The following is a 57671-nucleotide window of genomic DNA, read 5'->3' as shown; positions in this document are numbered from 1 at the left end:
GCCTTGCGCCCGGTTTCGGGGTGGGTGCGGACGATGGGGTGATCCACGTCCGGGGTCGCGGCCAGCTGTTCAGGGGTCATCTCCACCCGCGTCGTCTCGCCGTTGGGCTTGGCCTTCTTTCTGTAGCGATGGATCGCCCGCCGACCCTGGACCGCCTGCTTCACTTCCTCAACCAGTTCGTCATAGGTTTGGTACATGTTCACGAACAAGGTGGCGCCGCCGCTGCTGGGTATCTTCTGCGCGTTCAGCATGGTGACCTTGGCGGGCTTTTCCCGAAAGGCGAAGTCGGAATGCCAGTACGAGCCGCCGTCGGTGATGCCGACCGGCTTGCCGTCCTTGACCTCATTGGACAGCACGAAGATCTCCGGATACTGCGGGTGGTTGTACTGAGTCAGTGGATGGACGTCCAAGGGCCCGAAACGCCGGCTCAGGCGCAGCTGCCCTTCCGGGGACAGCGATTGATCGCGGAACACGACCAGCTGATGATCCAGCACCAGCTGGTTTACCTGGGCGAAGGAATCGTCCCCGATGCTTTCCAGATCGATGCCCACAACCTCTGCGCCGAGGCTGGAGGAAAGCGGCGTTACTTGCATTGCTGTCTCCCGGGGGGCGCATCGCCGCGCCCCGATTGCCGTCTTTTCAAAAAATTGCGAACATTTGTTCGCTACATCCAATTTAATGGTCCGCCGAGATGAAGTCAAGGCGGCCGCCGGCTTGCGATATAGTGGCGGAACACCGCCTCTTCAACCGCCATCCATGGGCACATGACCGCAAGACGCCGCATGACCGAGAACCACAGCGCCCCCAACGCGAAAGAGCATCTGGAAAGCCTGGCCAAGGGCCTGCAGGCGCTTGGCCTGTATTCACGGGACACCCCCACGCTGACCATCCAGGAGGTGGCAGCCCGCCTCGACATCACCCGCGCCTCGGCGCGCCGCATCCTGCTCACGCTGGCCGCGCTCGGGTACCTGAAACAGAACCACCGCGACTTCCTCCCGACCCCCAAGGTCCTCGACCTGGGCTTCGCGTATTTCGCCTCCCTGGACCTGCCCGACCTGGTCCGCCCCGTGCTGTCCAAAATGGCGGAAGAAGTCGGCGAAACCTGCTCCATCGGCGTGCTGGACGGATCGGACATCGTGTTCCTTTGCCGGGAAGAGGCCGACAAGCCGCTCAAGCTGGACCTCAAGATCGGCAGCCGGCTGCCCGCCTACGCGCACTCCATGGGGCAGGCGCTGCTCAGCCAGCTCGACGGCCAGGCCCTGGACCAATACCTCGCCCGCACGGCGCTCAAACCCCTGACGCCGCACACCCTGACGACCGCGGCGGCGCTGAAGCGCCGGCTCAAGGCCGTCCGCAAACAAGGCTACAGCGTTTCGAGCGATGAGCTGGTGGAAGGTTTCGCGGGCGTCGCGATCCCTTTGGCCCTGCCCCGCTCGGCCGCGCCCGCCGCCCTCAGCATCAGCCTGGTCCACGGCCGCCGCAGCCAGGAAGACATGGTCGCGCAGTTTCTTCCCGCGCTGCGGGAGGCCGAACGGCAGATACGCGGTCGATTCGTGAGCGTGGACGAAACGCCGGCCTAGCGGCAGGTGGCGGCAGGCCGATGCGGCAAGATCCGCCCGCCCAGACTCGAGTTCGCGCAGAGGCGCTGATCACGCGGGAGATCCTAGCTCGGATGAAAATGCGCGCCGTCTTCGCTGGCCGCCAGCACCATACCGAGCTCATGGCTTTTCGCCATAAGTACCGCACCGATCGCCGCGTCGTTCAAAAATTTTGCCCGCTCCTTGGAGCAGACCAGTGAAATAGTTCCGATGACCTCATCCTCGATCAGGACGGGCGCGCCGAAACCGACGACATCCGAATCCAGATCGCCATAACTGACGCAATATCCCGCCTTGCGCACGGCTTTCAGCTCCTCCCAGATCGAAGGCCACAAGGCTTGATCCGCCGCATCTTTATACTGAGCCTCGAACAACTTGCGCACCCTGGCCTTCGGCCAGAACGCCAGGACCGACCTCGCCGGCGCGGCGCAGCTTGCAATGGCTCAGCTCAAAGAGAATCCGGCCGACGGCTATACGCTGTTTGTGGGCGACATCGCCGCGCTGGCGCTGAATGAGGGGCTGTTCTCGAAGCTGAGCTACAACTCCAAGATGGACCTGGCACCCATCACCCAACTCGTGGACTCGCCGATCCTGTTGGTGGTAAACGAGAAAGGCAGCTACAAATCCGTGCAGGACGTAGTAGACGCCGCGAAGACCGCGCCCATGCCCCATATCGCGTATCGTGGCGCCGTCGAAGGGCTGCAGAGCGTCGTGTCGGGAGAAGTTGACTTCATGTACGATGCAATCCCGTCAAGCGGCCCACTGGTCAAAGGAGAACGACTCAGGGCGATTGCCGTGGATATCCGCGTCAACTGCGTGCATCCCAGCTATATATGGACGCCGCTCGTTCAGGACAGGCTGATCAAGGAATATGGCGATAAGGAACGGGCGTTGAACGCCATCAAAGCCATGAACCCCATGGGGCGGCTGGTTGAGCCCGAAGACGTCGCCGCCGCGGTGGCCTTCCTGGCTTCCGAAGACGCGCGCATGATCAATGGCGCCGACTTGGTGGTCGATGGCGGCAGACTGATACAGTAAGATCCGCCCGAGCATCAGATAAATCCTACAAAAGCTCTGGCGCGCTTCTGACAGAGAAGCGCGCGTCTTCCCCCTACACTTGGCGCCATATTCCCTATCGACACGGACGGTGCCAAGGCATGAAAGACGGTTTGTATTCCGCCCCACAAAAGGATATTAGGTTCGTACTGCGCGAAGTGCTGGAGGTGGAACGGACGCTCGCCCGGCATGCGCCCGCGGCGGCGATCGACAACGAAACCCTGGATCAGATCATCGAAGGCGCCGACCGATTCTGCCACGGCGAGCTCGCCCCCTTGAACGCGACCGGCGACCAGCAGGGCTGCGTGCTGAAAGACGGCAAGGTCAGCACCCCGGACGGCTTCCGGGCGGCATATGAAATCTATGCCGCGAGCGGGTGGCCGGGCCTGTGCGCCAAAGAAGAGGACGGCGGGCAGGCCCTGCCCATGATGGCTTCCGCCATCCTCGGCGAAATGCTCAGCGGCAGCAATATCTCCTGGGCCCTCTATCCGCGCCTGTCCGAGGGCGCGTACCGGTGCATCGTGGCCAATGCTCCCGCCGACCTGCGCAAGCTCTATGCGCCCAAGCTGGCGACGGGGCAGTGGACGGGCACCATGTGCCTGACCGAACCGGGCGCGGGCACCGACCTGGGCTTGCTGCGCACCCAGGCGGCGCCCGCCGGCGACGGCGGCTATCTGCTCAACGGGACGAAGATCTTCATTTCCTCGGGCGAACACGACTTGACGGAGAACATCGTCCACCTGGTGCTGGCGCGTCTGCCGGGCGCGCCGGCCGGCACCCGCGGCGTGTCGCTCTTCCTGGTGCCCAAGCGCCTGCCCGACGCCGAGGGGCGGCCGGGCGAGTTCAACCAGGTGTTTTGCGATGCCATCGAAGACAAGCTGGGCCTGCACGGCAACGCCACCTGCGTCCTGCGTTTCGAGGGCGCGCGCGGCTATCTGCTGGGCGAACCCGACAAAGGCCTGGCGGCGATGTTCGTGATGATGAATTCCGCGCGCCTGGGCACCGGCGCCCAGGCGCTTGGCCTGAACGAATGGGGATACCAGAAATCCCTGGCCTATGCCCAGGAGCGCCTGCAATCGCGATCGCCCGTCAAACCCAAAAGCGCAGGCTACGGGCCGGACCCCATCGTCTGCCAGCCCGACGTGCGCCGCATGCTGCTCACCCAGAAAGTCTGGGCGGAAAGCGCGCGCATGTTCCTGTACTGGATCGCGCTCCAGATCGACCTGGACCTGCATGGCAACGAAGAAGGGCTGCGTCGCGAGGCCCGTGATCTCCTGGCGCTGCTGACGCCCGTGGCCAAGGCCTTCGTTTCCGACAACGCCGTCGAATCCGTGAGCCTGGCCATGCAGGTTCACGGGGGCAGCGGATACGTGACCGATACCGGCATAGAGCAGACCTTCCGCGACGTCCGCATCCTGCCCATCTATGAAGGCACCAACGGCGTGCAGGCAAACGATCTGCTCGCCCGCAAAGTGCTGCCCGACGACGGCGCGCGCCTGAAGCGCCTGCTCGCCATGATAGAGCGGCAAGACCAGGCCTGGGCGGACATGCCGGCGATGGCTCCCTTCCTGGCGCCGCTGTCGTCGCTGGCGCAGCGGACGCAGACGCTCCTGCCCGGCCTGCTGGATGCGGCGGTCCGCGACCCGCTGCGCTTTTCTTCCTGCGCCACGGATTTCCTGCGCATCGTGGGCCATCTCGTCTATGGCTATTTCTGGTGCCGGGCGGCGCACGCGGCCCTCACGAAACTGCCGGACGGCGACGCGTTCCGGTCCGAGAAGCTCGCCGCCGCCCGATTCTATTTCGAGCATCTTTTCGTCGAAGTGGAAATGCGGATCGCCCGCCTGTCGGCGTCCGCGGACTCGATCATGGAACCCGCCGCACTGGAGTGCCGCTGAACCCGGCTCGAATCAACGTGAAACCCGCCACGCCACCCAGCTACTGGCTCGACGCCGATCTGTCGAGCATGGACCGGAAAATACAGTTCGAGCGCAAAGCCCTGGACGCCTGGGGCTTGCCCAGATCGACTTATGAGTTCCTGCGCGCCGCTTGCCTGCACGATCCCGAGGCCACCGCCATCGATTTCTTCAGCGAACCGGACCGCTGCGAGGCAAGCAGGCGCTCGATCCGCTACGGCCTGCTGCTGCAGCGCATCCATCAAACGGCGAACCTCATCCGCTCCCTCGGCATCGGTCCGCAAGACGCCGTATCCCTGTTGCTCGCCAACACGCCCGAAGGGCAGTTCGCCTTGTGGGGAACGCAGGCGGTGTGCGTCGCCAATCCCGTGAACTGGATGATGGAGCCGGAAGCCATCGCGGAGATCATGAAGGCGTCCGGCTCGACCGTGCTTTTCGTCCACGGCGGCGATGCGCTGGTCGACTGCTGGAAAAAGGTCGAAGGCATTGTTGCGTCCTGCCCCCGGCTGCGCACCGTCATACGGATCGGCGGAGACCGAGGCGGTGCAATTCCGCAAGGCATCCGGTTCATCGAATACGACGAAGTCATCGATACCTTTTCCGCGGAGCTCGATCGCAGCGGCCTGCCCGGCGGCTCGGCCATCGCGGCGCTGTTCCCCACGGGCGGCACCACCGGAGCGCCCAAGCTCGCGCGCCACACCCATGACGGGGTGGTCGCCAGCGCCTGGCTGAGCGCCGCCGTGGCGGGCATCCAGGCGGGGGAAGCGCGGCTGTCGGCCACGCCGCTGTTCCACGTGGTGGGCGCCTATGCGGGCAGCCTCGCAACGCTTGCGCGCGGCGGGCGCCTCGTACTGGCGACGTCGGCGGGCTGGCGCCACCCCGGGCTGGTCGAGCACATCTGGTCCATCGTGCGGCGCTTGTCCATCGCCTATCTCACGATCGTGCCGACCATCATGAACCAGCTCGTCCAGCGCCCCCTGGATCGCCGCGACCTCGCATCCCTGAAGGGCGTGCTGTCGGGCTCCGCGCCCTTGTCCGAGCATGTCGCCCAGACCTTCCTCCGGATGTCGGGCTTCGAGGTCCGGGAAGGCTACGGCATGACCGAAACCACGTCCGTCATGATGATGAATCCCCGTAACGGCCGAGTGAAGACGGGCTCGGTCGGCCTGCCCTTTCCCTATCACGCCGTCCGCGTCGTGCGCCGCGACGGCCACGGCGCCATCACCGACTGCGCCGTCGGCGAGGCGGGCATCCTGGCCACGAGCGGCCCGACGATGTTCCCGGGCTATGCCGATCCCTCGCGGGATGCCGACATCTGGCTGGAGCCCGGAAAATGGCTCAATACCGGCGACATCGCCCGTGTCGACGCGGACGGCTATGTATGGATCGTGGGCCGGGCCAAGGATGTGATCATTCGCGGCGGCCACAACATCGACCCGAAGGCGGTCGAAGAAATCCTGTATCGGCACCCCGACGTCGTGGAAGCCGTGGTGGTGGGCCGCCCGGACGCGCACGCCGGCGAAGTGCCGGTCGCCTACGTCCAGCTGAAGGGCGGCGCAAGCGCCGGCGCGCAAGACCTGCTCGACTTCGTCGCGGCGCGCGCTCACGAGCGCGCGGCCATCCCCAAAGCTTGCCGCATCACGCATGAAATTCCCAAGTCGCCGATGGGAAAGATCCTGTGTCAGCCGCTGCGCCGGTCGGCGCTGGAAGACGGCATCCGCCTCATCCTGAACAACGCGGGCATCGCCGGCGGTTTCCGCGCCGAGGCCCTGGACGGGCCCGCCGGCAGCCTGAAAGCCCGTGTATACCTGGACTCCCGCGACATCGACGAGGCGCATGCGCGCCGGGCCCTGAGCGGGCTGCCGCTGGACATCGACATATTACGGACGTGAGCTGACCCGCAACACCCGCTTATTGGAGAATCGAAATGGAATACCAGAACATCACCAGCGAACGGCTCGGCGCCGTCGCCCGCATCCGGCTGAACCGCCCGGCCGTGCGCAACGCGCAGGACCGCTCGCTGCTGCGCGAGCTCGATCACGCCCTGCGCGCGGCCGAGGCCGACGACGGCGTCCGCGTGGTCGTCATCGGCGCCACGGGGGACCATTTTTCGGCGGGCCACGACCTGAAATCCGCCAAGGTCGAACGCCCCAATCCCACCGTCGAACAGCGCTGGGAATACGAAGAAGAGCATTTCCTGGAATACTGCCTGCGCATCCATGACCTGAAGAAGCCCACCATCGCGCAAGTGCAAGGCGCCTGCATCGCCGGCGGCTTCATGGTGGCCAATATGTGCGACCTCATCGTCTGCGCCGACAACGCCTTCTTCTCCGATCCCGTCGCCCATTCGATGGGAACCGCCAGCCTGGAAGTGCTGATCCACCCATGGGTGATGAGCATGCGCAAGGCGAAGGAGATGATCTTCACCGGCGCCCGCATCTCCGCCGACGAAGCCTTGCAGATCGGCATGATCAACAAAGTCGTGCCGGTGGCGCAGCTGGAAGAGGCGACCCTGGCCCTGGCCAATTCGGTGGCGCAGGCCCCGCCTTACGGCATCCGTTTCACCAAGCGCTCCCTGAACCGCACCTGGGATGCCCAGGGCTTCCGCTCGGCCATCACCGCGCATTTCGACGTCCACCAGCTGTCCCACGTCACCGAGGAGTTCCAGTCCCACCTCCGGAAGGGGCTGGATTCCACCATCGCGCGCGCCAAGAAAGTGGTGTGAAGCGCAATCGCCCGTATTACGGAACCGAACCGGCAAGCAAAGCAAGGAGCAATCATGCAAGCGGACAATCAGCAAGGTGAAGTGCGGATGGAGATAGACGGCCATGTCTGCATCATCACCGTCGACAACGTCAGAAAGAAAAACGCCTACTCGCCCGAGATGATGGAGCAGCTCGCGCGGCACCTCACCGCCTTCGAGGAAAACGACGACCTGTGGGTGGGGATACTGTGCTCGGCGGGCGAGCACACCACCGCGGGCCTGGACATGCCCAAGTTCTTCGGCCCCAACGCGACCGCCAAGCCGCGGCCGGAGGCATGGGTGGATCCCTTCGGCCTCAAGCGCCGCTGCACCAAGCCGCTGATCGCCGTCGTCCAGGGCATCACCTACACCGTGGGCATCGAAATCATGCTGGCCTGCGATATCGTGGTGGCCGCCGACACGGCGCGTTTCGGCCAGCTCGAAGCCAAGCGCGGGATCGCTCCGCTGGGGGGCGCGCATTTCCGCTATCTGACGCGCACCGGCTGGGGCAACGCCATGTACCATCTCTTCCTGTGCGAAGAGTTCGACGCCCAGCGCGCCCGCGAACTGGGATTCGTGCAAGAGGTGGTGCCCTTCGGCCAGCATCTGGACCGCGCGAAGAATCTTGCGGAAAGAATCTGCGCCTGCGCGCCACTGGGCCTGCGCGCAACCAAGCAGGCCGCCATGCAATTCATCGACGCCGCCGAGCAGGCGGCCGTGGCATGCATTCCCGACATCCGGGCCAAGGTGTTCGCCTCGGACGATTTCAAGGAAGGCATACAGTCCTTCGTCGAACGGCGCGCGGCGGTCTTCACCGGGCGCTAGCGCTGGCCGGCCACCGGGCTGCCGGCCACCGGAATGCCGGCCACCGGAATGCCGACCGTCAGCCGTACGCCGCCTTGCGCGCCCGGCGCGATGTCCAGCGTGCCGCCGTACCGGCGCACGCGTTCGCGCATCGTCGACAAGCCGTATTTCCCCGGCTGCGGCGCATGGCCGGCCATGCCCACGCCGTCGTCCTCCATGCTGAGAACGAACCACTGATCGGCCTGCCGGATGGATACCGCCACCCGGGTCGCCCGGGCATGCTTGGCCACATTGTTCAGCCCTTCCTGGAAAATGCGGTAAAGGTCGCGCACCGTCTCGTCCGGGAAGTCGGCCCGCGCGCCGGCATGATGGAAATCGCCCCGTATCCCGTAGCGGGACTCGAACTTCTCCAAGTCGTTCTTGATGGCTTCGGCGATGCCCAGGTGCGGCAATGCGCTGGGGTGCAGGTCTTCGGAAATCTGCCGCACCACCTTGATGGTGTCCTGGACCAGCTGCATGGCCTGTTCGGCGGTGTCTTCCAGTTCGCCCAATTGCACCTTCGCCTCGTGGCTGTGCTGCAAGGGCGTGAGCCTGCCTATCTTCTTGCCGATCCGGATGAGGTCGAAGCGCAGAGCCGACAACATGCCCCCCACCGCGTCATGCAGCTCCATTGAAATGTCCAGGCGCTCTTCGTCCCTGACTTTCTGTATGTAGGTCAGCAGCTCGCTGAGCCTGGCTTTGGAATCTTCCAGCTCCTGATGCCGCAGCAAGCGCGACGTGGCATCGATGCCCACGCCGATCACCGCCGGTTCGCCGCGATACGAAATGAGCCGCCCATGGATCTCGATCGCCCGCATCGTGCTTTCGTTCGGGCGCTTGATCCGGACGATGAAGGTGTTCTCGGGCGATTCGCCGCGCAGCCGGCGCGCGTACTGGCGCAGCAGCTCATCGCGCTGATCCCGGGGCGCGACATCGGCGAGCGATTTTCCCGCGAGCTTGTCGCGCGAGGTGCCGCACATTTTTGCAAACGCCTCGTTCACATAAATGAGCTTGTCGTTCTGGAGCAGGTAGATGCCCGCCACCGACTGCTCGATCAGGCCTTCGAACAGATAGCGGTAATTCGCCAGTTCAGCGGGAGAGGAAGGGTCGACCGGGATCATGGAGATGCCTGAAGTGTAGGAATAAACTGACTCGGTCTTCAGCGCCTTCTGACTGCGTGCGGCGCGGGACCTTGTCTACACTGCCATAGAGTAATCCATAAATCCTTGGCGATAAAAACTCGGCAATCCGCCTTCCATTCTCACGCAGGAGACCACTTTGAACCGACGCGATTTTCTCAGCAAGAGCAGCCTGGGCCTGGGCGCCGCTTTGGCCACTTCATCGATACCCGGCATGTTGAGCACCGCCTCGGCGTCCGAGGCCTTTCCGCGGCAACCCATACGCATCCTCGTCGGATTCACCGCGGGCGGCGTGACCGACGTGGTGGTCCGCGCTCTGGCCGAAGAGGCGTCGAAAATCATGGGGCAGCCCGTGATCGTCGAAAACAAGCCGGGCGCGGGCGGCGTCCTTCCCGGGCATCAGCTGCAGAACGCGCGGCCCGACGGCTATACGATCGGCATCATTCCAATGAGCGTGTATCGGCTGCCCTACACCACCAAGATGACCTGGGATCCGGTCAACGACCTGGAATACGTCATCCGCATCACCGGCTTCACCTGGGGCCTGGTCGTGCCGGAATCATCCCCGATCCAGACCTTCGAGCAATACGTCGAGTACGCCAAAAAACATCCCGGCGAACTCACCTACGGCACGGTCGGCAGCCTGACGACCCAGCACCTGACCATGGAGCAGATCTCCCGCCAGCTGGGCATCCAATTGACGCACGTGCCCTACAAAGGCGTGGCGGATGCCATTCCGGCGCTGCTGGGCGGCCATATAATGTCGATCGCGGACGCTTCGTCGTGGGTGCCGTACGTCGAGTCCGGCAAGATGCGCCTGCTGGTGATCTGGTCGGACAAACGGGCCGAACGCTTCCCCAACGTGCCGACACTGCGCGAAGTCGGCATCGACATGGTGCAGACCTCGCCCTGGGGGCTTGCCGCGCCCAAGGGGACGCCGCCGCAAGTGGTCCAGGCGCTGCACGACGGCTTCCACAAGGCGATGCAACAGCCCGCCTTCCTGGAGAACCTGAAGAAATTCGACATGACCGCGCAGTACATGACCGGCGAACAGTTCCGCCGGTTCGCGGCGGAGTCCGTCGACAGCGAAGCCCGTATACTCAAGGCGCTTGACGTGCCGCGCGCAAGCTAGCTTCCATGAAACCATGATACGCATACTCCTCGTCGACGACCACACGATTTTCCGGGACGGCCTCAAGCGCCTGCTGCACGAGGAAAACGACATGGCCGTCGTCGCGGAAACCGCCGACGCGGGCGATGCGCTCATGTGCCTGCGCACCACGCCCATCGACGTGGTGCTGCTGGACATCAACATGAAAGGCAGGAGCGGGCTGGACGTCCTGCCGTCCATCAAGGCCGAAAAGCCCGCGCCGCCCGTCATCGTCCTGAGCATGTATCCCGCCGAAACCTATGCGCTGCGCGCGCTGGACGCCGGCGCCAGCGGCTACATCGCCAAGGACATGGACTTCCACGAATTGATCACCTGCATCCGCAAGGTGGCCGCCGGCGGCAAATACTTCCCCGCCGAAATCCTGGACCGGGTCCTGCGCCACAGCCGGTCCGACGACGCCGAAGAAGCGCCGCAGGCAAGATTGTCTTCACGCGAATTCGAGATCATGATGCTCATCGTCAAGGGCCAGCGCCTGACCGACATCGGCACGCAGCTGTTCCTCAGCGTCAAGACCGTCAGCACCTACCGCAGCCGCATCATGCAAAAGCTCAATCTCGGCAACAATGCCGAGCTGGTGCAGTATGCGCTCAGGCACAAGCTGATCGATTGAAGCTCATGCCGTGATCCGGGCCCGCGTGGCCGGCCCTGCGCGAGTGCCCGTCACAACGCCTTGATCAGCCGCGCGGCGGTGTGTTCGCAATGGATCTTGCTCAAATGGCCGAGGCGCTCCGAATCGCCCGCCACCAAGGCATCGAATATCTGGCGGTGCTCCACCTGAGCTTCGGCGACGTCCATGGTGAGGCCGATTTCGATGCGGATATAGGGCTCCACCATGTCGCGCAGCATGAGCGCCACGCGCGATACGTGCCGCAGGCCAGCGCTCAGGAAGATCCTGTCGTGGAAGGCTGAGTTCAATTCCAGCCAGGCATTGGCCTTCTCGGGTGTCGAGATGCTTACCTTTTCCATCTTGAGCAGCAGGGCCTTCACCGCCTTGATGTCCTTGTCCGTACGCGCCAAGGCGGCGGCGGCGCCGGCGTGCCCCTCGATGATGGCGCGCAGCGCGAAGATTTCCTGTATTTCCTCCGGTTCGAGAGAAATGACCGCATAGCCCCGGCGGGGCCTCAGCTCGAGCAGGCCCTCTGTTTCCAGCCGGGTCATCGCCTCACGCAACGGCACCCGGCTGGCGCCGAAACGCTGGGCGAGCTCCTCCTGGCGCAGGATCTGGCCCGGCGGGAATTCCCCTTTCAGGACACCGCTGCGCAGTCGCTGATACACCATTTCAGGAAGGGATTGAACGTGATTGTCTGTGTGTTGTTGTTCTGCCATGGCGGTCGTAAGTGTTGTCGTCGCTGAGCGATCCATTTCAGAAGTGCGATGCCCAGTGCGCGGAATGGTGTGTAGGGGAGAACTTTATGCTTAAAAACGATGAAAATCAAATCGTAGATTTAAAGACAAATCGCTGTCTCATAAAATTTTTGTTCATAGATATCAATTATTTAAATCATATTAAACGACTATTTTATGTAGATTGTATCCAAAATAATTGCATATTTTATTCAATCAGCCTATATTCTCATCAACCATAAAGGACCGTACGGACCCCCGACGGCCAACAACTAGGAGGCAGCATGGAAATCTCACGCCGAAAAATGCTGGGCATGATGGCGGGCACGGCCGCGCTGGCGGCCACTCAGCGCACGAGCCTGGTCTTTGCGCAAAGCAATTCAATCACCGTGACGACACTGGGAGGACGCTGGGAACAATCCATCCGTACCCACTTCGCGCCGTTCTTCAAGAAAAAAACCGGGGCCGACGTCAAGATCGTCCTGGGCGGTCCGGCGCAATGGACGGCGCAAATCGAATCACAGCCCAACCGGCCGCCGCTCGATGCCGTCGACAACAGTGAAATCCTGGCCCTGAGCCTCATCAAGAAAGGCCTGGTGCTGAAGCTCACACCCGAGAAGGTGCCCAATCTCCGCGACATTCCAAAACAGTTCTATGAGCCTTGGGATTCCTACGGCGTGTCCTACCAATACGGCGCCTCGGGAATCTGGTTCGATAAAAGGAAGGTCAAGCAAGCGCCGGACAGCTGGCCGGAATTCCTCGAAAGAGCCGGAAAAGGCGAATTCGGCAAGAACATCGCCTTCCCGGACATCTCCTATGCCTGGACGCCGGAACTCATCTGGCACCTGGCCGTGTCGCTCGGCGGCAGCATGAGCAACCTGGATCCGGCCTTCCAGGCTTTGCGCAAGATGAAGCCCTACGTCACGAAATTCTGGGGCACGGCGATCGAGGCCGAGCGCCTCATCGTATCGCGCGAAGCCGAGATCGGCTGGCTTTGGGACGGCCGCATCTACGCCATGATGGATTCCGGCGACGCCAACCTGGACTTCAAGCGGCTGGCACCCTCTTCCCTGTTCTCGCTGGTGCCGGCGCAAGTCGTCAAGGGTCCGAACGCCGACCTCGCTTTCGAATGGGTCAACACGCTGCTGGATCCCGAACCTTTGCTGGAGTACTACAAGCTCATCCAGTACACGCCCACCAATACCAGGGTCGTCATTCCCGAAGCGACCCGCCACCGTATCATGCCGGTGGCGCAAGGCACCGTGCCCGGCATGGACGAACTGACGAAAGCGACGCCCGGCATCATTGAACGCTGGAACGCCGAGATCAGATGATGGGCGCGACGACAGCCACAACCCTGTCGGGGCCGGGCCGGCAGCCCGGGTCGCCCCGGCCCGCTTTACTGAGCCGGGGGGCGGTATCCAATACGCTCATGGCCGGCCCCATGGTGGTCCTCATGCTGGCGGGCTACGTCCTGCCGGGGCTGCTGATGCTGTCGGTCAGCCTCGGCGGGGCGCTCGGCAGCTGGCCCTTCCAAAGCCCGATGGAAATCGACCAATACCGGAAGATATTCAGCTCCTCCTACTTCTGGGGCGTGATGGGCTTCACGCTGCTCGTCAGCGTCGGCGTCGCCCTCCTCAATGCGTTTCTTGCCTACCCGGTCGCTTTGTTCCTGGCGCGCTCCCGGTCGCGCTGGAACGGCGTGTGCTTCCTGATCACCTTCACCCCGCTGGCCGTGGGCATGAACATGCTGACGATGGGCTGGCTGGTGATGCTCGGAAAGAACGGCGTCTTGAACGCGCTGATACAAGGCCTGGGGCTCTCGCAAGAGCCCTTGCCGCTCATCTATGGCATCGGCGCCGTGGTGGCCGGCCTTGCGCACATCAGCTTCACCTTCATGGTGCTGCCGCTCGAAAGCGTATTGCGCGGCGTCAATCCCGCGCTCGAACTCGCTTCACGCAGCTTGGGCGCTTCGCGCTGGAGGACCTTTCTCACGGTGACTCTGCCGCTGAGCTGGGAAGGCCTGGCCGCCGGCATGCTGATCGTATTCATGCAAAGTTGCGGCGCCTTCGTGATCCCGCTGCTACTGGGCGGCTCCAGCACCATCATGCTGCCCGTCTCCATCTGGGAGCAAATGACCGTCGCCAACGACCGCGCATCCGGCGCCGCGCTGGCGATGATGCTGACCTTCGTCGCCCTGGTGGCGCTGGCGCTTCAGCTTCGTTACTTCAACGTCTTGAAGGAGCCCAACAAGACATGAGCGCGTCCAAGCTGGGCAGGGTCGGCACCCTGCTGTTCAATTCGTATGTCTTCCTGATTTCACTGATACTGATCTTTCCGCTGGCGGTGGTGCTCCTCATTTCGTTCGATACCGCGTCCTACATCAAGTTTCCGCCCAGCGGCTTCCAATGGAACTGGTATCTGACGTTGACCGATAACCCCACCTTCGTCCTGTCGTTCATCAACAGCCTGATCGTCGCCACCGCGTCCACGGCGATTTCGCTGCTGGTGGGCGTCCCGGCGGCGGTCGTGATCGCGCGCCGGGACTTCCCGGGCCGAAATTTCATTTACGGGCTGTGCCTGTCTTCGCTGACGATTCCCTGGATCGTGTACGGCGTGGCGCTTCTGTTCCTTTGGAGCGCCGTCGGGCTTCAGCTGTCCATATGGACATTGATTTTCGGCCATACGGTCATCGGCGCCCCCTATGTGCTGCGCACCGCGGTCGCGGTGCTGGCCGACATGCCCACGTCCTACGAGCGCGGCGCGCGCAGCCTGGGGGCCGGCGCGCTGCGGACCTTCTTCACCATCACCCTGCCGTTGATGTCGGCGGGCATCCGCGCCGGCGCGGCCTTCGCGTTCATCATCTCGTTCGTGAACATCCCGGTGTCGCTGTTCGTCACCACCTTCGACAACATCACCATGCCCGTGGCGGTCTTCAACTACATGCAATACAACTTCGACCCCGGCGTGGCGGCGTTCTCCATCATCCAGCTGATCGTCATCACGCTATTCATCGGCCTCGCGGCACGCGCAGCCAGGACTTGAGCAGGCTTATGAACCATACATACGATTTGGAACTATCGGACGTCGTAAAGGATTTCGGCGGCACCCGGGTCGTCGACCGGCTGAACATCAGCATCGAAAAGGGCGAATTCATCTCGCTGCTCGGCCCATCCGGCTGCGGGAAGAGCACCACCTTGATGATGATCGCGGGCTTCGAGGGCCTCAGCGACGGGCAGGTCAAAGTGCGGGGCAACCGTATCGACCACTTGCTGCCCGAGCGCCGAAACATAGGGATCGTCTTCCAGGCCTATGCGCTCTTTCCCCACATGTCCGTGCGGCAGAACGTCGAGTACGGCCTCAAGATGCGCAAGGTGCCGGCCGCGGAACGGAAATCCCGCGCGGGCAAGCTGCTCGACCTGGTCCACATGACGGCGTTCTCGGACCGCTACCCACGGCAGCTGAGCGGGGGCCAGCAGCAGCGCGTCGCGCTGGCCCGCGCCCTCGTCACCGAGCCCAGCATCCTGCTGCTCGATGAACCCTTCAGTGCACTGGATCGCCAGCTGCGCGAAGACCTGCAACGCGAAGTGCGCGCCCTGCAGCGTTCGCTGGGCATCACCACCATCTTCGTCACGCACGACCAGGACGAAGCCTTGCTGATGTCGGACCGCATCGCGGTGATGAACCGCGGCAAAGTGGAGCAATGCGCGGCTCCCCAAAACCTGTACAAATCACCCGCCACCGAATTCGTCGCCCGCTTCATCGGCCGGGGCACATTCCTGGACGGCACCGCCGTCGCCGGCGGCGCCGCGGGGCTCACCATCGACACGCCGATCGGCCAGGTCCAGGGCATGAAAGGGCCGGATGCCGGCTCGAAAAACGTGCGGCTGTTCTTCAGGCCGGAGGACGTCACATCGGATCCCGTCGGCGAAATGGACCGCGGGCTGGCCATTACCGGTCCGGTCAGGGCCGTTTATTTCCAGGGCGCCTCCACCACCGCGGAAGTGCTCGTGGCGGGCCTGGACGCGCCCCTGCTTTTCGACGCCTCCGAGATGGTACGCCACCGGTCCTTGTCGGAAGGCGACACGCTGTCCCTGCACGTGCCCAGAACAAAAATTCATGTCTTTGCGCGGCAATAACAACGCCGATCGACGTCCGGCCCTGGGCCTTTTTTTACTCAAATGGAGAATAACGTGACTGCTCAGATCAATATCTACAACCCCTCCAAACTCGGTGCGCCGATGGGCCAATACACCCACGTCACCCGGGTCAAGGCGGATGAATTCCTGTTCATCGCCGGCATGCTCGCCGGCGACGCCGCGGGGAACATCATCGGCGAAGGCGATTTCGACGCCCAGGCGAAGCAAGTCTTCAGCAACATCGGCGCGGCGCTGGAGTCCGCCGGCGCCTCATGGGGGAATGTGGTCCAGTTCACCACCTACCTGGTGCACTCCCAGGACATCCCGAAGCTGATGGAATTCCGCAAGCGTGAATTCCCCAAGATGTTTCCCAACGGCATCTACCCGCCCAACACCATGCTGATGGTGGACCGTCTGGTCAAAGAACCTTTCCTCATTGAAGTCCAGACCATCGCGGCCATTTGATCCGCCTCGCTGGCGCGCCATGCATGAGAGTTCGACGCCTTCGGGCGGAAGGTTGCTGGCGGAGGGAAGTCAGGGCCCGTCGGCAGGCCTTCGAGGCCTGCCGAACGGACGGACATCAGCGGCTGCTCACCGTCCAGAGGTCGCGCCAGTACTGCAGCTTCTTGAAGTCGTCGGGCGTGGTGTCCGAGTTGTTCACATACATCTTTTCAGTGAGTTTGCCCACGCCGGACGCGTCGCTTTCAGGCATCTTGGCATTGCGGTTGGTCGAAACCTTGCCATCTTCCATTTGCGGCAGCATCCCTTCCGCCGACATCATGTAGTGCACGAACAGCTTGGCGGCATTGGGGCTTTTGGTCCCGGCCGCGATGACGGCGACGCGCGGCGTCAGTTGGCCGACCCATGGCGTCATTTCCTTGCAAACGGCCATGGGAAAGTTCTCGTGCTTGGCGTGGCTGAAGATGGCCGCGCTGACGAAGCCGATGACCGGATGTTCGGCGGTGCTGGCGCCAACGATAGGGCCGACGTCGGTGTCGCTTTTTTGAACTTTCACCTTGTTTGACGCGAAACGCTTGACCCATTCCGCCATGGCCGTGGGCTCTTTGGATTCCAGCGGCTTGCCGAAGTATGCTTCGTAGGCCTTTTTCATGGTCGCGTCTGAATTGTCCGCGATCTGGTTGAACCAGAACATGGTTTCGTTGCGCAGCAAAGGATCCGGGATACTGATCTTGCCCTTCCATTTCTGGTCGGTCAGCGCCCACATGTTATCCACCGGGCATTTGTCGCCGAAGACGGCGGGGTTGTAGACCCATACCCAAACGTTCAAGCTGGTGATGGCGGGATGCTGATACTCGGCGGGAGTTTCGCCCTTCAGGTCGGGCGGCATCCAGCTGACGGCGATGCCTTGCGGCAGGAACTGCGCGGTGACGTTGGGCAGGTTGCTCATGTTGAAGACGTCGCGTCGCACATTGCGCGCCTGCGCCTCGCGCACCAGGATTTCTTCCTGGTTGGATGCCGATATTTTCTCGCCGGTCGCCTTGATTCCGTATTTTTCAGAGAACTTCTCGGCCATGACCTTGATCTTGCCGGTCGCATCCACCACCGTGATCGGAGGCTCCTTCTTGGCCGCTTCGATCAGCTTGTCCAGGCTGTACTCCGCGTCGGCAATGCCCAGGCCCGTGCTGCCGTTGGACGCTGCGGCCTGCGCGCCCGACGCCGCATGCGCGGCGGAGCCGTACCCTGCCAGCAGCAGCGCCGCCGCAAGCGTCGACGCCGCAAACAAGGCCTTGTTTGCCTGAATCCGTTTCGAATCTCTCACTGCCATCTCCTTGCGTTTAATGGTTCGGTACGCCCGTTGCCGGAGGCTTGCCATCGATATTACTTTTCTTTGCGTTGATGGGGAACCGCCGCCTCATCGGGCAGCCTGTCTCCGTGCTCGTCGAAAAGGTGCAGATCTGCGCGATCGACCCAAAAGACGGCCTCGTCCCCCAGCTGTATGTGGGGCGGGGCATTGACCGAGGCGAAGAGCTTTTGCCCCGCCGTGGTCAGCTCGACGATCCAGCTGCCGCCGGTGGGCATGATCCCGGTGACCGTGGCGTGCGCCGCATAGGCCGCCGCGGGCATGGCGTCGGAGGAGGGCGCAGCGATGCGCAGGCTTTCGGGCCGCATGCCCACTGAACCCCGGCACACCCTGGGGTCGGCGCCATCAAGGTGATTGCGCAGCGACGCCGAGAGCGCCGCCGAGGTCCCGCCCGAGCCCAATTCGATGAAGTTCATGGGCGGGCTGCCCACGAACTCGGCCACGAACCGGTTGCAAGGACGGTTGTAAATATTGTCGGGCGTGTCCAACTGCTGCAGCGTTCCCTCGCTCATGACGGCGATCATGCTCGCCAGGGTCATGGCTTCCCACTGGTCATGCGTGACGAAGATCACGGTGGATTTGGACTCGAGGTGAATTCTTTTGAGCTCGGCCCGCATTTCAAGCCGCAGCTTGGCATCCAGGTTGGACAGGGGTTCGTCCATTAGGATGACGCTGGGCTGCACAACCAGCATGCGCGCCAGCGCCACACGCTGCTGCTGCCCGCCGGACAGGTCGGACGGATAGCGGTCGCGGTACTTTGCGATGCCCAGCTTTTCCATCACCCCTTCGGACGCGGCCCGTCTGGCCTTGCGATCCATGTTGCGCAAGGCCAGGCCGAATTCCACATTATCCTGGACGGTCAGGTGCGGCCAGAGGGCGTAGCTTTGAAAGACAAAGCCCATGCCGCGCTTCTCGGGCGGCACATACACGCCTTTCTCGACCGAGTCGAACGTTCGGCCGTCCACCTGGATCTCGCCCGCGGTCGGGTGCTCCAGCCCTGCGATCATCCGCAGGGTCGTCGTCTTGCCGCAACCCGAAGGCCCGAGCACGCACAGGAATTCCCCGTCGGCAATGTCAAGGTCCAGATTCCTGACCGACGGCGCGGCGCTTCTGCTGTAGCGCTTCTCGATCCCGCGTAGTGTGATGCTCGGCACGTTCAGCCCCCCATTCCCGACGCAAGACTCGTCTTCGTCGTTTTCTGCAGAAACAGTGTTCCAAAAAATGCGATGGCCGACAGCATCAGTACGACGGCGTTGGCCGCCTGGCTGTAGCCAAAGTCGACCAGCCGTATCGCATAGGTGGTCAGCAGGTCGGTTCCCGGCGTCGCCAGCATGATGACCAGGCTCAGCCCTTTCAGGCCGGAGATGAACGGCAGCAGAATGCCGGCGGCCAGCGGCCCCTTCTGAATGGGAATCACCACTTTGATCAGGCGTTTCCACCAGCCCGCGCCGGCGACTTGGGCGGCTTCTTCGGGATCCTTGCCCAATTGCATCATGGCGGAGATGCCGGCGCGCGACGCAAACGGCATCTGATCCGCCATCAGGGCCAGGATCAGGATCGCGGCGGTGCCATACAGGGCGGGAATCGGCCCGTGCGGCACCGCGAATATGGACAGGCACGCCGCCGCAAACGCGATGCCTGGCACCAGATAGGGCAGGAAAGTGATATAGCGCAGGTACGCGCCGATGGATTTCAGCGGCGAACGGACCACCACATAACCGACCAGCACGCCGAGCACCCCGGCACACACCGCCGCAATGCCCACGATCCACAACGAATTCCAGGCCGCATGCCAGAAGTCCGGCGTGATCAGGATGCCGGTGCGCAGCGCCGTGGTCGGAAGGTCTTGGCCTATCCAGTAATCCAAGGTGAAGTTGTCCAGAACGAACTTGCCGGGCGTGCGCATGACGGTGCTCAGGAACAGCACCGCCAGGGGCAGCGCCACACTGACCACGAACATCGCGCCGGCCAGGGCCGTCATGGGCAAGCGCCAAGGCCCGAGCTGCTGCGTCCGGTTCATGGAGCCCTTCGAGCCGATGGTGATGAAGCGGCGCGCTTCGCGTACCAGGCGCGCATCGATGAGCACGGAAATGGTGCCTATTAAAATGATCACCCCCGCCAGCACCGCCGCCTCGCCCCCTTGCCTGGCCGTGACACTGCGGAACAAGGACGTGGCCAGGACGTCGTACTTGACCGGCGCCCCCAGAATATAGGCGACGCCGAAGTCGCCCAGGCACTTGGCAAAGATCAATGTAACGGCGGAGAGCAGTGACGGGCGCATCAGCGGGATGATGATCCGGCGGGCGACCACGGACGTCGGGGCGCCCAGCATGCGCGCAGAGTCTTCCAGCTGGGAATCAAAAGAACGCAGTGCGTTGCCGAACAGCAGGATGACGAAGGGCGTGTAATGCAGCGCGAGCACAATCGTGATGGGAAGCTGGCCATACGCAAGCCAGTCCGGCGGCTCGAAACCCATGGATTCCAGCAGCCCCGGCTGCCCACCGACCGTACGGTTCAGGAAGATCGAGCTCCATGCCAGGGCGATCGTCCATGACGGCAGCATATAGGGGACAATCAGCGCCGTCGCGAACCACTTGCGGCCCATGATATTGGTCCGGCTGATCAGCCACGCCAGAATGCCGCCGGCCACCAGCGCGATGGCCATTGCTCCAAACGACACGCTAAGTGTATTGACCAGCGGATCCCACAAAATGGCGGGCGAGACGATGGACCGGAATACCCGCTCCAGGTTGTAGAAGGTAAACGAGCCGGCTGCCTGGCCGATGCGCATTGAATCGGCGAACTGGACTCGAAACGCATCGCCCAGCAGCGAAACAATGGGCGCGACAATCAAGTAAGAGAACAAAAGGGCGGCCAGGATGCCGACGACGACTGTCGGCTCGCGCAGCGCTATTTTCAAACGGTACTTTGAAAACATCGGAGATTTTTTTCGTCGGCCTTGCGAGGCCGTTGCGTCGCGATGCGTTGCGCTGTGCACCGTTCCTCCTGTGCAGTGAGTCCAGCGATGGCTTGAGGCAAGTCAGTAAATTGTATGCGTCGTAAATGCGGTTGGCACTGAGCAGTGTACTCCTACTGTACCGAAAGAATGGGGCACATGAGCCTGAGCCCCTTCGCCTGTGTCAAGCATATTCACTTATATGCGAATATGCTTGAGCGAGTATTGCCCGTGCTTTATCACGGTATCCGTAGTGGGTCCTCCGGACGGGCCATGCGTGCGCCGTTAGCCAGGTAAGGCTGCAGCGCTCGCTGCAAGGTGATGGGTTCGTTGGTCATTATTCCTCGAACGCCCAAAGCCAAGAAGTCCTGCATTGAGTCGTGACTGTCCAGTGTCCAAATATAGTTCAGCTGCACTCTACCCTGCTTTTCCGCTTCCACACTGTCCTTGAACGTACCCGTGAAGCCTCCGATAACGAGCAAATCAGAGCTGATACCGTTTCCGTAAACGGCTTTGCCTTTCGCATACTCGTTCAACAGATTAATGGCGACATCCATGGGATTCTTTTTGAATAACCACAACCGATCCGAAAAGAAGTTGTCCCTTTTCGTGTCGTCAAAACTGAAATAGATGCGGTATTTATACTTCTCCGATTTTGCCGCTTCTGCCGCTGCGGCCTTGATATAGGCGCTATGGTCAATCTTGTCCACGCCAACGATCACTTTTCCCGGGTAGCCTTTTTCGAATAGATGCTTGATGAGATGGGTGAAAGTAAATGTAATTGAAATGGTCTCATAGAAACAGCATGGTGCCTGGAGCGATTAATAAGGCTGAGTCTTTTGCGCTTTACAGCTTGACGTTCCAGGGCAGAAGTTCGTCGATCCGATTGACGGGATGGTCGGCAATACGCTCCAGGACGTGCCCGAGATACGCCTCGGGATTGACGTCGTTGAGCTTTGCCGTGCCCAGCAGGCTGTACATCGTGGCGGCGCGCTCACCACCGGCATCCGAGCCCAAGAATAAAAAATTCTTGCGACCCACACTGATCGCCCTGAGAGCGCGCTCGGCGACATTATTGTCTGCCTCGATGCGACCATCGTCGAGCAAGCGCGTCAGGGCCTGCCACTGGTTCAAGGCATAGTTGATCGCATCCGCGGTGACGGATTTCTTCGCAACGGTGGCCAACTGCTCTTTCAGCCAGGCATGCAGTGCGTGGACGATGGGTGCGGATTGCACTTGGCGAACCGCACGTCTTTCATCGGGCGGTTTTCCGCGAATCTCGCCTTCGATACGATAGAGTTCGGCAATGGTCTCAAGCGCGTGCGTCGTGATCGTCGAGGGGCGCTTCTCGTGGATATCGTAAAAATGCCGACGGGCGTGCGCCCAGCAGCCGGCTTCGAGCACCCGGCCGGGTTCGTAGACCGCGTTGTAGCCTGCTCCAGCAGGATCTCGACGACTTCGCGCTTGAAATGACGGTTCAAGCGTCGGCGAGGATGATTCCGGTAACTGATTTCGGGTGATGACATAGGTTCCAACGTATTTTTGATTGGAACCTATTTTCGCTATCTGGCGCTCATGCCTTCAAGACGGTGCAGACCGGGCTGTTACCAATAAACGGCAATAGGTATTCCTTTAATTCTGTTTGAGAAACTCGATCGTTCGTTTCATGGCGTCAGCGGTAACAGCGCCGTTGTACTGGTAGCCGCGCCTTGCATCGGACTTGTCCCAACCATGCGTCGCATCGTCATACACATGCCACGCCACCGGCTTGCCCTCGGCCTTCAAGTTCTCGAGCAAGGGGAAGCAATCGGCAATGGGTGTCTCGCCGTCGTTCTTTGCCATCAGGAGCAGGACGGGGCGGTCGACATCGTGCCGGAGCAGCTCCCATTTGGGATAGGGGCCCACGTCAAAGGTGCAGGCGCCGTACCAGCCAATCGAGGCGCGGAAGCGGTCTTGTGTGCCGATCCAGCGAGCCACTTCCGGGCTCGACACTGCTGCCGCGGCAAAGCTGCCCAGCGATAGGCCGACAAGATAGATGCGCGATGGGTCGACGACTTTGAGCTGGGAGAGATGCTTGAGAGCGTCGAAGGAGTCCTTGTAAACCCTGGGCGCGCCTACCCCTGCCGGCGTACAGAAAATCGTGTGGCCGCGTGTTCCATACGAGTCTTGTACCAGGACGACGAAGCCCGCCGCGATCAATTCCTTTGCGCGGTCGGAGATATGTGGCTGAATACCGCCACAGGTGTGGACCAGGACAACAGCAGGAAAGGGGCCATCGCCTTCCGGTTTGAAGATGGCATTGGAAACACTGCTGAAGAAACCGAGCGTCTTCGCCTCGGAGGGGAAATTCAGGTCGGAGTATTGGGGAATGCGGGTGGTGAACTGACTGTATGACTGCGCCATGGCGGCACTGCTAGCGAAAAGCACGCTGAGCGTAATGGCCCTTACCGCTTGAATTGCTCCCATAGTGTCTCCTCCCAGCTATTGTTATTGTGAAGAAAAGGTTGCTTGAGAAGCAGCCTTTTTTTGCGAAATCTAAATTTATTGGGAAAAATCTAGCTTTCTATCGAATCCTACACCCTCAAACGTCGATATTCCCCGCCTGCAGCGCGTGCCCCTCGATGAACGCGCGGCGCGGTTCGACGTCGTCGCCCATGAGCGTGGTGAAGATCTCGTCGGCGGCGATGGCGTCCTCGACCTGCACGCGCAATAGACGGCGCACGCTGGGGTCCATCGTCGTTTCCCAAAGCTGGTCTGGGTTCATTTCGCCCAGCCCCTTGTAGCGCTGCTTGCTGATGTTGCGCTCGGCCTCGGCCCGCAGCCATTGCATCGCTTCCCGGAAATCCGACACGATCTTTTCCTTGCGCTTGTCGCCTTCGCCGCGCGCGACCACGGCGCCTTCCCCGAGCAGGCCGGTGAAGGTCTGGGCGGCCTTGGACAGCACGGCATAGTCAGAGCTGCGCACGAAGCCGCGGTCGAAAATGCTGACGCGCACGTTGCCATGGTGCATGCGGTTCAGCACCAGGCGCCACGACGTGCCTTCTTCATTGGCTTCGGCACGGACCCGCACGTCGTCCAGCTTGGCCGGGTCCTCGATGGCCGCCTGCAGGCGGCGCGCCGAGGCTTCGGCCCGCTCGGCGTCGTCCAGGTTGATTTCCACGCCCTCGGCCATGGCCGAAAGCGCCGCGCCGTCCAGGTGGCGGGCCATGCGGTTGATGACGGAGTCGGCCAGGATGTACTGGCGCGCCAGTTCGGCCAGGGCGTCGCCCGATATGGGCTCCGCGCCCTCGCGGGGCGTGAGCGAGGCGTCTTTCAGCGCCACCTGCAGCACGAACTGGGCTTCCTCGGCGTCGTCCTTCAAGTAGCGCTCGTCGCGGCCCACCTTGACCTTGTACAGCGGCGGCTGGGCAATGTACACGTGACCGCGCTCGACCAGCTCGGGCATCTGCCGGTAGAACAGCGTCAGCAGCAGGGTGCGGATGTGCGCGCCGTCAACGTCCGCGTCGGTCATGATGATGATGCGGTGGTAGCGCAGCTTCTCGATGTTGAAATCGGGACCGATGCTGGTGCCCAGCGCGGTGATCAGCGTGGTGATCTGCTCGCTGGCGATCAAGCGGTCGAAGCGCGCTTTTTCGACGTTCAGCACCTTGCCGCGCAAGGGCAGGATGGCCTGGAACTTGCGGTCGCGGCCCTGCTTGGCCGACCCGCCGGCGGAATCGCCCTCGACGATGTAGATCTCGCACAAGGCCGGGTCTTTCTCCTGGCAGTCGGCCAGCTTGCCCGGCAGGCCGGCGCCTTCCAGGACGCTCTTGCGGCGCGTCATCTCGCGGGCGCGGCGGGCGGCGTCGCGGGCGCGGGCGGCCTCGATGATCTTGTTGCACAAGGCCTTGGCGTCGATCGGGTTTTCCAGCAGCCAGGTTTCCAGGGTGCGCGCCACCGCTTCTTCGACGGCGGGGCGGACTTCGCTGGATACGAGCTTGTCTTTGGTCTGGCTGCTGAACTTGGGCTCGGGCACCTTCACCGACAGCACGCAGGCCAGGCCTTCGCGCATGTCGTCGCCGGTGGTGTCCACCTTGGCCTTCTTGGCGAGCTCGTTGTCGGCGATGTATTTGTTCAGGACGCGGGTCATGGCCGCGCGCAGGCCGGTCAGGTGGGTGCCGCCGTCACGCTGGGGAATGTTGTTGGTGAAGCACAGCACGGTTTCGGTATAGCCGTCGTTCCATTGCATGGCGACGTCGACCCCCACCGTGGTGTCGCCGACCGTGGATTCGGTGCTGACCGAGAACACATTGGGATGCAGCACCGTCTTGCTGCGGTTGATGAATTCCACGAAGCCTTTGACCCCGCCCAGGAAGGCGAAGTCTTCTTCCTTGCCGCTGCGCTCGTCCACCAGGCGGATCTTCACGCCGTTGTTCAGGAAGGACAGCTCGCGCAGGCGCTTGGCCAGGATCTCGTAGTGGTATTCGATGTTCTCGAAGATTTCCGCGTCGGCCAGGAATTGCACCCGCGTGCCGGTGGCGCCGGATTCGCCGATGACGGCCAGCGGCGCGACCCGTTCGCCCCGGCGGAATTCCATCTCGTGCCGCTCGCCGTTGCGGCAGATGGTCAGGCGCAGCCATTCGGACAAGGCGTTCACGCAGGAGACCCCCACGCCGTGCAGCCCGCCCGAGACCTTGTACGAGTTGTGGTCGAACTTGCCCCCCGCGTGCAGTTCGGTCATGACGATTTCCGCCGCGCTGCGGTGGAATTCGTCGTCCTTGTGGATGTCGGTGGGGATGCCCCGCCCATTGTCGCTGACGGAAATGCTGTTGTCGGCGTGGATGGTCACGACGATGTCGTCGCAATACCCGGCAAGCGCTTCGTCGATGGCGTTGTCGACGACTTCGAACACCATGTGGTGCAGGCCGGTGCCGTCGGACGTGTCGCCAATGTACATGCCCGGGCGTTTGCGTACCGCCTCCAGGCCCTTGAGCATCTTGATCGAGTCGGCGCCATAGCCGGGCGCGTCGACATTCGTGATTTGATCTGACATAGTGTTATGAACCTATTCTGAGCCTTGCGGCTGTTGAAGCGCGGGAGATCCGCCCCGCGGGCTTCCTGCGGGCATGGCTGCGCGTTGCTTAAATGCGCATCGGCATGACGACATACTTGAACTGGTCGTCGTCGGGCGATGTGATGAGCGCCGAGGCGTTGACGTCGGGCTGCACGGACCAGCGTATGGTTTCGGTCTTGACGTTGGCCAGGACGTCGAGCAGGTAGCTGACGTTGAAGCCCACGTCGAGCGGCTCATGGCCGTAGTCGATGTCGAGCTCTTCCTGGGCTTCTTCCTGTTCGGCGTTGGAAGACGAAATACGCAGCTGGTTGTCCGACAGCTGCAGGCGCACGCCCTTGAGCTTGTCGGTCGTCAGGATGGCCGCCCGCTGCAGGCTGCCCTGCAGCGCCTCGCGGCTCACCGTGAAATGGCGGGTGTAGTTGCTGGGGATGACGCGGGTGAAGTCCGGGAACTTGCCTTCGACCAGCTTGGACACCAATTCGACGTCTCCGAAGCGGAAACGGATCTGGCCCGTGGCGACGTCGATGGCGACGGGGTCGTCGGAGTCGGACAGCAGGCGCTGCATTTCCAGCACGGTCTTGCGCGGCACGATGACGTCGTGCTTGGCTTCTATGCCTTCCACCGGCGTGCCGCTGTGGGCCAGCCTGTGGCCGTCGGTGGCGACCGCGCGCACGTAGCCCGGCTCGAAGACGAACAGCAGGCCGTTCAGGTAATAGCGGATGTCCTGCTGCGCCATGGCGAAGTGCACCATGTTGAACAGGTGCTTCAGGGTTTTCTGGGACAGGGAAAACGAGACGTCCCATTTTTCCGGCTGCGCCACGGTGGGGAATTCGGCGGCGGGCATGGTCTGCAGGGCGAAGCGGCTCTTGCCCGACTGCACCGTCAGCTTGCCGCCGACCTGCGACAGGCGCACGTCGCCCGTGTCGGGCAGGGCGCGCAAGATGTCCAGCAGCTTGCGGGCGGCCACCGTGGTGGCGTCGTTGTCGTCGCCGACGCCGAAATCGGCATGCGTCGTAATCTGGACTTCGAGGTCGGTGGCGATGAACGCCACGTTGTTGCCTTCTTTGCGCAGCAGTATGTTGGCGAGGATGGGCAGGGTGTTTCTTCTTTCGACTATACCCGCCACCGTCGATAACGGCTTGAGCAATGCATCACGAGTCGCTTGTACGAGTTGCATGGTTATCCTTTTAAGGTTTGTTCTAATACGTGTAGAGCGTGGTTCAGTTCGGTCTGCTTGGACCTGGCGTCCGCGATTTTCCGGACGGCATGCAGCACCGTGGTGTGGTCGCGCCCGCCGAACAGGTCGCCGATTTCCGGCAGGCTCTTCTGGGTGAGCTCTTTGGCCAGGTACATGGCCACCTGGCGCGGCATGGCGATATTGGCGGGGCGGCGCTTGGAATACATGTCGGCCACCTTGATCTTGTAGAAATCCGCCACCGTCTTCTGGATGTTCTCGACGGTGATCTGGCCGTTGGACACCGACAGCAGGTCTTTCAGGGCGTCTTTGCAGACGTCCACGGTGAGCACGTCGCGGCCATGGAAGCGCGCGTAGGCCGACACCTTGCGCAAGGCGCCCTCGAGTTCGCGCACGTTGCTGCGCAAATGCTTGGCGATGAAGAAAGCGACTTCTTCCGACATGGCGACGCCTTCGGTCTGCGCCTTGTGCAGCAGAATGGCCACGCGCATTTCCAGCTCCGGCGGCTCGATGGCCACAGTGAGGCCGGAATCGAAACGCGAGATCAGGCGGCTGTCTATGTTGGAGAGCTCTTTGGGGTAGGTGTCCGAGGTGATGATGATTTGCTTGCGCTGGGCCACCATGGCTTCGAACGCGTAGAAGAATTCCTCCTGGGTGCGGTTCTTGCCCGCGAAGAACTGGATGTCGTCGATCAGCAGGAGGTCCAGCGAGTGGTAATAGCGCTTGAACTCGTCGAAAGCCTTGCGCTGGTAGGCCTTGACGACGTCGGACACGTACTGGTCGGCATGCACGTAGCGCACGCGGGTGCCTTTGCCGCTGGCCAGCAGGGCATTGCCGATGGCGTGGATCAGGTGGGTCTTGCCCAGGCCCACGCCGCCGTACAGGAAAAGCGGGTTGTAGGAAACGCCGGGGTTCTCGGCCACCTGCAGCGCCGCCGCGCGCGCCAGCTGGTTGGCCTTGCCGGTGACGAAGTTTTCGAAGGTGAGCTCGGTGTTGAGCCGGGAGCGGTCGTGGGCGATCTCTGTTGCGGCGGCCGCGGCGCTTGGGGGCGGCGGTGCCGGAGCCACGGCCGCGGGCGCCGGGGCGGCGGCGGAAGCCTGGGGCGCCGCCGGCATGCGCAGCCCGGCCGCCGCGGGCGCGCGCGGCGCCGCGCCGGCATGGGCCAGTTCGAATGCGACCTGCACGGGGCGGTCGTACCACTCGCTGGCCAGTTGCTCGATCTGATGCGAAAAGTTCTTGCGCACCCAGTCGAGCTTGAAACGATTGGGCGCGGAAACCCGCAGCACCGCCTGGGCCTCGTCGAAGGCCAGCGGTACCAAAGGTCGTATCCAGGCGCTGATTTGTTGAGGAGGTAGCTCCTGCTCCAGCCTCTGGACGCAGGTCTGCCAGAATTCGTTCATGTCCACCACTTCAGTAAACCTCGATTCTACCCTGTCGGAGGGGTAGTTATCCACAGGCATGGCGGCCGTGCGCCCGCGCGTTTACGCTAACCGTTTGACTAAACTGAAAAAATTTGATGAAATGGCGGGCTGATCACCGAATTTTCTACGCCGGGGCATGCAAGACCCGCCTTTGGCAGCTCTTTTACTTTGGATCATCCATGAAACGCACTTTCCAACCCTCAGTTACCCGCCGCAAGCGTACCCACGGTTTTCGCGTCCGCATGAAGACGCGTGGCGGGCGCGCCGTGATCAATGCACGCCGCGCCAAGGGCCGCAAGCAACTGGCTGTTTAAGCCCGACGCGAGCCCAGCGCCGGCTGGCAGGCCCATGGCCGATGCAACAGCCTCGATGCGTGCCACGTTTCCTCCCAAGGCACGCCTGCACCGCCCCTCGGAATACGCCTCAGCCCTGAAAGGCCGGCGTCTTGCCAGAGGGGCGTTGTTCGTCGTCACCACGCCCAGGGTCGACCCCGCCGGCCCGCCCCCCGAATGCGCCCGGCTGGGGCTCGTGATTGCAAAACGCCATGCCGCGCGGTCGGTCACCCGCAACGCGATCAAGCGGGTCATCCGCGAAGCCTTCCGGCTGAAGCGCCATGAACTGCCGCCCCGCGACCTGGTGTTCCGCTTGCATGCCAAAGTACAGGCCTGCTCCCTGGCAGACCTCAAGCAAAGGGTCCGCACCGAAGTCGATGCGCTGCTCGACCAAAGCAAACGATGATCCGCGCGCTGCTCACCGCCCCCATCCGCTTCTATCGCTACTTCATCAGTCCGTGGCTGGGCATGAACTGCCGCTACACGCCAAGCTGTTCCGCCTACGCGATAGAAGCCATCGAAACACATGGGGCGCTCAAGGGTTCATGGCTTGCGCTGCGCCGTATTTCCCGTTGCCATCCCTGGCACCCCGGCGGCCACGACCCCGTGCCAGGGCGGCGGCACAAGCACCGGTAGGCGCGGATTCGTCCGCGCCTACCGTATTTGCCCGCCCCGTGGCGGGCGGAGCTACGTTAAACTGTTGGGCTTTTGCCCGGCTTTAACCTGAAAAATAGGCCTTATGGATATCCGACGCACCATCCTCTGGATGATCTTATCTTTTTCGCTGTTGTTGCTGTGGAACAACTGGCAAGTGCACAACGGCAACCCGTCGCTTTTCGGCACCAGCCCCGCGGCGACCCAGCAGGCCGCCCCCGCCCAGACCGCCCAGGCACCCGCCGACACCAGCGTGCCTACGGCGGCGGCGCCCGCGGCCGGCACGCCGGCGCCCATCGCCGCGGACAGCACCGTGCCGGCCAACAATGGCCAGCCGGCAAGCGCTTCGGAAAAAGTCCACGTCAAGACGGATGTCTACGACCTGACTTTCGACACCATGGGCGCGCAGCTGATCAAGGCGGAATTGCTGAACTACGCCGCGCCGGACGACAAGAACCAGCGCATGGTCTTGCTGGACAACTCGGCGAACTCGGTCTATGTGGCCCAGACCGGCGTCGTGGGCGCGCCCAACGGCCAGTCCTATCCCACCCACCTGACTCCGTTCAAGCTGGTGTCCACGGACCATACCTTGGCCGGCGACACCCTCAAGGTCGTGTTCGAATCCGAATCCGGCGGCGTGAAGGTCACCAAGACCTATACGCTGCACAAGGGCCGCTACGATATCGACGTCCAGCACACCATCCAGAACCAGGGCGACGCGCCGGTGTCGCCTTCGCTCTATCTGCAGCTCACGCGCGACGGCAACGACCCGGGCGACACGTCGGCGTTCTACAGCACCTTCACCGGCCCGGCCCTGTATTCCGCCGAAGCCAAGTTCCAGAAGATCACCTTCTCCGACATCGACAAGGGCAAGTCCAACTACGTCAAGCAGGCGGACAACGGCTGGATCGGCATGGTCCAGCACTATTTCGCCACGGCCTGGGTGCCCACGGAAAGCAAGCCGCGCCACAACGAGGCGCTGCGCCTGTCCAACAACCTGTACGCCATACGCGCCATCGAGGGCGTGGGCACCATCCAGCCCGGCCAGCAGGTCACGGTCGATTCGCACCTGTGGGTGGGCCCGCAGGACCAGCGCGCCATGAGCGAACTGGCGCCCGGCCTGGAGCTCGTGGTCGACTACGGCTGGCTGACCATCATCGCCAAGCCGCTGTTCAAGATCATGACCTGGCTGCACGCGCTGCTCGGCAACTGGGGCTGGACCATCGTGGCCCTGACCCTGCTGATCAAGCTGGTGTTCTACCCGCTCTCGGCCGCCAGCTATCGCTCCATGGCCAAGATGAAGCAGGTGGCCCCGCGGCTGCAGGCCCTGCGCGAGAAATTCGGCGACGACAAGGCCAAGATGAACGCCGCCATGATGGAAATGTACCGGACCGAAAAAATCAACCCGCTGGGCGGCTGCCTGCCCATGGTGGTGCAGATTCCGGTGTTCATCGCGCTGTACTGGGTGCTGCTGGGCAGCGTCGAAATGCGCGGCGCCCCCTGGATCCTCTGGATCCACGACCTGGCGGCGCGCGACCCCTGGTTCATCCTGCCGGCGTTCATGATGGCCACCATGTTCCTGCAGATCAAGCTCAACCCCACGCCGCCCGACCCCACCCAGGCCCGCATCATGATGATCATGCCGCTGGTGTTCGGCGGGATGATGTTCTTCTTCCCGGCCGGCCTGGTGCTCTACTGGTGCGTGAACAACGCCGTGTCGATCGCCCAGCAGCGCTACATCATGCACAAGCTGGACAAGGAAACGGCCGCGGCCGCGCGCTGATTTCCCTCCGGCGCAAGTCCCAGGAAGCTCCCGGCCCTCGGCCGGGAGCTTTTTTTACCCCCTCCTCCTTGGGTTATTCCGGATACAAAGTGCTTTAGGCTTCATGTATTTTGGCCTTATGCTGGGCGTTGCCGGATAACAGTCGCGGCAACATGCGGCGCATGTCCGATCACCGTGCAAAAAACAACCGCTTGAAACACAAGCGCTAGGAGACACCATGAAATCTGCCACATCGCCCGCCGGGCGGCGTTCCGTCCTGTATCACGGCCTGGCCGCGGCCCTGGTCTGCGGCGCCTTGGCCGCCGCGCCAAGCTTCGCCCAGGACCCCATCAAGATCGGCTTCATCGGGACCCTGTCCGGCCCCGGCGGAGCCCTGGGCCAGGACCAGTACGACGCCTTCATGCTGGCGATCGAGCAGAAAGGCGGCAAGCTGGGCGGCGTGCCGGTCACCGTCATACGCGAAGACGACCAGCTCAAGCCCGACATCGGCGTGCAGGCCGCCACCAAGCTCTTGAAAAGCGACAACGTCGCCCTCGTCACCGGCGTGACCTTCTCGAACGTGATGATGGCCATCCACAAGCCCATCACCGACGCGGAAGTCTTCTTCATCGGCTCCAACGCCGGGCCCGCCCCCATCGCCGGCAAATCCTGCTCGCCCTTCTTCTTTTCCACGTCCTGGGACAACGACCAGCTGCACGAAGCCGGCGGCCAGCTGACCAGCGACCTGGGCTATAAAAACGTGTACGTCATGGCGGCCAACTACCAGGCCGGGCGCGACGCCGTGTCCGGCTTCAAGCGCGACTACACCGGCAAGATCGTGGACGAGGTCTACACCCAGGTCAACCAGCCCGACTACTCGGCCGAAATCGCTCAGCTGCAGGCCGCCAACCCGGACGCGGTCTATGTCTTCTACCCCGGCGGCATGGGCGTCAATTTCGTGAAGCAATACCGCCAGGCTGGCCTGCTGGGCAAGCTGCCGCTGATCTCGGTTTCCACGATCGACGGCTCCACCCTGCCGGCGCTCAAGTCGCTGGCCGTCGGCGCCATCACCAGCGCGCCTTACGCTCCCAACATCGACAATCCCCAGAACAAGCAGTTCGTCGAAGCCTTCGTCAAGGCCTACAAGCGCCAGCCTTCCATGTACGCGGCGCAGTCCTACGACGCCGCCAACCTGATCGACTCGGCGCTGTCCAAGGTGCAGGGCAAGATCACCGACAAGCAAGCCTTCCGCGCCGCCCTCAAAGCCGCCGACTTCCAATCGGTTCGCGGCCCGTTCAAGTTCGAGTCCAACCAGTTCCCGGACGCCGGCTTCTATCGCGTCGACGTCGTCGAGGGCGCGGACGGGGCCGAGCTCAAGGCGATCAGCCCCATCACCATCAAGACGCGCGCCAATTTCGCGGCGCAATGCCCCATGAAGTAAACCGCCGTTCCGCGGGCCGGTCTCGCGGCCGGCCCGCGAACACGCCACGGAGGCCTGCTTGAGCCCGACATTGTTCATCATCCAATCGCTGAACGGCCTGCAGCTGGGGGTCCTGCTTTTCCTGATGGCCGCCGGCCTGACCCTGGTCTTCGGCATCATGAACTTCGTCAATCTGGCGCACGGCTCCATGTACATGATGGGCGCGTTCTTCGCGGCCTCGCTGTACAACCACACCGGCTCCTTCCTGCTTGCCGCCCTGCTGCTCGTACCGGCCATGCTGGCGCTGGGGCTGGCGATCGAATGGATCGCCCTGCGCAAGCTGTACCAGCGCGATCACCTGGACCAGGTGCTGGCCACCTTCGGCCTCATCCTGTTCTTCAACGAGCTGGCCAGGATGATCTGGGGCGCCTCGCCCTACTATATGGAAGTGCCGGAAGCGCTCAGCGGCGCGGTCGACCTCTTCGGGGTCCGCTACCCGGCCTACCGCTTCGTCATCATCGTCAGCGGCCTGCTGGTCGCCCTGGGGTGCTACCTGCTGATCCACCGCACGCGGGTGGGCATGCTCATCCGCGCGGGCGCCACCCATCGCGACATGGTGGGGGTGCTGGGCGTCAACATCGTGCTGCTCAATTCGCTGCTTTTCGCGCTGGGCGCCGTGCTCGCCGGGGTGGCCGGCCTGCTCGCCGGCCCCATCATGTCCGTCCAGGCCGGCATGGGCGAACCCATCCTGATCCTGACCATGGTGGTCATCGTCATCGGGGGAATCGGCTCCATACGCGGCGCCTTCTATGCCGCGTTGATCGTGGGCGTCGTCGACACCCTGGGCCGCACCCTGCTGCCCGCCATCCTGCGCAGCTTCCTGGAACGCAGCAGCGCCGACATCGCCGGCCCCGCCCTGGCATCCATGATGATCTACCTGCTGATGGCGCTGGTGCTGGCCGTCAAGCCCAAAGGCCTGTTCCCCGTACACAACACCTGAGCCTTCATGAATCGAGCCCCCGCCAAGCATCCCGGCCGGCCCCTCAGCTTCACCGTCAGCGCGCTGCTGCTGGCCGCGCTGGCGCTGGTGCCGCTCTACGCCGGCATGGCCGGCGACCCCTTCGCCGTCACGCTGATCGCCCGCATCCTGATTTTCGCCATCGCCGCGCTGTCCCTCAACCTGATCCTGGGCTATGGCGGGCTGGTCAGCTTCGGCCATGCGCTGTTCCTGGGGCTGGGCGTGTACAGCGCCGCCATCCTGAGCTTCCACGGCATCGACAACGGCTGGCTGCAGCTGCTGGTCACCCTGGCGGCCTGCTGCCTCGTCGGCCTGCTGACCGGCAGCATCGCGCTGCGCACCAGCGGCATTTCTTTCATCATGATCACCCTGGCGTTCGCCCAGATGTTCTATTTCCTGTTCGTCAGCCTCAGCCAGTACGGCGGCGACGACGGCCTGCGGCTGGCGTCGGGCAGCAACTTCGGCGGCGTCATCCTCACCGATCCGCTCACTCTTTATGCCGTGTCCTTCGTCCTGCTCTGCCTGAGCCTCTATGGCTGCCACCGGCTGATCCATTCGCGTTTCGGCATGGTGATCCGGGCCAGCAAGAGCAATGAGCGCCGCATGCGGGCATTGGGGTATCCCACCTTCCGCTACCGGCTGGCCGTCTACGTACTGTCGGCCGCGCTCTGCGGCATCGCCGGGCTGCTCTACGGAAATCTCACCCAATTCGGCTCGCCCTCGTACATGTCGTGGACCACCTCCGGCGAACTCATCGTCATGGTCATGCTGGGCGGCATGGGCACGCTGTTCGGGCCCTTGTTCGGTTCCGTCGCCATGATTCTGACCGAGGAATGGCTGAAATCCATCACCGAGCACTGGATGGCGATTTTCGGGCCTCTCATCGTGATCGTCATCATCGGCAGCAGGCTGGGCATCGTCGGCATGCTGCAAAAGCTCGAAGCCCGGCGTGCAAGCCGGCCCGCCGCCATTGCTTCGGAGCCGCGACAGCCATGAGCCTATTGACGGTAAGCGGCCTGGTGAAGCGCTATGGCGGCCTCTTGGCCACCGACAATTTCAGCTTCGACGTGCGCCACGGCGAGATCCACGCCGTCATCGGGCCGAACGGCGCCGGCAAAAGCACGCTCATCACCCAGCTCGCGGGCGAGGTCCGCCCCGACGCGGGGCGGATCCTGCTGGACGGCCGCGACATCACGAACGAGAGCGTGGAACAGCGCAGCTTGCGCGGCATCGCGCGCTCCTATCAGATCACGTCCATATTTCCGGAATTCAGCGCCTTGCAGAACGTCATGCTGGCCGTGCAGGCGCATCAAGGGCACAGCTTCCGGCTGTGGTCGCCGGTCGACACGCAGCCCGAGCTCACCGGCCCGGCGCATGAAGCCCTGGCGCGGGTCGGGTTGGAATCCCGCGCGCATGTCCCCGTCTCCGACATGGCGCATGGCGAACAACGCCAGCTCGAACTGGCCATGGTGCTGGCCGGCAAGCCCCGCCTGCTGCTGCTGGACGAGCCCATGGCCGGCATGAGCCAGGCCGAGTCCCTGCAGATGACCCGGCTTCTCCTGAGCATCAAGCAGGACTACGGCATCGTCCTGGTCGAGCACGACATGGACGCCGTCTTCAAGCTGGCCGACCGCGTCACGGTGCTGGTCTACGGGCGCGCCATCGCCAGCGGCACGCCCGCCGAGATCCGCGACAATCCCAGCGTCCGGACCGCTTATCTCGGAGACGACGAATAATGCCGAACACACTGCTGAACGTGTCGGGAATCGACGCCTTTTACGGCCCCAGCCAAGCGCTATTCGGCATGGCCTTCAGCGTGCAGGCGGGCCAGTTCGTGACCCTGCTGGGCCGCAACGGCATGGGGAAATCCACCAGCGTCAAATGCATCGTCGGGCTCATGCGGCCCAGCCGGGGCGCCATCCATTTCGACGGCCTCGACCTCATCCGGCTGCCCTCCTACAAGATCGGCCGGGCGGGCATAGGCCTGGTGCCCGAAGGCCGCCAGGTCTTCCCCAACCTGAGCGTCCACGAGAACCTGGTGGCGACGGCGCACAACCGCCAGCGCTCGCCTTCTCCCTGGACCATCGAAAGAATCTATGAATTGTTTCCGCGCCTGTCCGAGCGCTCGGGCAACCTGGGGTCCAATCTGTCGGGCGGCGAGCAGCAGATGCTGGCCATCGGCCGCGCCCTCATGACCAACCCCAAGCTGCTCATCCTGGATGAGGCCACGGAAGGGCTCGCCCCCATCATCCGGGCTGAAATCTGGAACTGCCTGGCCACCCTGAAGCAGCAGGGCCTGGCCATCATCTGCATCGACAAGAACCTGAACTCGCTGCTGCCGCTGGCAGACAGGCACTACATCGTGGAAAAGGGGCGGGTCGTGTGGGAAGGAAATTCGCATGAGCTCGGCGCCCAGCGCCGGCAGCTCCAGGCCTACATGGGCGTGTGAGGGCCCGTGGGGCCGGCCCGCACGGCGCCGGCCTTGAAGCGGTTCCCTCCCGCCATCCCGCAAGCTTCAATCCAGCGAGATCTTCTGGTCCCGGATCAGCTTGTGCCAGCGCTGCACTTCCACCTGAATCAGATCGGCGTACTGTTTTGGCGTGCTGCCCACGGGTTCGATGCCGAAGTCGACCAACTTTTGGCGGATGTCCGGCTCCTGCAGGGCGGCAGCCACTTGCTGCTGAAGCGCGGACACCGCTTCGGGAGGCGTACCCGCAGGGGCGACGATGCCAACTTGCGCGGCGGCTTCGACGTTCCCGTATCCCAGCTCGGCGAATGTGGGCACGTCGGGCAGCTGCGGCAGCCGAGTCGGGTTGGCCACGGCCAGGGGCCGCACTTTGCCGCCCTTGATGAAGCCGGCGCCGGCCGCAAGGTCCACCATCATGGCCGCCACCTGGCCACCCGCCAAGTCAGCCAGCGCCGGCGCGGCGCCCTTGTAAGGAATATGCACCATGTGCAGGCCCGCGTGGACCTTGAGCAATTCCATTGCCAGGTGGTGCGGGCTGCCGGCGCCGGCGGACCCGTAGTTGAGCTCTCCGGGCTGAGCCTTGGCCCGGGCGATGAGATCCCCGGCATCCTTGATGTCCGACGACTGTCCCACGGCGAGAATCATCGGGAACTTGCCCATCAGAGTGACGGGCGCCAGGTCTGTGTCCGGGTTGTACGTCAGCTTCGCGTACAGCGCCGAGTTGAACACCATCGTTCCGTTGTCGGCCGAAAGAAAGGTGTAGCCATCGGCGGGCGAGCGCGCGACATCCACGGCTGCGATCGCCGTATTGCCGCCTGGCTTGTTCTCGACGACCACCGATTGGCCGGTCTGTTTCGACAGCTGCTGGCCAATGGTCCGCGCCAGGAAATCCGAGCCTCCTCCGGCGGAATAAGGGACGACCCAACGTAGCGGCTTGGCGGGATAGCTATGGGCGTGAACGGTTCCCGCGCAAGTGAGAACAAGGGCGGCGGCCAGCCAACGGGTTGCGAATCGGCGGTTTATCATGGGACTCCTGGGATATTTTCATATTTTCAGCACAAATTCTTGATCGAAATCATATTACGCAATGCGTAAAGTCAAAATCTCGTACATTCCCTGATGCCATTGCGTGCGAACTATGCTATGACTGCCCCTCCCACTGACCGACACCCATGCGAACTATGACCTCCCCTGCCAATGACCGACGCCAACGGGTTCAGGCTGCTGAAACCGGCTTGGCCATCCTCAAGGCGCTTACGCGCCTGGGCGGCGCCGCGAGCCTCACTGCGATCGGCAACGAAGTGGGGGAAAGCACCGCCAAGGTGCACCGTTACCTCGCCAGTTTCGTGCAGGAAGGCTTCGTCGTTCAAAATCCCCAGACGCTCCAATACCATCTGGGCACCGAATCCATCCGCCTGGGTTTGGCCGCATTGCGCCAATGCGACCCGGTGCGCTTGGGCGAAGGCGCGCTGCTGCGCATGCGCGAGTCCTTGGAGACCACCTGCTTCATCGCCGTGATGGGGAACATCGGCCCCACCGTACTGCGCATGGAGGAACCTCCTCTGCCGGTGACCGTGAACATTCGGCCTAGTTCGGTGCTGCCGCTGCTGTGGTCGGCAACCGGCCAAGTGTTTCTCGCCTTCACCGATAACGCGGACATCCAGCAGCGTGCCCGGCAGGAGTATGCGGCGGGTTCGGCGGACCAGCGCGCGCTGATACCCAATGGGCCACAAGCCATCGCGGCCCTGTGCGGCACGGTGCGCGCCCAAGGCTGCGCCATCGTGCGCGACATGCTGTTGCGTGGAATCTCCGCGGTCTCGGCCCCGATCTTCGACGCGAACGGCCATGTGAGCGCCGTCCTGACCGCGCTGGGGGCGAGCAGCGGCTTTGACTTCCGGCTTGACGGCAAAGTCTGTTCGCAGATCATCGGCGAAGCGGCGAGCATCAGCGCAGCGATGGGTTACTTGTCCAGCTGACGATCTCGATCGACCACCACGCGGGTTTCCTCCATGCGCGGGTGAGACTTCTTCACTTTCTACGCTTTGCGTAATAGAATTACGCATTATTAGATTTTGGAGACCCCCAGCATGAACACGTCCACGCACCCGAGCGCGTCCCGTTGCCCCATCGATCACCGAGCGCAGGCAACTCTGCCCGGACCGAACGGATGCCCCGTCAGCAGCAACGCCGCCGCGTTCAATCCGTTCGAACCCGCCTACATGGAGGCGCCGGCGGAGTACTTGCGCTGGTCGCGCGAGCAGGAGCCCGTGTTCTGGAGCCCTCAGCTGGGCTACTGGGTCGTCACGCGCTATGAGGACGTGAAGGCGGTATTCCGCGACAACATCCTCTTTTCGCCCGCGAACGCACTCGAAAAGATCACCCCGGCGACTCCCGAGGTGACGCAGGTCCTTCAGCGCTATGGTTACGCGATGAACCGGACGATGGTGAACGAAGACGAGCCCGACCACATGGAGCGCCGGCGCCTGCTCACGGATGCTTTCCTTCCCGAGCGGCTCGTCGCCTACGAGCCGATGGTCCGGGCGCTGGCGCGGCAGTACATGGACCGCTTCATCGACAAGGGGCGCGCCGAACTGGTAAGCGAGATGTTCTATGAGATCCCGTTGAACATCGCGCTCAAGTTTCTCGGCGTGCCGGACGATGGCGCAGAGCAGCTGCGCCAGTTCGCCGTGGCGCACACCCTCAATACCTGGGGCCGTCCCACGCCACAGGAACAACTCCAGATCGCCGAGAATGTGGGCCGCTTCTGGCAGACCGCGCAGAGCATCCTGGACGACATGCGCAAGCGTCCCGATGGCGAAGGCTGGATGTACGAGACCATCCGCCAGCACCTGCGCCATCCAGACATCGTGCCCGAGTCCTATCTTCGTTCCATGATGATGGCCATCCTGGCGGCCGCACACGAGACGACCTCCAACGCCACGGCCAACGCGTTCCTGACGCTGCTGAGGCAGCGCGAAGCCTGGGACGCCATCTGCGAGAACCCGGCGTTGATTCCCAACGCCGTGGAGGAATGCCTGCGCGTGTCGGGCTCGATAATCGCCTGGCGCCGCGTGGCCACCGCCGATGCCGTGGTCGGCGGGGTCCCGATCCCGAAGGGCGGCAAGCTGCTGCTCGTGCAGGTCTCGGCGAATTTCGATTCCCGCCACTTCGAGAATCCCGAGGAGGTCGACCTCTATCGGGAAAACGCCGTCGAACACATGACCTTCGGCTATGGCGCCCACCAGTGCATGGGCAAGAACATCGGCCGCATGCAGATGCGTGTTTTCCTGGAGGAATTCACGCGCCGCCTGCCACACATCGGACTGGTCGAGAATCAGACGATCCGCTACCTGCCGAACACCTCGTTCCGCGGCCCGGACAAGCTATGGGTCGAGTGGGATCCCGCGCGCAACCCCGAGCGCACGGGCGCCGCCGCTCCGGCCGATGCCGGCGCGTTCTACATCGGCCCGCCGTCCAAGGACGGCCTGGCGCGCACCGTGCGGCTGCAAGAGAAGCACATCGAAGGCGACGGCCTGTTCCGCTTCGTGCTCGCCGACCCGCGCGGCCGCGCACTGCCGGCCTGGACGGCGGGCGCCCATATCGATCTCATCGCCGGCGGCTTTCGCCGCAAGTATTCCCTCTGTGGCCGTGCGGACGACCGGCACACCCTGCAGGTCGTCGTGCAGCGTGAGGCCGACGGGCGCGGTGGGTCGCGCCACTTCTGCGACCTGATCGCGGCCGGAAGCACCTTGCAGCTGGCGGGTCCCAAGAACCTGTTTCGCCTGGACGAGTCCGGCCGGCGATTCGTGCTGATCGCGGGCGGCATCGGCATCACGCCGATGCTCGCCATGGCCGACCGCCTCAAACACTTGGGCAAGCCGTACGAGATTCACTATGCGGGCCGGTCCCGCCGGCAGATGGCCTTGCTTGCTCGCTTGGAGCAGGATCACGCCGCGCGGCTGAACCTGTACGTAAAAGCCGAAGGCCGACGCATGGATCTCCGCGCGCTGCTTGCCGACGTGGATGGCGGGACGCGCGTGTACGCCTGCGGGCCCGACCGCCTGATCGACGAGCTCGAGACCATGAGCGAGCAATGGCCGGAGAACGTGCTGCACTTCGAGCATTTCAGCGCTGAAAGCTCGGCGCTCGACCCCGACAAGGAACACGGTTTCGTCGCGGAGCTCAAGGACTCCAACGTCAGTGTGACGGTGGCGCCCGACCAGACCCTGCTGCAGGCGCTGCAGGCCGCCGGCTTCGACGTGCCTTGCGATTGCGGCGAGGGGCTGTGCGGAACCTGCGAGGTCAACGTCGTCGAAGGCGACGTCGACCACCGCGACAAAGTGTTGACCAAAGCGGAGCGCGCAGCCAACCAGCGCCTGATGGCATGCTGCTCACGCGCCGCGGGCACGAAGATCGTGCTGGCGCTTTGAATACGGCGTCCGGTCTCTTTGCTCAGCGCAGATACGGCATGGCGCGGATCCGCGGCCCGATGAAATCCAGGAAGCTCTGTGCCGCGGGGGACAGCGTGCGCCCGCGCCGTGTGAATACCTCGAAACTACGATATACCTCAGGACTCGCCACAGGCCGCATCCGCAGGCCGTAGACTTCGATCAGCGACGCGGCGTACGGAATGCAGAGCGCTACGCCGAGCCCGGACTTGACCATTGACAGCGCCGTCGACATGAACGCGACTTCGGTGGACGGCGCGAACGCCAGCTCCGGTGCGGAAGCGCGCAGATCGCGGATCAGCAGCCCGGTGAACTGGCCCTGCAATGTGATGACCGGATGGCTCGCCAGATCGGCCCAGCGCAGGCGCTTGTGCCTATCGAGCGCGTGGCCGGCCGGGAAGACGGCCATGAACGGGCCGTCGAACAACCGTGTCGAGGTGATGTCGGAGTTCGGCTCGCGCTCGGGGCCGATCCCCAATTCCACCTCGCCGGCGAACACGCGGGCCATGACGGCCTCCACCGGGGTATCCACCAGCCGGACCTGGATCATGGGGTGCAAGGCTTGGAAGGCGGCGATGAGATCCGGCATCAGCGTGGAAGCAAGCAGTTGAGAGGCCGCTATCCGGACCAGGCCGGTTTTCATGTCGCGCTGGTCGACGGCTTGCCGCAGCGCGCCGTCCAGGTCATGCAGCACGCCCTCCAGCGTTGGATACAAATGTTCCCCGATTTCGGTCAGGTACACGCGGCGGGTGCTGCGGTCGATCAGGCGCGCTCCCAGCGTCTGCTCCAACTCCTTGATCAGGCCGCTCAACGCGGATTGCGTGATGTATAGGCTTTCCGCCGCCAGCGTGAAGCTGCCGGTACGGGCGACCGCCAGAAAGGCGCGCAGCTGCCGCAAAGTTACATTCATGGGAAAACCCAATCAATCTATGAAAAAAAACTGTTTGAATGATATGTCACAACGGGCTTCAATGTACATGTCCATCCACCCCATCAGGAGACCATGATGAAAATCGATCGCATCCACCATGTCGCGTACCGCTGCAAGGACGCCAAGGAAACCGTGCTCTGGTACAACCAGATGCTGAAAATGGACTTCGTGCTGGCCATCGCCGAAGACCAGGTCCCTTCGACCAAAGAACCCGACCCCTACATGCACGTGTTCCTCGATGCAGGGGGCGGCAACGTTCTCGCATTCTTCGAGTTGCCCACCAAGCCGCCCATGGGGCGCGACCCCAACACCCCGGAATGGGTGCAACACATCGCCTTCCGCGTCAAGGACCGCGAGGAGCTGCTGGCATTCAAGGAGCACCTGGAGTCCCACGGAGTGGATGTGCTCGGCGTCACCGATCACGGGGCTTTTCACTCGATCTATGTTTTCGACCCCAACGGCCATCGAGTCGAACTGGCTTGTCCCGACCCCGATGAGGCCGCCATGGTGAAGCGGCTCGACGCGGTCAAGTGGGACATGCTCGAAGAATGGTCCAAGACCAAGCGCGCGCCCAAGCATGCGGCCTTTCTGCACGAACGGGAGTTCCGGCGCTGAGTGCCAAGATCATCCAGGCTCGCAGAATAGCCATACCCTATCACAGCGCTTAGATTAATCAATTTCACTAAAAACGCCGGCCTGGGTACACTGCTTCCAGAGCCTGGCGCCCAGCACTGGAAAAGCAGTTCCGCTAACCGCGCCATGCCATGTCTATCGTCAACACATAAAAAGGACTCAGCATGAAAAAGCTCACCACTGCCGCCGGGGCGCCAGTCGTAGACAACCAGAACACCATGACGGCCGGCCTGCGCGGCCCGGTTCTGCTGCAGGACGTCTGGCTGATCGAAAAGCTCGCCCACTTCGACCGCGAAGTCATCCCCGAGCGCCGCATGCACGCCAAGGGCGCGGGCGCCTACGGCACCTTCACCGTCACCAAGGACATCACCCAATACACCCGGGCCAAGCTCTTCTCGGAAGTCGGCAAGCAAACGCCCGTCTTCGCCCGCTTCTCGACCGTCGCCGGCGAGCGCGGCGCCGCCGATGCCGAGCGCGACATACGCGGTATCGCCATGAAGTTCTATACGGAAGAAGGGAACTGGGACCTGGTCGGCAACAACACCCCGGTGTTCTTCTTCCGTGATCCGCTCAAGTTCCCCGACCTGAACCACGCCGTCAAGCGCGACCCGCGCACCGGCATGCGCAGCGCCCAGAACAATTGGGAATTCTGGACGGGCCTGCCCGAGGCGCTGCACCAGGTCACCATCCTGATGAGCGACCGCGGCATCCCCGCGGGCTTCCGCAACATGCATTTGTTCGGCAGCCACACTTTCAGCTTCATCAGCGCCGACAACCAGCGCTACTGGGTGAAATTCACCTTCAAGACCCAGCAGGGCATCAAGAACCTGACGGACGCCGAGGCGTGTGAAGTGGCGGGCCGCGACCGCGAAAGCTCCCAGCGCGACCTGTTCGAAGCCATCGAGGACAAGGACTTCCCCCGCTGGACCATGTACGTGCAGATCATGCCCGAGAAGGATGCGGCCACCTATCACCTCAACCCGTTCGACCTGACCAAGGTATGGCCGCATGGCGACTATCCGCTGATCGAAGTGGGCGTGCTGGAATTGAACCGCAACCCTGAAAACTTCTTCGCCGAAGTGGAACAGGCCGCCTTCACCCCCGCCAACGTGGTGCCCGGCATCGGGTTTTCGCCCGACCGCATGCTGCAAGCGCGCCTGTTTTCCTACGGCGACGCGCAGCGCTACCGCCTGGGCGTCAATCACCACCAGATCCCCGTGAACGCGCCCAAATGCCCCTACCACAGCTTCCACCGGGACGGCGCCATGCGGGTCGACGGAAACTACGGCCGCACGACCGGCAACGAACCCAATCTGCAGGGCGAATGGCAGGAACAGCCGGACTACCGCGAACCACCGCTTTCGATCGAAGGCGCCGCCGACCACTGGAATCATCGCGTGGACGAGGACTACTACTCGCAGCCCGCCGCCCTGTTCCGTCTGATGACTGACGAACAGAAGCAGGCTTTGTTCGACAATACCGCCCGCGCGATCTCGGGCGCCTCCAAAGACGTGCAGGAACGCCACATCCACCATTGCACCCTGGCGGACCCCGCCTATGGGGCGGGCGTGGCCGCGGCGATCCGGGCCCTGGCTGCCTAAGCCGGCGATACTTCCCCCGCATGCGGGGGAAGTATCGGCAAACGTCACCCATGCCCCGTCACGGGGCATTTTCTATTTATTGCATCGGCATATTGCCGCTAGACGCTATCGCTATAGATAGCATTTGCCGTCCAGATAGGCTTTACGCCAGCGCGTGATGTTCATGCGCTCGAACAGCCCGCCTTGCGCAAAAGGATCGGCATTGACGAACTGCTCCGCTTCGGCGCGGGTGTCGACGTCGACGATATACACACTGCCGCTGCCGCCCAGCCCATCGTCGTCGAGCTTGGCCCCGCAGGCCAGCAGCAAGGCCTTGTTCTCTTCCAGATAATCCAGGTGCTTGTCCCGCAAAGCCTGCCTCAATGCCTGCGTATGCGGCTTGTCGAAGGTTTCTATCAAATAAGGCATGGTCATTCCCCGTTCACGATAAACTGTCGCTGCCTGCATAGTATTACGCTTTCCGCCGAATCGGCCGCCCGCCATGACCTTGCGCTCCCATGATCCCATCATCGCCATCGCCACCGCGCCCGGACGCGGCGGCATCGGCGTCGTACGCATTTCCGGCGGCTCGCTGGACGCCCTGCTGGCCAAGCTGTTCTCCGTACCGTTGAAGCCCCGGCATGCCCACTACCTGCCCTTCAACGACAAGGACGGCGACGCCATCGACATGGGCATCGCGCTGTACTTCAAAAGCCCCCATTCCTATACGGGCGAAGACGTACTCGAACTCCAGGGCCACGGCGGCCCCGCCGTGCTGCGCCGCATCCTGGAACACTGCCTGGAAACCGGCAGGGAATTCGGGCTGCGCCATGCCGAGCCCGGCGAGTTCACCCACCGCGCCTTCCTGAACGACCGCATGGACCTCGCACAAGCCGAAGCCGTCGCCGACCTGATCGACTCCTCGTCGGAAGCCGCCGCGCGCAGCGCCATGGCCTCGCTGAGCGGCACATTTTCCAGACAGGTCAACGCCCTGTCCGACCGCATCGTCCACCTGCGCATGCTGATCGAAGCCACGCTCGACTTTCCCGAAGAAGAAATCGACTTCCTGGAAAAATACCAGGCCCGCGCCGCCCTGGACACCCTCCGCAACGAACTGGCCGGCATGGTCGCCCAGGCAAGACAAGGCATGATCCTGCGCGACGGCCTGCACGTCGTGCTCGCCGGGCAGCCCAACGTGGGGAAATCCAGCCTGCTCAACGCCCTGGCCGGCGACGACATCGCCATCGTCACCCCCATCGCCGGCACCACGCGCGACAAAGTCGTGCAGCAAATCCACATCCAGGGCGTGCCCCTGCACATCGTCGACACCGCCGGCCTGCGCGAAACCGATGACACCGTCGAAAGCATCGGCATCGCCCGCAGCTGGGCCGAAATCGAAAAAGCCAACGTCATCCTCCACCTGCAGGACGCGCGCTCCCGCCAGGACGAACTCGACGCCGCCATCACCCAGCGCCTGCCGGCCCGCACCCCCGTGCTGAGAGTGCTGAACAAGATAGACCTGCTATCCGCCTCCGAACTGGAAAACCTCCTCGTAAACCAAACGGACGCCAACCAGATCGGCATCTCCGCCAAGACCGGCGCCGGCCTGCCGGAACTGCGCCAAAGGCTGCTGGACATCGCCGGCTGGAACCCCGGAACCGAGTCCCCCTGGCTCGCCCGCGAACGCCACCTGTCCGCGCTGAGCACCGCGGGCCATCACCTGGACCTGGCGGCGGAACACGCCAGCCACGACGACCGCGTCCTGGATTTGCTGGCGGAAGAACTGCGCCTGGCGCATGAAGCGCTTTGCAGCATCACGGGACAGTTCACCAGCGACGATTTATTGGGCGAGATTTTTTCTAGTTTTTGCATCGGGAAGTGAGATGGGGTCCAGGGATGTCCATTGAAGTCTGATGATGTGCCTGTAAGCCGTATAAATACAGGGATTTTTGTCTGCTGAGTGATTCGGTGATACAGTCAAAGCCATCGCTATTCGGGTCCATATATGGGTCCAATTTCACCGAATAGCCTGACTATTGACTTTCATGGACCCAAAGGAGGGCCCATGTCTCTCACTGATACCGCACTCAAAGCGCTCAAACCAAAGGATGCTTCTTACATCGTCAGTGACGATCGCGGGCTGTACGTCGAAGTGCTACCGAGTGGCAGCATCGTCTGGCGTTACCGCTATCGGCTGGATGGCAAACGGGAAAAGCTCACACTCGGTAAGTACCCGGCCCTTACCCTGAAGAACGCACGCTTGAAGCGGGACGAGGCGGCTCACCAAGTGGCGATGGGAGAGTCTCCGGCAAAGAGAAAGCAGCAGGAAAAGGTGGCCGGCGCAGAAGACGCCACCTTGGCCGAGTTCGCCGAGCGCTTCTTCAAGGACATCCAGTCACGCGACCGCAAGGACGTGACCATGCCGCGCCGCTACCTGGAAAAGGACATCCTGCCGCACATCGGCAGCAAGCCGATCCGGGACATCACCGCCGAGGACGTGCGCAGCGTCATCTGGCGCAAGAAGGAGCAAGGTTTCGATGCCGCCGCAGGCCAGGTGCGCGGCCTACTCAAGCGCATGTTCGATTACGCACTGACCTGCGGCCTGATCCAGGCCAACCCGGTCATGGCTCTGCCAATGCGCCACGTCTACCGCGCCGCCGCCCGCGACCGGGCGCTGACGCCGGACGAGATCCGGCAGTTCCTGCGTGCCATGCAGACATCCAACATCCGCCGCCAATTCAAGATCGCCTTCCAACTGATCCTGATGACGCTGGTGCGCAAGTCCGAGCTGATGCTGGCTCAGTGGAAAGACGTGCATCTGGACGAAGGCGAATGGCACATCCCGGTCGAGAACTCCAAGACCGGCAAGCCACACATCGTCTACCTGTCCACCCAGGCGAAGACTCTGTTCAAGGAACTCAAGCCGCTAGCCAGCAGCAGCGACTGGGTGCTGCCAGGGCGTGGCACCCTGACCAAGCCATTCGCCAACAATGCACTGAACCAGGCGCTGAAGGTGTCATTGCAGGGGCAGGAAATCCCGGCATTCACCATCCATGACCTGCGGCGCACTGCTTCGACCCTGTTGCACGAGCAGGGCTGGCCTTCGGATGTGGTGGAAAAGGCGCTGAACCACACCATCGGCGGCGTGCGCGGTGTCTACAACCGCGCCGAGTACGCCGAGCAGCGGCGGGAGATGTTGCAGGCGTGGTCGGACTACATCGACGGGCTGGTGCCGTCGGGGAATCTGGTGATCGGCACTGCTTCGGCTTGAGGGAGGCCTTTTCCTTTTTCGGGTAGAGCCGTTGTCCCTTGTGCACTATTCCCTTATCGATTTTCCCTTTGCCCGATGAGTTTTCCCTTACGCCAGAGAGTCTTCAACTGCGCATAACGCAGATTCTGTGACATGAAGAGCTCGGCTTTCTGCTTCAGCGCTGCTTGTTGGCTTGGGAAAGAACCGAGGCCGCCAGTTCTTTTGTGTCGTTGGCGTAATGGCCACTGACCAGCACACGGGCGGCCACGTCTTCCATCTTCGCCCCGGTCTGCTTGTCACCACTACGCTGGGCGAGGGCTGACGCGGCAAGGCTCTTGGCGATTTGTGACGATCCACTGTTTTGCAGCGTTTCGGATGCGAGCCTACCGATTCGCGTGGACGTCTGTTTCGTGTTCTTGGACATCATGGCTCCTTTCACATCAGGATTTGGACACGGGCCGAAACGGCACCACCTTGTTACCTAGAGCCGGATGGTCGTCAGCCGGTTTCTGGGTTGCTTTCAGTCGCGCAAACTCAACGACATTGGTCTTTCCCTGAAAGTAGCCTTCGGGCAGTCCAGCGAGTGCTTCAACATCCCCCGCAGCCAGTCCGATGTGCCTCGGGATGGCTTCCAAGGGCATGACTTTCTCTTCGACCAGCAGATCAATTGTGCGACGAAGCAGGCGAGGCCGCTCAGGCTTTCGATCGCCGTCACCCGGTTCCGATTTCGCCCCCCAACGCGCAGAGCGGCGCTTGAAAAGTATCAAAGCCCCCTCTTCATCCAGCAGCTCGAGTGCCTTCAGGCGCATGATGATCGCTGCGGCAGACACGCCCCACCGGCGCTTCAGCAGCAGCAAATCATCCAGCGTCGGTGGTATGCGAACCTCGGTGGCGAAAGTTTCGGCAGGCAGCAAAAAAGCGCCTGCAAAATAGTGTGCCTGTTTCTCCATCAGCTTGTGACGAGCACTGTCCGTTGTGCGTTGAATGTGACGATGCAAAACAAGATGCCCGACCTCATGGGCAAGATCGAAGCGACTGCGGTATCCATTGTCTTTGTCGGCAGACAGGAGGATGAGCGGGCGACCCAGCACCACGCTCCAAGCCGAAAGCCCCTCAATCTGCGCGATGCCGGTTTCTTCCCGGACGAGAATGACGCCAGCGCCTTCCACGGCAAGCGCCAAGTCTTGAATCGCCGAACGGCCCAGACGCCACAGATCCCGGCATTCACAGGCAGCTTTCTCGATGTCCTCGGCAGTGATCTCTTCCGGATCCGTGTAATTGCGAGAAGGCAAGTTGACTACGGGGTAGTCAACGTACTCCATCAATACGGTGGCCACGTCCTGTGCCCACTCAAGGCGGGCCTCAAGCATTGCTCGCGCCGCGACGTGTGCAGAAGCGTTGCTGCGGAAAAGCGGCAACGACAGCTTCGCTCCGGGTGCGCGCGTAAACCATTCCGGCGTGACATTGACCACGCCGGCGAGACGGTCGAGTGCATCGCGTTCTGGAGCCTGTGTTCCCGCGCGCCACTTACTGATAGTCGCAGGCGATACCCCTACCATCGACGCCAGCTGTACTTGGGTCAGGCGACGCGCAGCAAGAATCTGGCTAAGCCGATCCTTCTGGAATCCTTGTACTCCGCCCCGGCTCATGATCCCGTTCCGTATTTGTCCTGCTGCTTCCCGATGTTCTTCTTCAGCTTCGGCATGGCCAGGTCATCCTGCACTGTCGTCGGCTTCTGGTCGTACCGCTTGACGAACAAATCGATAGGTTCCCGAAAGAGCCAGCTTTCCATGTTCCGGTCTGGTACCGCAATTTGGATTGAGACTGGGGTTTCCGGTTGAACGTGCAGCGACCCGGCAAAACAGGCTACAAGAAAAACAACCGCATCCGATGGCGGCACATAGTCCGAAAACAGTTCTGGCTGAACCAACGGCTCAATGGCCGCGTTTGCCAAGGACATCTGTTTGCGCGTCTCGCTGCGCCGACCGCTGTTCCAGACTCCGTACTTGGTGTTGAAGCGTGCCAAGGTGAAGATTCCCGCCCGGCCCGTGATGATCTGGTTGCCGCGAAGCGGCGATGGAGACGCACCGCCTACAGCGAGCGCCCGATGAAAAGACTCGTTCATGTGGAAGTGGCGCAGCTGGCCGACCACACTGGGCAAGTGCCCGTCATCCATTCCTCGCGCTGCGGCATAGGCACGCTGGGCACCGACCAGCTTGGCTTCTTCGAGACCCATGACAAGTTCACGCGGGATGTTCCTCACGAGCAAGTCCTGGATCGTTTCTTGGGTCGGCTGGGCCATTGGCAACCCCATAATCGGATTTCGCATACGTGGATTCTACATCAAAAAACTTTCGCTTAAAGGGTATTTTCTTAGAATATTTGCCGGATGACCACTTCCACCGAAGATCTGCCACTGGTCTGATCTGCCGTTGTATGAGAGAATTGGCAGGACTTGGCAATCATATTTCAACGTCGGCAAGGGTGGGCAATGACAGAAGCAGAAGACGAAATCCTGACGCTGGATGAAGTCGCGGCCTATCTGAAGGCCGGCAAGCGCACGGTTTATCGGCTCGCGGCGGACAAGAAGATTCCGGCGTTCAAGCTCGGCGGCACTTGGCGGTTCCGCAAGGCCGACCTTGAGCAGTGGATTGCTCAGCAAACAACAGGCGGCCAACGCGGGGGGAAGGCATGACGAAACACCAAGACCAAAGCCAGATCAAGTGGATTTCCGATTTCATCTGGAACATCGCTGACGACCGCCTGCGCGACGTATATGTGCGTGGCAAGTACCGCGACGTGATCCTGCCGTTCACCGTGCTGCGCCGCTTGGACGCCGTGCTGGAGCCGACCAAGCAGCACGTTCTGGATCGCAAGAAGTTCCTCGACGCGCACCACGTGGCTGAGCAGGACGGCGCGCTGCGCATGGCGGCGGGGCAAGCCTTTTACAACGTCTCCGACTTCACCCTCGCCAAGCTCAAGGGAAGCAGCCAAGGGCAGCGCCTGCGTGATGACTTCATCGCCTACCTCGACGGCTTCTCGCCCAACGTGCAGGAAATCCTCACCAAGTTCAACTTCCGCAACCAGATCCAGAAGCTCGTCGATGCCCACGTCCTCGGCTACCTGATCGAGGATTTCCTCGACCCGGAGGTCAACCTCTCGCCGCTGCCGGTGAAGGACGCCGACGGGCGCGTCAAGCTGCCGCCGCTGGACAACCACGGCATGGGCACCGTGTTCGAGGAACTGATCCGCCGCTTCAACGAGGAGAACAACGAGGAGGCGGGCGAACACTTCACGCCGCGCGACGTGGTCAAGCTCATGGCCAAGCTGCTGTTCCTGCCTGTGGCCGAGCGCATCCAGTCCGGTACCTATCTGCTCTACGACGGCTCCTGCGGCACCGGCGGCATGCTCACCGTGGCCGAGGAAACCTTGCAGGAACTGGCTGACGACCACGGCAAGGAAGTCTCCATCCACCTCTACGGGCAGGAAATCAGCGACGAAACCTACGCCATCTGCAAGGCCGACCTGCTGCTCAAGGGCGAAGGCGGGGCGGCGGAGAACATCGTCGGCGGCGCGGACAAATCCACGCTGTCCGCCGACCAGTTCCGCAGCCGCGAATTCGACTTCATGATCTCCAACCCGCCCTACGGCAAGAGCTGGAAGACCGATCTGGAGCGCATGGGCGGGAAGCAGGGGTTCAATGATCCGCGCTTCATCGTCAGCCACGGCGACAACCCAGAACTCAAGCTCATCACCCGCTCCAGCGACGGCCAGCTCATGTTCCTCGTGAACAAGCTGTCCAAGATGAAGCGCAACGCGCCTGCCGATGGCGTGGGCAGCCGCATCGCCCTCGTCCACAACGGCTCGGCCCTGTTCACCGGCGACGCGGGCCAGGGCGAAAGCAACATCCGCCGCTGGGTGCTGGAAAACGACTGGCTCGAAGCCATCATCGCGCTGCCGCTCAACATCTTCTACAACACCGGCATCGCCACCTACATCTGGGTGCTGGCCAACCGTAAGCCCGCGCACCGCCGCGGCAAGGTGCAGTTGATCGACGCCAGCGTCTGGTTCCAGCCACTGCGCCGCAATCTTGGCAAGAAGAACTGCGAACTGGCCGAAGCCGACATTCAGCGCATCCTCGACCTCTACTTGGGCGAGACGCAGGAAACCGCGCAATCCAAATGGTTCGACACACAGGAGTTCGGCTACTGGAAGATCACCGTCGAACGCCCGCTGCGCCTGAAAAGCCAGTTGAAGCCTGCCGCCATCGAAACCCTGCGCTTCGCGTCGGGCGACGAAGCCTTGCGCGCGGAGATTTACGCCCAGCATGGCGACAAGCTCTACACCGACTTCGCCAAACTGAAGCCTGAAATCGAGGCATGGCTCAAGGGCGACGGCGAGGATGAATCGGACTGCAGCGACGAAGACGGCGAGGACAGCGCACCAGCCAAGAAGGCCGTGCCGGAAAAACGCCGCAAGAAGCTGCTCGACGCCGCGACATGGCAGCGCGACAAGGCGCTGCTCGATCTGGCGCTGCTGGCGCAGAAGGACTTGGGCGAGGCCGTGTTCGACGACCACAACGTCTTCCGCGCCAAGTTCGACGCGGCGATGAAGGCGCACGGCCAGAAGCTCGGCGCGGCGGACAAAAAGGTCATCTTCAAGGCCGTGAGCTGGCGCGACGACACAGCGCCGCCAGTGGTCGCCAAACGCACGAAGCTGAAGAAGGACGAGCACTTTGAGCCAGGCTTCGACGGCGCGTATCTGGAAATTGTTGGCAAGGATCGCTTCATGGTCGAGTACGAACCCGACAGCGATCTGCGCGACACCGAGCAGGTGCCGCTGAAGGAACCAGGCGGCATCGAAGCGTTCTTCCGGCGCGAAGTTCTGCCGCACGCAAGCGATGCATGGGTGGACAGTGAGAAGACGCAGATCGGCTACGAAATCTCCTTCGCCCGCTACTTCTACAAGCCCGCGCCGCTGCGCTCGCTGGCAGAAATTCGCGCCGACATCCTGAAACTGGAGCAGCAAACCGAGGGCTTGCTGCACAAGATCGTGGGGGGCGTCCCAGCATGAGCCAGCGCATCGACCTTCTGGCGTCTATCGCCAACACCATTCAGGACTACCGGAACGGCTCGCTCCCGCAGCCCATCCCCGAGCACGTCGACCGCTGGGTGCAACAGTTCGACGCTGCCGTGCAGTTGCCCATCCTGCAAGAAATCGACCACGTCCTGAAGAAGATCTACTTCTCGAAAGAGGATGTGGCCAAGTTTCTCCGTGGCGCGATGCGCACTGCGAAGCTTACCGGCGACAGGCCCGACAGGTTCTGGCGATCCGCCAACTTCCTCGACATTCAGGGTGGCGGCAGCAGCCAGACCGACATGCTGGCCTTGTTCTCCGAGCAACTGGAGGACGAGCATGGATTCGGCATCGACGACTGCGGGCAAGGCGACGAGGTTTTCATCTATCTGGATGACGGCATCTTCACCGGCAACCGCGTGCGACGCGATCTGGAGAATTGGATTCGTGACCATGCCCCCGCGCAGGCGAAGGTGCATGTAATCTGCATCGCCCTGCACAGCGGCGGGCAGTATTACGCGGGCGGAAAGATTCAAGACGCCATCAGAGCATCGCGTAAAAGCATCGGCATCACTTGGTGGCGAGCCGTCGAGCTGGAGGACAGGCGAGCCAAAAGCACAACGGCGGACGTGCTGCGCCCGACAGTGATTCCGAACGACCCGGCGGTGCAAGCCTACGTGGCGGCGATGAAATATCAGCCCACGCTCAGAACCGCAGGCAACCCCGGCACGGCGAACTTGTACTCCAGCGACGCGGCCAAGATTCTGCTGGAGCAAGAGTTCCTGAAGGCCGGCGTTCGCATCCGCCAGATTTGCCCCAACCTCGGCGACACGCAGCGCCCGTTGGGGCACATGACGCTGGAAACGCTGGGCTTCGGCTCGCTCATCGTTACCTACCGCAACTGCCCCAACAACGCGCCGCTGGCGTTCTGGGTGGATGCTCCGTGGTATCCGCTGTTCCCGCGCACCACCAACACGCAGACGGCGGTGAGACGGATGTTTGCCGATTTGGGAGGCGATCTCTGATGGGCGGAAGAAATCAGACCCGCACCTACAACCGCAAAGACAGCGTCGTCTTCCGCAAGACCGACGAGCCGTTCGGCGGCCTGTCCAACATGGCCGGGGGCTACCCGATTCATGTGCACGGCGTGCGGATACTGACTTCCGAGGCGCTGTATCAGGCTTGTCGCTTCCCGCACCTGCCCGATGTGCAGAGGCTGATCATCGGCCAGATCAGCCCGATGACGGCCAAGATGCGGAGCAAGCCCTACCGCAAGGACTCGCGCCCCGATTGGGATCAGGTGCGCGTGCGCATCATGCGCTGGAGCCTGCGCATGAAGCTGGCCAACAACTGGAACACCTTTAGCGCGCTGCTGCTGAAAACCGGCGAGCGGCCCATCGTCGAGGAATCACGCAAGGACGATTTTTGGGGAGCCAAGGTCGTTGACGACGGCGACACGCTGGTCGGCATGAATGTCTTGGGCAGGCTGCTGATGGAACTGCGCGAGCAGGTCAAGCAGCAGGGGCGCGACGCGGCGCTCGATATTGCACCGCCCGACATTCCGCAGTTCCTGCTGTTCGGCCAACCGATTGAAGTGGCAGCAGGTGCGTCAGCACTGCAGACCGCCGACACGCAGGATCAAGGCTCTCTGTTCGGTGGTGATGCCACTGCCAGCGTCGAGCCTGCGGCTCCACCGGCTCCGACCAGCGCGTATCCGAGCTACCGCCCTGCACGAATGCGTTGGCTGCCGCCCGTGCCGCAGCACTGGAACGAGCAACGCGCCAAGACCTTCTTCCGCGAGGTGGATGAACGCTCGCGCACCGGGCAGGAGGAATTGCTCTCCGTCTCGCACCTCACGGGTGTCACTCCGCGCAGCCAGAAAAACGTCACCATGTTCAAGGCGGCGAGCTATGTGGGTTCCAAGCTGTGCCAGCCCGGCGACATCGTTATAAACACGCTTTGGGCTTGGATGGCGGCGCTTGGTGCGAGTAGGCGTACGGGTATCGTCAGCCCAGCCTACGGCGTGTATCGTCCGCACCGCGCCGACAGCTTCAACCCGGCATATCTGGACTACCTGCTGCGTACCCGTGCCTACACCACCGAGTACATCGGGCGTTCGACTGGCATCCGCGCCTCGCGCCTGCGGTTGTATCCGAACCAGTTTCTCGATATTCCGCTGCTCCAGCCCCCGCGCCCCGAGCAAGACCAGATCGTCGCCTACCTGCGCGCGCAGGATGCGCACATCGTCCGCTTCATCAACGCCAAGCGCGACCTCATCGCGTTGATGGCCGAACAGCGTGGCGTTCTTGCAGAACAGGCGATTTCATCTGCGGAAACTCAACACCTTCGACTCGACAGGGTCGTTTCGCTTCTGGCGACGCCCATCACCAGAGAGCCGGAGGCGACATACACGCCGATTGGCATGTTCAACCGTGGCCGCGGCATCTTCCACAAGACGCCTACCGAGGGGAAACACCTTGGGGATTCGACTTTCTTCCGAATCGAAGAAGGCGACCTAATATTTAGTGGACAGTTCGCTTGGGAAGGAGCGATTGCCGTTGCCAATGCCGAAGATGATGGATGCATTGCGTCTCATCGCTACCCGATTGCCAAATGCAAATTTGATGTTGTCACGCCGGAGTATCTCTACACGTTCTTCTTGAGCAAGGCAGGCGACCTGATTCTCAACCATCATTCACGCGGCGCGGCAGGGCGCAATCGCCCGCTGAATCCGCGCTCGCTGATGAAAGAGAAGATTCCGGTTCCGCCGCTGCATCTGCAACGCGAAGTCTCCGATTTTTTCTACGAAGAACAATCGGTGCGTCGTGAGATCGAGAAGGAGATCACCCTGATCCGCGAATACCGCGACCGCCTTATTGCCGATGCCGTCACCGGTCAGGTGGACCTGCGCGCCTGGCGGCCCGGCCCGGATGATGCGGTCAGCGACGACTACCTTGCCGCGCTGGGTGATGATGACGCCGACCCCGCCGAGGAGGAAGCCGATGGCAACGAGTAAGAAACCGACTGCCCGTAAGACATCCGCACCAGCGGCTCGCAAGACCGGCGCGGCGCTGGCCGCCACGGCAAAGGACTACCCGGCCCTGCTGGCCGAGGTGAAGGCGCGCATCCAGTCCGCCCAATACGCGGCGTTGCGTGCGGTCAACAAGGAACTGGTCGGCCTGTATTGGGACATCGGGCGGATGATCGTCGAACGCCAGCAGATCGAGGGCTGGGGCAAGGGCGTGGTGGAGCAGCTTTCCAACGACCTGCGCGCGGCCTTCCCCGGCGTGGGCGGGTTCTCGACGCAGAACCTGTGGTACATGCGCCAGTTCTTTCAGGAATACAGCGCCGCACCAAAACTCCAACCACTGGTTGGAGAAATCGGCTGGGCGCACAACCTGCTTATCCTGTCGCGCTGCAAGGACGCGCAGGAGCGCGAGTTCTACCTGCGCATGACGCGCAAGTTCGGCTGGTCGAAGAACGTGCTCGCCCACCAGATCGACAACCAGAGCTATGAGAAGTCACTGCTCGGCCAGACCAATTTCGACCGCACGCTGACCCCGGCCCTGCGCGCGCAGGCCAAGTTGGCGGTGAAGGACGAATACGCCTTCGACTTCCTCGAACTGGGCGAGCAGCACAGCGAGCGCGAGCTGGAACGCGCGCTGATCGCCCGCATCGAGGACTTCTTGCGCGCGATGGGCGGCATGTTCGCCTTCATGGGCAGCCAGTACCGGCTGGAGGTGGAAGGCAAGGAATACTTCATCGACCTGCTGCTGTTCCATCGTCGCTTGCGCGCGCTGGTTGCCATCGAGTTGAAGATCGGCGAGTTCGAGCCGGAGTTCGTCGGCAAGATGCAGTTCTACCTCACGGCGCTGGATGCGCAAGTGCGGCAGGAGGACGAGAACCCGTCCATCGGCATCATCCTGTGCAAGGAGAAAACCCGCACCATCGTCGAATACGCCCTGCATGACGCGCGCAAGCCCATCGGCGTGGCGACCTACGAAATCACCAAGACGCTGCCGAAGGAACTGAAAGACCAGTTGCCGTCGCCCAAAGCCATTGCCCGCCTGCTGGAGAGCATATGAAACCGACCGACACCAGCGAATTGGGCCTGGAACGGCTGATCGTGCGCCATCTGGCGGGCATCAGCGAGCACCCGCCGGTGACACCGAACACTGTTGGTGAACCGGAGGCCTTGTATGCGCCGGGCGGCTATGTGCTAGGCCGGGCGAGCGACTACAACCGCGACGTGGCGCTGGACGTGCCCAAGCTGCTGGAGTTCCTGCACGCCACCCAGCCCACTGCGGTGGAAACGCTCAACCTCGCTGCCGACGGCATCCAGCGCACGCAGTTCCTGCACCGGCTGCAGGGTGAAATAGCCAAACGCGGCGTGGTGGATGTGCTGCGCAAGGGCGTGAGCCACGGGCCGGTGACGGTTGATCTCTACAAGCTGTTGCCCACGCCGGGCAACACCGCTGCTGCCGAGGCGTTCAAGCAGAACATCTTCAGCGTCACCCGGCAGGTGCGCTACAGCAACGACTCCGGCAACGAACTGGACTTGGTGGTCTTCATCAACGGCCTGCCGGTGCTGACCTTCGAGCTGAAGAACTCCCTGACCAAGCAGACGGTGGCGGACGCCATCGTCCAGTACCAGACCACGCGCGACCCGAAGGAATTGCTGTTCCAGCCGGGCCGTTGCATCGCGCACATGGCGGTGGACGATGCCGAGGTGCGCTTCTGCACCGAGTTGAAGGGCAAGGCGTCGTGGTTCCTGCCGTTCAACCAGGGCTGGAACAGCGGCGCGGGCAATCCGCCGAACCTCAACGGCATCAAGACCGATTACCTGTGGAAGCAGGTGCTGGTGAAGGACTCGTTGGCGAACATCATCGAGAACTACGCGCAGGTGGTGGAGGACGAGGAGGAAGACGCCAGCGGCAGGCGGCGCAGAACCCGCAAGCCGGTGTTCCCGCGCTTTCACCAGTTGCGCACGGTGCGCGCCCTGCTGCAGCGCAGCCGCGCCGACGGCGTGGGCCAGCGTTACCTGATCCAGCACTCGGCGGGCAGCGGCAAGAGCAACACTATTGCGTGGCTGGCGCACCAGTTGGTGGAGTTGAAGACGACGGCGGATGACACTCAGGCGCAGTTCGATTCGGTCATCGTCATTACCGACCGGCGCGCGCTGGACACCCAGATTCACAAGACCATCAAGGGCTACGACCATGTGGCCTCGATCCTCGGCCATTCGGACAACGCGCAGGAACTGCGCGACTTCTTGCGCCGGGGCAAGAAGATCATCGTCACCACGGTGCAGAAGTTCCCCTTCATCCTCGACGAGCTTGGCGACTTGGGCGACAAGAAGTTCGCGCTGCTGATCGACGAGGCGCATTCCAGTCAGGGCGGCAAGACCACGGCCAAGATGCATCAGGCGCTGGGTGGTGTGACTGAAGAGGAGTTCGAGGAAGATTCCACGCAGGATGCGGTGAACGCGGAAATCGAAAAGCGCATTGCTTCGCGCAAGCTGCTGGCCAACGCCAGCTACTACGCCTTCACGGCTACGCCGAAGACCAAGACGCTGGAGTTGTTCGGCGAACGGGTGACGGTGGGCGACAAGGTGCAGTTCCGCTCGCCGGAGGAACTGACCTACACCACCAAGCAGGCGATACAGGAGGGCTTCATCCTCGACGTGATCGCCAACTATACGCCGGTG

At 62.7% G+C, this 57671-nt stretch carries 52 protein-coding genes and 1 pseudogene (2 of these 53 running past the window's edge); 34 read left to right on the top strand and 19 right to left on the bottom strand.

Annotation, left to right across the window (positions count from 1 at the left end):
* Positions 1 to 593: the 5' portion of a TauD/TfdA dioxygenase family protein gene (locus H0A72_RS02140; RefSeq protein WP_180153364.1), read on the bottom strand. 250 nt of this gene lie to the left of the window's left edge; 593 of the gene's 843 nt are visible here — the first part of the coding sequence; the start codon lies at positions 591 to 593; its stop codon lies beyond the left edge, outside the window.
* 171 nt (positions 594 to 764) lie between these two features.
* Here H0A72_RS02140 and H0A72_RS02135 point away from each other — a divergent pair, with 171 nt between their 5' ends.
* Positions 765 to 1580, top strand: coding sequence for an IclR family transcriptional regulator domain-containing protein (locus H0A72_RS02135; RefSeq protein ID WP_246437022.1), 816 nt, complete (start codon positions 765 to 767; stop codon positions 1578 to 1580).
* 83 nt (positions 1581 to 1663) lie between these two features.
* Here H0A72_RS02135 and H0A72_RS02130 read toward each other — a convergent pair whose 3' ends face one another.
* A complete protein-coding gene (locus H0A72_RS02130) occupies positions 1664 to 1981 on the bottom strand; it encodes an IclR family transcriptional regulator (protein WP_343060226.1) in 318 nt (105 codons plus the stop codon).
* Here H0A72_RS02130 and H0A72_RS02125 point away from each other — a divergent pair.
* The 5 genes from H0A72_RS02125 (at position 1974) to H0A72_RS02105 (ending at position 8135) form a co-directional block, all read left to right on the top strand.
* Positions 1974 to 2636, top strand: a complete 663-nt coding sequence (locus tag H0A72_RS02125) for an SDR family oxidoreductase (protein ID WP_180153362.1) — start codon at positions 1974 to 1976, stop codon at positions 2634 to 2636. The two genes, H0A72_RS02130 and H0A72_RS02125, sit on opposite strands and share 8 nt — an antisense overlap.
* 119 nt (positions 2637 to 2755) lie before the next feature.
* Entirely contained in the window at positions 2756 to 4549 is a 1794-nt protein-coding gene (locus tag H0A72_RS02120) for an acyl-CoA dehydrogenase (RefSeq protein WP_180153360.1), read from the top strand.
* Positions 4550 to 4566: 17 nt separating this feature from the next.
* A complete protein-coding gene (locus H0A72_RS02115) occupies positions 4567 to 6459 on the top strand; it encodes an acyl-CoA synthetase (RefSeq protein WP_343060227.1) in 1893 nt (630 codons plus the stop codon).
* A gap of 35 nt (positions 6460 to 6494) precedes the next feature.
* A complete protein-coding gene (locus tag H0A72_RS02110; protein WP_180153358.1) occupies positions 6495 to 7292 on the top strand; it encodes an enoyl-CoA hydratase in 798 nt (265 codons plus the stop codon).
* A 54-nt stretch (positions 7293 to 7346) separates the two neighbouring features.
* Complete coding sequence (locus H0A72_RS02105) at positions 7347 to 8135, top strand: crotonase/enoyl-CoA hydratase family protein (protein WP_180153356.1); 789 nt, start codon at positions 7347 to 7349, stop codon at positions 8133 to 8135.
* Here the strand turns inward: H0A72_RS02105 and H0A72_RS02100 are convergent.
* On the bottom strand, positions 8132 to 9274 hold the full coding sequence (locus H0A72_RS02100; RefSeq protein ID WP_180153354.1) for a PAS domain-containing sensor histidine kinase: 1143 nt from the start codon (positions 9272 to 9274) through the stop codon (positions 8132 to 8134). The two genes, H0A72_RS02105 and H0A72_RS02100, sit on opposite strands and share 4 nt — an antisense overlap.
* 157 nt (positions 9275 to 9431) lie before the next feature.
* On the opposite strand from H0A72_RS02100, the gene H0A72_RS02095 reads away from it, so the two are divergent.
* Positions 9432 to 10424, top strand: coding sequence for a tripartite tricarboxylate transporter substrate binding protein (locus tag H0A72_RS02095; RefSeq protein ID WP_246437023.1), 993 nt, complete (start codon positions 9432 to 9434; stop codon positions 10422 to 10424).
* 13 nt (positions 10425 to 10437) lie between these two features.
* A complete protein-coding gene (locus H0A72_RS02090; RefSeq protein WP_180153352.1) occupies positions 10438 to 11073 on the top strand; it encodes a response regulator in 636 nt (211 codons plus the stop codon).
* 50 nt (positions 11074 to 11123) lie between these two features.
* On the opposite strand, the gene H0A72_RS02085 is transcribed toward H0A72_RS02090, so the two are convergent.
* Positions 11124 to 11789: a GntR family transcriptional regulator gene (locus tag H0A72_RS02085; RefSeq protein ID WP_184157602.1), complete on the bottom strand. Its 666-nt coding sequence runs from the start codon at positions 11787 to 11789 to the stop codon at positions 11124 to 11126.
* Positions 11790 to 12091: 302 nt separating this feature from the next.
* On the opposite strand from H0A72_RS02085, the gene H0A72_RS02080 reads away from it, so the two are divergent.
* From H0A72_RS02080 to H0A72_RS02060, 5 genes are read left to right on the top strand one after another with little or no spacing between them, the layout of a single operon-like run.
* Positions 12092 to 13141 carry an extracellular solute-binding protein gene (locus tag H0A72_RS02080; protein ID WP_180153347.1) on the top strand — a complete coding sequence of 350 codons (1050 nt, stop codon included), beginning with the start codon at positions 12092 to 12094 and terminating at the stop codon, positions 13139 to 13141.
* Positions 13141 to 14067 (top strand): ABC transporter permease, encoded by a 927-nt coding sequence (locus H0A72_RS02075; protein ID WP_180153345.1) that lies wholly within the window; start codon positions 13141 to 13143, stop codon positions 14065 to 14067. The genes H0A72_RS02080 and H0A72_RS02075 overlap by 1 nt, the downstream gene beginning before the upstream one ends.
* Entirely contained in the window at positions 14064 to 14852 is a 789-nt protein-coding gene (locus tag H0A72_RS02070; protein WP_180153343.1) for an ABC transporter permease, read from the top strand. The genes H0A72_RS02075 and H0A72_RS02070 overlap by 4 nt, the downstream gene beginning before the upstream one ends.
* Positions 14853 to 14860: 8 nt before the next feature.
* Positions 14861 to 15946, top strand: a complete 1086-nt coding sequence (locus tag H0A72_RS02065) for an ABC transporter ATP-binding protein (RefSeq protein WP_180153341.1) — start codon at positions 14861 to 14863, stop codon at positions 15944 to 15946.
* 54 nt (positions 15947 to 16000) lie between these two features.
* Complete coding sequence (locus H0A72_RS02060) at positions 16001 to 16411, top strand: RidA family protein (protein ID WP_343060228.1); 411 nt, start codon at positions 16001 to 16003, stop codon at positions 16409 to 16411.
* A gap of 115 nt (positions 16412 to 16526) precedes the next feature.
* On the opposite strand, the gene H0A72_RS02055 is transcribed toward H0A72_RS02060, so the two are convergent.
* The 9 genes and pseudogenes from H0A72_RS02055 to dnaA form a co-directional block, all read right to left on the bottom strand.
* Positions 16527 to 17726: an ABC transporter substrate-binding protein gene (locus tag H0A72_RS02055; RefSeq protein ID WP_218953130.1), complete on the bottom strand. Its 1200-nt coding sequence runs from the start codon at positions 17724 to 17726 to the stop codon at positions 16527 to 16529.
* A 59-nt stretch (positions 17727 to 17785) separates the two neighbouring features.
* Positions 17786 to 18922 (bottom strand): ATP-binding cassette domain-containing protein, encoded by a 1137-nt coding sequence (locus H0A72_RS02050; protein WP_180153335.1) that lies wholly within the window; start codon positions 18920 to 18922, stop codon positions 17786 to 17788.
* Positions 18923 to 18924: 2 nt separating this feature from the next.
* Positions 18925 to 20688 (bottom strand): ABC transporter permease, encoded by a 1764-nt coding sequence (locus tag H0A72_RS02045; RefSeq protein ID WP_218953129.1) that lies wholly within the window; start codon positions 20686 to 20688, stop codon positions 18925 to 18927.
* 275 nt (positions 20689 to 20963) lie between these two features.
* Positions 20964 to 21434: a PI-PLC domain-containing protein gene (locus tag H0A72_RS02040; protein ID WP_180153331.1), complete on the bottom strand. Its 471-nt coding sequence runs from the start codon at positions 21432 to 21434 to the stop codon at positions 20964 to 20966.
* A gap of 136 nt (positions 21435 to 21570) precedes the next feature.
* Positions 21571 to 22167: pseudogene (gene tnpC / locus H0A72_RS02035) on the bottom strand (IS66 family transposase); the annotation flags it as partial.
* A gap of 189 nt (positions 22168 to 22356) precedes the next feature.
* The gene (locus H0A72_RS02030) at positions 22357 to 23190 is read right to left on the bottom strand and encodes a dienelactone hydrolase family protein (protein WP_180153329.1); all 834 of its coding nucleotides are present in this window, start codon (positions 23188 to 23190) and stop codon (positions 22357 to 22359) included.
* 115 nt (positions 23191 to 23305) lie between these two features.
* Positions 23306 to 25756: a DNA topoisomerase (ATP-hydrolyzing) subunit B gene (gene gyrB / locus H0A72_RS02025; RefSeq protein WP_180153327.1), complete on the bottom strand. Its 2451-nt coding sequence runs from the start codon at positions 25754 to 25756 to the stop codon at positions 23306 to 23308.
* A gap of 88 nt (positions 25757 to 25844) precedes the next feature.
* On the bottom strand, positions 25845 to 26954 hold the full coding sequence (gene dnaN, locus H0A72_RS02020) for a DNA polymerase III subunit beta (protein ID WP_180153325.1): 1110 nt from the start codon (positions 26952 to 26954) through the stop codon (positions 25845 to 25847).
* 2 nt (positions 26955 to 26956) lie between these two features.
* Positions 26957 to 28372: a chromosomal replication initiator protein DnaA gene (dnaA, locus tag H0A72_RS02015; RefSeq protein ID WP_180153323.1), complete on the bottom strand. Its 1416-nt coding sequence runs from the start codon at positions 28370 to 28372 to the stop codon at positions 26957 to 26959.
* A gap of 200 nt (positions 28373 to 28572) precedes the next feature.
* Between dnaA and rpmH the strand changes: the two genes are divergently transcribed.
* The 9 genes from rpmH to H0A72_RS01970 all read left to right on the top strand — a co-directional run bounded on the left by rpmH (position 28573) and on the right by H0A72_RS01970 (position 36028).
* Positions 28573 to 28707: a 50S ribosomal protein L34 gene (rpmH, locus tag H0A72_RS02010; RefSeq protein ID WP_128355903.1), complete on the top strand. Its 135-nt coding sequence runs from the start codon at positions 28573 to 28575 to the stop codon at positions 28705 to 28707.
* 55 nt (positions 28708 to 28762) lie between these two features.
* Positions 28763 to 29131 carry a ribonuclease P protein component gene (locus H0A72_RS02005; protein WP_180153532.1) on the top strand — a complete coding sequence of 123 codons (369 nt, stop codon included), beginning with the start codon at positions 28763 to 28765 and terminating at the stop codon, positions 29129 to 29131.
* Entirely contained in the window at positions 29128 to 29361 is a 234-nt protein-coding gene (gene yidD / locus H0A72_RS02000; protein ID WP_180153321.1) for a membrane protein insertion efficiency factor YidD, read from the top strand. Before H0A72_RS02005 ends, yidD begins: the two co-directional genes overlap by 4 nt.
* 103 nt (positions 29362 to 29464) lie before the next feature.
* On the top strand, positions 29465 to 31162 hold the full coding sequence (yidC, locus tag H0A72_RS01995) for a membrane protein insertase YidC (RefSeq protein WP_180153319.1): 1698 nt from the start codon (positions 29465 to 29467) through the stop codon (positions 31160 to 31162).
* Between the two features lie 217 nt (positions 31163 to 31379).
* On the top strand, positions 31380 to 32582 hold the full coding sequence (locus H0A72_RS01990) for an ABC transporter substrate-binding protein (RefSeq protein WP_180153317.1): 1203 nt from the start codon (positions 31380 to 31382) through the stop codon (positions 32580 to 32582).
* 58 nt (positions 32583 to 32640) lie between these two features.
* Positions 32641 to 33561, top strand: coding sequence for a branched-chain amino acid ABC transporter permease (locus tag H0A72_RS01985; protein ID WP_180153315.1), 921 nt, complete (start codon positions 32641 to 32643; stop codon positions 33559 to 33561).
* Positions 33562 to 33567: 6 nt separating this feature from the next.
* On the top strand, positions 33568 to 34575 hold the full coding sequence (locus H0A72_RS01980) for a branched-chain amino acid ABC transporter permease (protein ID WP_180153313.1): 1008 nt from the start codon (positions 33568 to 33570) through the stop codon (positions 34573 to 34575).
* Positions 34572 to 35315 (top strand): ABC transporter ATP-binding protein, encoded by a 744-nt coding sequence (locus tag H0A72_RS01975; protein WP_180153311.1) that lies wholly within the window; start codon positions 34572 to 34574, stop codon positions 35313 to 35315. Before H0A72_RS01980 ends, H0A72_RS01975 begins: the two co-directional genes overlap by 4 nt.
* On the top strand, positions 35315 to 36028 hold the full coding sequence (locus tag H0A72_RS01970) for an ABC transporter ATP-binding protein (protein WP_180153309.1): 714 nt from the start codon (positions 35315 to 35317) through the stop codon (positions 36026 to 36028). The genes H0A72_RS01975 and H0A72_RS01970 overlap by 1 nt, the downstream gene beginning before the upstream one ends.
* A 66-nt stretch (positions 36029 to 36094) precedes the next feature.
* Here H0A72_RS01970 and H0A72_RS01965 read toward each other — a convergent pair whose 3' ends face one another.
* Positions 36095 to 37072, bottom strand: coding sequence for a Bug family tripartite tricarboxylate transporter substrate binding protein (locus H0A72_RS01965; RefSeq protein ID WP_180153308.1), 978 nt, complete (start codon positions 37070 to 37072; stop codon positions 36095 to 36097).
* A 155-nt stretch (positions 37073 to 37227) separates the two neighbouring features.
* Here H0A72_RS01965 and H0A72_RS01960 point away from each other — a divergent pair, with 155 nt between their 5' ends.
* On the top strand, positions 37228 to 38022 hold the full coding sequence (locus tag H0A72_RS01960; RefSeq protein ID WP_246437024.1) for an IclR family transcriptional regulator: 795 nt from the start codon (positions 37228 to 37230) through the stop codon (positions 38020 to 38022).
* 111 nt (positions 38023 to 38133) lie between these two features.
* Positions 38134 to 40476: a cytochrome P450/oxidoreductase gene (locus tag H0A72_RS01955; protein WP_180153305.1), complete on the top strand. Its 2343-nt coding sequence runs from the start codon at positions 38134 to 38136 to the stop codon at positions 40474 to 40476.
* Between the two features lie 22 nt (positions 40477 to 40498).
* Here H0A72_RS01955 and H0A72_RS01950 read toward each other — a convergent pair whose 3' ends face one another.
* On the bottom strand, positions 40499 to 41404 hold the full coding sequence (locus H0A72_RS01950; RefSeq protein WP_180153303.1) for a LysR family transcriptional regulator: 906 nt from the start codon (positions 41402 to 41404) through the stop codon (positions 40499 to 40501).
* Positions 41405 to 41500: 96 nt separating this feature from the next.
* On the opposite strand from H0A72_RS01950, the gene H0A72_RS01945 reads away from it, so the two are divergent.
* Together H0A72_RS01945 and H0A72_RS01940 are read left to right on the top strand one after the other, a co-directional pair.
* A complete protein-coding gene (locus H0A72_RS01945) occupies positions 41501 to 42040 on the top strand; it encodes a VOC family protein (RefSeq protein ID WP_180153531.1) in 540 nt (179 codons plus the stop codon).
* A gap of 182 nt (positions 42041 to 42222) precedes the next feature.
* The gene (locus H0A72_RS01940) at positions 42223 to 43659 is read left to right on the top strand and encodes a catalase (protein ID WP_180153301.1); all 1437 of its coding nucleotides are present in this window, start codon (positions 42223 to 42225) and stop codon (positions 43657 to 43659) included.
* A gap of 111 nt (positions 43660 to 43770) precedes the next feature.
* Here H0A72_RS01940 and H0A72_RS01935 read toward each other — a convergent pair whose 3' ends face one another.
* The gene (locus H0A72_RS01935; protein WP_180153299.1) at positions 43771 to 44067 is read right to left on the bottom strand and encodes a YciI family protein; all 297 of its coding nucleotides are present in this window, start codon (positions 44065 to 44067) and stop codon (positions 43771 to 43773) included.
* Positions 44068 to 44140: 73 nt separating this feature from the next.
* On the opposite strand from H0A72_RS01935, the gene mnmE reads away from it, so the two are divergent.
* Together mnmE and H0A72_RS01925 are read left to right on the top strand one after the other, a co-directional pair.
* Positions 44141 to 45520: a tRNA uridine-5-carboxymethylaminomethyl(34) synthesis GTPase MnmE gene (gene mnmE, locus H0A72_RS01930; protein WP_425502532.1), complete on the top strand. Its 1380-nt coding sequence runs from the start codon at positions 44141 to 44143 to the stop codon at positions 45518 to 45520.
* A gap of 183 nt (positions 45521 to 45703) precedes the next feature.
* Entirely contained in the window at positions 45704 to 46909 is a 1206-nt protein-coding gene (locus H0A72_RS01925; protein ID WP_180153297.1) for a tyrosine-type recombinase/integrase, read from the top strand.
* Positions 46910 to 47063: 154 nt separating this feature from the next.
* On the opposite strand, the gene H0A72_RS01920 is transcribed toward H0A72_RS01925, so the two are convergent.
* The 3 genes from H0A72_RS01920 to H0A72_RS01910 are packed head-to-tail and all read right to left on the bottom strand — an operon-like array spanning position 47064 to position 49190.
* Positions 47064 to 47315, bottom strand: coding sequence for a hypothetical protein (locus H0A72_RS01920; protein WP_246814986.1), 252 nt, complete (start codon positions 47313 to 47315; stop codon positions 47064 to 47066).
* Positions 47316 to 47328: 13 nt separating this feature from the next.
* Positions 47329 to 48537 (bottom strand): XRE family transcriptional regulator, encoded by a 1209-nt coding sequence (locus tag H0A72_RS01915; RefSeq protein ID WP_180153293.1) that lies wholly within the window; start codon positions 48535 to 48537, stop codon positions 47329 to 47331.
* A complete protein-coding gene (locus H0A72_RS01910; RefSeq protein WP_180153291.1) occupies positions 48534 to 49190 on the bottom strand; it encodes an alpha/beta hydrolase in 657 nt (218 codons plus the stop codon). Before H0A72_RS01910 ends, H0A72_RS01915 begins: the two co-directional genes overlap by 4 nt.
* A 189-nt stretch (positions 49191 to 49379) precedes the next feature.
* Here H0A72_RS01910 and mads1 point away from each other — a divergent pair, with 189 nt between their 5' ends.
* The 6 genes in view from mads1 to H0A72_RS01875 are tightly spaced (each overlapping or abutting the next) and all read left to right on the top strand, a layout consistent with a single transcriptional unit that may run on beyond the window.
* Positions 49380 to 49583 (top strand): methylation-associated defense system helix-turn-helix domain-containing protein MAD1, encoded by a 204-nt coding sequence (gene mads1, locus H0A72_RS01905; RefSeq protein ID WP_180153289.1) that lies wholly within the window; start codon positions 49380 to 49382, stop codon positions 49581 to 49583.
* A complete protein-coding gene (locus H0A72_RS01900) occupies positions 49580 to 51961 on the top strand; it encodes a type I restriction-modification system subunit M (protein WP_180153287.1) in 2382 nt (793 codons plus the stop codon). The genes mads1 and H0A72_RS01900 overlap by 4 nt, the downstream gene beginning before the upstream one ends.
* Positions 51958 to 52989 carry a phosphoribosyltransferase-like anti-phage protein gene (locus H0A72_RS01895; protein WP_180153285.1) on the top strand — a complete coding sequence of 344 codons (1032 nt, stop codon included), beginning with the start codon at positions 51958 to 51960 and terminating at the stop codon, positions 52987 to 52989. The genes H0A72_RS01900 and H0A72_RS01895 overlap by 4 nt, the downstream gene beginning before the upstream one ends.
* The gene (locus tag H0A72_RS22070) at positions 52989 to 54980 is read left to right on the top strand and encodes an NADAR family anti-phage protein (protein WP_246437025.1); all 1992 of its coding nucleotides are present in this window, start codon (positions 52989 to 52991) and stop codon (positions 54978 to 54980) included. Before H0A72_RS01895 ends, H0A72_RS22070 begins: the two co-directional genes overlap by 1 nt.
* Positions 54967 to 56049: a PDDEXK nuclease domain-containing protein gene (locus tag H0A72_RS01880; RefSeq protein ID WP_180153283.1), complete on the top strand. Its 1083-nt coding sequence runs from the start codon at positions 54967 to 54969 to the stop codon at positions 56047 to 56049. Before H0A72_RS22070 ends, H0A72_RS01880 begins: the two co-directional genes overlap by 14 nt.
* Positions 56046 to 57671 carry the 5' portion of a type I restriction endonuclease subunit R gene (locus H0A72_RS01875; protein ID WP_180153281.1) on the top strand. Its footprint extends 1440 nt past the window's final position, so the window shows 1626 of its 3066 coding nt (coding positions 1-1626); its start codon is at positions 56046 to 56048; its stop codon lies off the right edge, out of view. The genes H0A72_RS01880 and H0A72_RS01875 overlap by 4 nt, the downstream gene beginning before the upstream one ends.

The sequence above is a fragment of the Parapusillimonas granuli genome (genome assembly GCF_013416525.1).
Taxonomy (GTDB): domain Bacteria; phylum Pseudomonadota; class Gammaproteobacteria; order Burkholderiales; family Burkholderiaceae_B; genus Parapusillimonas; species Parapusillimonas granuli.
The sequence above is the reverse complement of the archived record's forward strand: the minus strand, read 5'-3'. Positions and strand labels throughout refer to the sequence as shown.

Excerpts from the sequence above, each read along its gene's own strand:
- H0A72_RS02135 (WP_246437022.1), top strand. The coding sequence starts at position 765 with ATGACCGCAAGACGCCGCATGACCGAGAACCACAGCGCCCCCAACGCG.
- H0A72_RS02120 (WP_180153360.1), top strand. The coding sequence starts at position 2,756 with ATGAAAGACGGTTTGTATTCCGCCCCACAAAAGGATATTAGGTTCGTA.
- H0A72_RS02110 (WP_180153358.1), top strand. The coding sequence starts at position 6,495 with ATGGAATACCAGAACATCACCAGCGAACGGCTCGGCGCCGTCGCCCGC.
- H0A72_RS02105 (WP_180153356.1), top strand. The coding sequence starts at position 7,347 with ATGCAAGCGGACAATCAGCAAGGTGAAGTGCGGATGGAGATAGACGGC.
- H0A72_RS02100 (WP_180153354.1), bottom strand. The coding sequence starts at position 9,274 with ATGATCCCGGTCGACCCTTCCTCTCCCGCTGAACTGGCGAATTACCGC.
- H0A72_RS02090 (WP_180153352.1), top strand. The coding sequence starts at position 10,438 with ATGATACGCATACTCCTCGTCGACGACCACACGATTTTCCGGGACGGC.
- H0A72_RS02085 (WP_184157602.1), bottom strand. The coding sequence starts at position 11,789 with ATGGCAGAACAACAACACACAGACAATCACGTTCAATCCCTTCCTGAA.
- H0A72_RS02080 (WP_180153347.1), top strand. The coding sequence starts at position 12,092 with ATGGAAATCTCACGCCGAAAAATGCTGGGCATGATGGCGGGCACGGCC.
- H0A72_RS02075 (WP_180153345.1), top strand. The coding sequence starts at position 13,141 with ATGGGCGCGACGACAGCCACAACCCTGTCGGGGCCGGGCCGGCAGCCC.
- H0A72_RS02070 (WP_180153343.1), top strand. The coding sequence starts at position 14,064 with ATGAGCGCGTCCAAGCTGGGCAGGGTCGGCACCCTGCTGTTCAATTCG.
- H0A72_RS02065 (WP_180153341.1), top strand. The coding sequence starts at position 14,861 with ATGAACCATACATACGATTTGGAACTATCGGACGTCGTAAAGGATTTC.
- H0A72_RS02030 (WP_180153329.1), bottom strand. The coding sequence starts at position 23,190 with ATGGGAGCAATTCAAGCGGTAAGGGCCATTACGCTCAGCGTGCTTTTC.
- gyrB (WP_180153327.1), bottom strand. The coding sequence starts at position 25,756 with ATGTCAGATCAAATCACGAATGTCGACGCGCCCGGCTATGGCGCCGAC.
- dnaN (WP_180153325.1), bottom strand. The coding sequence starts at position 26,954 with ATGCAACTCGTACAAGCGACTCGTGATGCATTGCTCAAGCCGTTATCG.
- dnaA (WP_180153323.1), bottom strand. The coding sequence starts at position 28,372 with ATGAACGAATTCTGGCAGACCTGCGTCCAGAGGCTGGAGCAGGAGCTA.
- rpmH (WP_128355903.1), top strand. The coding sequence starts at position 28,573 with ATGAAACGCACTTTCCAACCCTCAGTTACCCGCCGCAAGCGTACCCAC.
- H0A72_RS02005 (WP_180153532.1), top strand. The coding sequence starts at position 28,763 with ATGCGTGCCACGTTTCCTCCCAAGGCACGCCTGCACCGCCCCTCGGAA.
- yidD (WP_180153321.1), top strand. The coding sequence starts at position 29,128 with ATGATCCGCGCGCTGCTCACCGCCCCCATCCGCTTCTATCGCTACTTC.
- yidC (WP_180153319.1), top strand. The coding sequence starts at position 29,465 with ATGGATATCCGACGCACCATCCTCTGGATGATCTTATCTTTTTCGCTG.
- H0A72_RS01990 (WP_180153317.1), top strand. The coding sequence starts at position 31,380 with ATGAAATCTGCCACATCGCCCGCCGGGCGGCGTTCCGTCCTGTATCAC.
- H0A72_RS01980 (WP_180153313.1), top strand. The coding sequence starts at position 33,568 with ATGAATCGAGCCCCCGCCAAGCATCCCGGCCGGCCCCTCAGCTTCACC.
- H0A72_RS01975 (WP_180153311.1), top strand. The coding sequence starts at position 34,572 with ATGAGCCTATTGACGGTAAGCGGCCTGGTGAAGCGCTATGGCGGCCTC.
- H0A72_RS01970 (WP_180153309.1), top strand. The coding sequence starts at position 35,315 with ATGCCGAACACACTGCTGAACGTGTCGGGAATCGACGCCTTTTACGGC.
- H0A72_RS01965 (WP_180153308.1), bottom strand. The coding sequence starts at position 37,072 with ATGATAAACCGCCGATTCGCAACCCGTTGGCTGGCCGCCGCCCTTGTT.
- H0A72_RS01960 (WP_246437024.1), top strand. The coding sequence starts at position 37,228 with ATGACCTCCCCTGCCAATGACCGACGCCAACGGGTTCAGGCTGCTGAA.
- H0A72_RS01955 (WP_180153305.1), top strand. The coding sequence starts at position 38,134 with ATGAACACGTCCACGCACCCGAGCGCGTCCCGTTGCCCCATCGATCAC.
- H0A72_RS01950 (WP_180153303.1), bottom strand. The coding sequence starts at position 41,404 with ATGAATGTAACTTTGCGGCAGCTGCGCGCCTTTCTGGCGGTCGCCCGT.
- H0A72_RS01945 (WP_180153531.1), top strand. The coding sequence starts at position 41,501 with ATGAAAATCGATCGCATCCACCATGTCGCGTACCGCTGCAAGGACGCC.
- H0A72_RS01940 (WP_180153301.1), top strand. The coding sequence starts at position 42,223 with ATGAAAAAGCTCACCACTGCCGCCGGGGCGCCAGTCGTAGACAACCAG.
- H0A72_RS01935 (WP_180153299.1), bottom strand. The coding sequence starts at position 44,067 with ATGCCTTATTTGATAGAAACCTTCGACAAGCCGCATACGCAGGCATTG.
- mnmE (WP_425502532.1), top strand. The coding sequence starts at position 44,141 with ATGACCTTGCGCTCCCATGATCCCATCATCGCCATCGCCACCGCGCCC.
- H0A72_RS01925 (WP_180153297.1), top strand. The coding sequence starts at position 45,704 with ATGTCTCTCACTGATACCGCACTCAAAGCGCTCAAACCAAAGGATGCT.
- H0A72_RS01920 (WP_246814986.1), bottom strand. The coding sequence starts at position 47,315 with ATGATGTCCAAGAACACGAAACAGACGTCCACGCGAATCGGTAGGCTC.
- H0A72_RS01915 (WP_180153293.1), bottom strand. The coding sequence starts at position 48,537 with ATGAGCCGGGGCGGAGTACAAGGATTCCAGAAGGATCGGCTTAGCCAG.
- H0A72_RS01910 (WP_180153291.1), bottom strand. The coding sequence starts at position 49,190 with ATGGCCCAGCCGACCCAAGAAACGATCCAGGACTTGCTCGTGAGGAAC.
- mads1 (WP_180153289.1), top strand. The coding sequence starts at position 49,380 with ATGACAGAAGCAGAAGACGAAATCCTGACGCTGGATGAAGTCGCGGCC.
- H0A72_RS01900 (WP_180153287.1), top strand. The coding sequence starts at position 49,580 with ATGACGAAACACCAAGACCAAAGCCAGATCAAGTGGATTTCCGATTTC.
- H0A72_RS01895 (WP_180153285.1), top strand. The coding sequence starts at position 51,958 with ATGAGCCAGCGCATCGACCTTCTGGCGTCTATCGCCAACACCATTCAG.
- H0A72_RS22070 (WP_246437025.1), top strand. The coding sequence starts at position 52,989 with ATGGGCGGAAGAAATCAGACCCGCACCTACAACCGCAAAGACAGCGTC.
- H0A72_RS01880 (WP_180153283.1), top strand. The coding sequence starts at position 54,967 with ATGGCAACGAGTAAGAAACCGACTGCCCGTAAGACATCCGCACCAGCG.